This is a genomic window from Pseudomonas sp. TH21 (assembly GCF_016651025.1).
GTDB lineage: Bacteria > Pseudomonadota > Gammaproteobacteria > Pseudomonadales > Pseudomonadaceae > Aquipseudomonas > Aquipseudomonas aylmerensis.
On the sequence record NZ_JAEKEQ010000001.1, the window covers coordinates 6,643,033 to 6,698,109 of the forward strand.

Consider the following 55,077-nt stretch of genomic DNA (forward strand, 5'->3'; position numbering starts at 1 on the left):
CGAAAACCTCATCGAACAACTCGCCGACCTCGGTTATCCACCGCTGCACAATGGTGTGCGCCCTGCCCTGTCCGCACTCGAACTCGTCGAGTTCCGAGATATCCGCCAGCGCAGCCTGCGCATGGAGCTTGCCCCCTTGCTGCCGGCTGAAGGTGATGTCGCACTCGGTTGGCTGTTGAGCCTGACGGACCTGAGCAAGGAACGCGATGCCCAGCAGCATCGCGAGACCATGCTGCGCTTCCTGTCCCATGACCTGCGCGCGCCGCACTCGGCGATCCTCGCGCTGCTGGATGTGCACAACGGCGAGTCACCGGTATTTGCCCAGATCGAGCAGCAGGTACGACGCGCCTTGAGCCTTACCGAGTCGTTCGTACAGCTGGCGAAAGCCGAGGCTGATGGCTATCAATTCCAGCCGACCCTGTTCGCGATGCTGGTGATGGATGCCTTCGATCAAGTCGCGTTGATCGCCCAGCTCAAGGGCATTCACTTGGTGCACGACCTGGATGAAGCCGATGAGGGCATGGTGTGGGCCGATCAATCGTTGCTCACGCGCGCGTTGTTCAACGTGCTGGAGAACGCGATTAAGTACTCCCCGTCCGGTACCACCGTCCGGCTGAGTCATGCCACTGTGCAAGGTTGGTTGGAATGCCGTATCAGCGACCAGGGGCCGGGGATCGCTGCGCAAGATTTACCGGAGTTGTTCAGCCAGTACCGACGCTTCGATTCCGCGCAGGGCAGTGAAGGCCTGGGGCTGGGCCTGACCATGGTCAAAGCCGTTCTCGAGCGTCATGGAGGGCGGATCAGTTGCGAAAGCGTGGTCGGTAAAGGCACCACGTTCAGCCTGCAGTTGCCGCTGTGGGAAGAGTGAGAAAACCCACTTTCCTGCTGTGCATAAAAAACCGGTCCCAAGGACCGGTTTTTTTCTGCGAGAAAAACTTATGCACCTTTTCCGCTATTTTATGAGCTTGGGAAATATGTAAGTAAATCAGCTTCTTATAAGTCAAAAATACCCATTCGCCAACAAACCGTACACAGGTTATCCACAGATGCTCATACCACCGGCGTGTCGACCACAACCGGCTCTGGCGGCAGCGAACCCATGGCCCGCTGCTGCGCTTCATTCCAGGCCGCAGCACGGTCATTCAGCGCGGCAATGGCGCGCGGGCCTTCACCTTCTGCATACATCGGTTCGCCAATCACTACGGTGATGGTGCCCTCACGCTTGGCCCAGCCGGTCTTTGGCCAGTACTTGCCGGCGTTATGCGCAATCGGCAAGACCGGCAGATGGGCGTTGACTGCCAACGCGGTACCACCGCGTGAGAACTTGCCTACGGTGCCGTAGGGCACGCGGGTACCCTCGGGGAAGATCAACACCCAAACGCCGTCCTTGAGCAGCTCGTCGCCCTTCTTGGCCACGTGCTTGAGCGCCGCCTTGGGGTTGTCACGGTCAATCGCGATGGGACGCAACATGGCCATGGCCCAGCCGAAGAACGGCACGTACAGCAGCTCACGCTTGAGCACCTGGCTCAGGGGCGAGAAGTACGCCGAGAGAAAGAACGTCTCCCAGGTGCTCTGGTGGTTCGACAGAATCACGCACGGCTGGTCCGGCACGTTTTCGGCGCCCTTCACCTCGAAACGGATATTGAGGAACACCTTGGTCAGCCACAGCGCGCAGCGGCACCAATAGACGTTGATAAAACGATAGCGCGCCTTGAACGGCAGGAAGGGCGCGATAAAAAAGCTCAGGGTGCACCAGAGGAAAGAACTGGTGCCCAACAGCAGGTAAAAGAAAAAGGTTCTGATGGCCTGCAAAATCGACATGGCGGCATTTACCGTTGCGGGACAACGCCCGCCTGTTAAAAGCGCACTCCCGAACGGTCCTTGGTCAGGAAGTCGAGGGCGGCTAGTTGTTGATAAGTTCTGCGGCAACCGCCGCCAGATCGTCAAAAATCAAGGTGCCTACCGGCAGGTTTTTCGCCTGGGTCTTTTCGCCTTTCCCGGTCTTAACCAAAACTGGCTGAGAGTCGACGGCTTTGGCCGCCTCCAGGTCACCGAGGCTGTCCCCGACGAACCATAGCCCAGCCAAGGGCACCTTGTAATGTTCTGCAATGGTTTTCAACATGCCAGGCTTGGGTTTGCGGCAATCGCAGCCCTCATCCGGCCCGTGGGGGCAGTACACCACCAGCCCCACTTCACCTCCCTGCTCGGCCACCAACGTGCGCAAGCGCGCGTGCATGGCGTCCAGGGTGGCGATGTCGTAGTAACCGCGGGCGATACCGGACTGGTTGGTGGCAATGGCCACCGTCCAGCCGGCTTTGCTCAACTGCGCGATGGCCTCGATCGAGCCGGGCAGTGGAATCCACTCCGCCACCGACTTGATGTAAGCGTCGGAGTCGTAGTTGATCACCCCGTCCCGATCGAGAATCAGCAGTTTCAACATGATCAGCCCAGTACGGAAATGTCGGCGATATTGATGAACAGGCCACGCAGACGCGCCAGCATGGCGTAGCGGTTTTTGCGTACACCCGCGTCCTCGGCATTGATCATCACCGCTTCGAAGAACGCATCCACCGGCTCACGCAAGGTGGCCAGGCGCGCCAGGGCTTCGGCGTAGTTGCGTTCGGCGATCAGCGGCTTCACGGCGTTCTCTGCCTTGGCAATGGCCGAGTTCAGCGAGAACTCCTTGGCATCGGCAAACAGGCCAGGGTCGACATCGGCGTTGCCCAGGCCTTCGGCCTTGCTCAGCAGGTTCGACACGCGCTTGTTCACGGCGGCCAGGGCATCGGCCTCAGGCAGTTTGCGGAAGGCCTGCACGGCTTGTACGCGTTGGTCGAAGTCCAGCGCCGAACCCGGCTGCAGGGCACGTACCGACAGGTACACCGAGACATCCACGCCTTCGTCTTCGTAACGCGCACGCAGGCGGTCGAACACGAACTCCAGCACTTGCTCGGCCAGGCCGGCTTGCTTGACCTTGCCGCCGAACTGGCCGACCGCGAACACCACGGCCTGGGTCAGGTCGAGGTCCAGCTTCTTGTCGATCAGGATACGCAGCACGCCCAGGGCCGCACGGCGCAGGGCATACGGGTCTTTGCTGCCGGTAGGCAACATGCCGATACCGAAGATACCCACGAGGGTGTCCAGCTTGTCGGCGATCGCCACGGCTGCACCGGTCAGGGTGGTCGGCAGTTCAGCGCCGGCACCGCGCGGCATGTACTGCTCGTTCAACGCCAGGGCGACATCGTCCGGCTCGCCGTCGTTGAGGGCGTAGTAGTAGCCGGCAACGCCTTGCATCTCCGGGAACTCGCCGACCATCTCGGTGGCCAGGTCGCACTTGGACAGCAAGCCTGCACGCGCAGCCCAGGCAGCATCCCCACCAATGCGTGGCGCGATGTAGGCGGCCAGCTTGGAAACGCGCACGGCCTTGTCGTAGACGCTGCCGAGTTTTTCCTGGAACACCACGTTTTGCAGGCGCAGGTTGAAGTCTTCGAGCTTCTGCTTCTTGTCTTGCTTGAAGAAGAACTCGGCGTCGGTCAGGCGCGGGCGCACGACTTTCTCGTTACCGGCGATGATCTGCTGTGGGTCCTTGCTCTCGATGTTGGCCACGGTGATAAAGCGCGGCAGCAACTTGCCATCCACGTCCAGCAGGCAGAAGTACTTCTGGTTGTCCTGCATGGTGGTGATCAATGCTTCTTGCGGCACGTCGAGGAAACGCTCTTCGAACGAGCACACCAGCGGCACCGGCCATTCAACCAGCGCGGTCACTTCGTCGAGCAGGCTTGGCGGCACGATGGCGGTGCCTTCCTGCAGGCGGGCCAGCTCTTCGGTGCGCTTGCTGATCAGCTCGCGACGCTCGTTGGCATCGGCCAGCACGTAGGCTGCACGCAAGTCATCGAGGTAGTTGGCTGGCGAGGTGATGCGCACGCTCTGTGGATGGTGGAAGCGGTGGCCACGGGAATCACGGCCGGCCTTCTGGGCAAGGAGCGTGCAGTCGATGACCTGGTCACCAAGCAGCATCACCAGCCATTGGGTCGGACGCACGAACTCTTCCTTGCGCGCGCCCCAGCGCATGCGCTTGGGGATCGGCAGGTCGTTCAGGGAATCTTCCACGATGGTCGGCAACAGGCTGGCCGTTGGCTTGCCCTTGATGACCTGGCTGAAACGCAGTTTCGGGCCGCTCTGATCGATTTCGCTCAGCTCGACGCCACACTTCTTGGCAAAACCCAGGGCCGCTTGGGTCGGGTTGCCGTCAGCATCGAAAGCGGCCTGGCGCGGCGGGCCGTCCAGGTTGATGTTACGGTCTGGCTGCTGGGTTTCCAGCGCGGTCAGCAATACGGCCAGGCGACGTGGCGCGGCGTAGACTTTTTCGCTTCAAACTTCAGGCCAGCGCTGTGCAGGCCTTTTTCGATACCGGCCAGGAACGCGTCGGCCAGGGTATTGAGTGCCTTGGGTGGCAGCTCTTCGGTGCCCAGTTCAACCAGGAAATCTTGAGCACTCATTGTGCAGCCTCCAGCTTAGCCAACACTTCATCACGCAAATCCGGGGTAGCCATCGGGAAGCCCAGCTTGGCGCGAGCCAGCAGGTAGGCTTGGGCGACGGAACGCGCCAGGGTGCGCACACGCAGGATGTATTGCTGGCGCGCGGTTACCGAGATGGCACGGCGAGCATCCAGCAGGTTGAAGGTATGGGACGCCTTCAACACCATTTCATAGCTCGGCAACGGCAGCGGCTGGTCGAGTTCGATCAGGCGCTTGGCTTCGCTTTCATAGAAGTCGAACAGTTCGAACAGCTTGTCGACGTTGGCATGTTCGAAGTTGTAGGTGGACTGCTCCACTTCGTTCTGGTGGAACACGTCGCCGTAGGTGACTTTGCCGAACGGGCCGTCAGCCCACACCAGGTCGTAGACCGAATCCACGCCTTGCAGGTACATGGCCAGGCGCTCGAGACCGTAGGTGATCTCGCCGGTCACCGGGTAGCACTCGATGCCGCCCGCTTGCTGGAAGTAGGTGAACTGAGTCACTTCCATGCCGTTGAGCCAGACTTCCCAGCCCAGGCCCCAGGCGCCGAGGGTTGGCGATTCCCAGTTGTCTTCGACGAAACGGATGTCGTGGACCAGCGGGTCCAGGCCGACATGTTTCAACGAGCCCAGGTACAGTTCCTGGAAGTTGTCCGGGTTCGGCTTCAGGACTACCTGGAACTGGTAGTAGTGCTGCAGACGGTTCGGGTTTTCGCCGTAGCGGCCGTCAGTCGGGCGACGACTGGGCTGCACATAAGCGGCGTTCCAGGTTTCCGGGCCGATGGCCCGCAGGAAGGTAGCGGTGTGGAAAGTGCCGGCGCCTACTTCCATATCGTAGGGCTGAAGTACCACACAACCTTGCTCGGCCCAGTATTGCTGGAGGGCGAGGATCAAGTCTTGGAAGGTACGCACGGCTGGCGTAGGCTGGCTCACGAAATTCACCTGTTACTTGGGCTGCGATTTAAAGAGCGGGAGTATACCCGATTCGGCCCTGCCACCACTCCCTGGAGCCTTATGCCACGCTGCTTTTGGTGTTCTGAAGATCCGCTGTACATGGCTTATCACGATCAAGAGTGGGGAACGCCGCTGCGCGATGCGCAGGGTTTGTTCGAGTTGCTTTTGCTCGAAGGGTTCCAGGCGGGCCTGTCCTGGATCACCGTTTTACGCAAACGCGAGCATTATCGAAAGGTCTTGTTCGGCTTTGATGCCCAGCGCCTGGCACAGCTGACCGATGCAGAAATCGAAGCGCTGATGCTCGACCCGGGCATCGTGCGCAATCGCCTCAAGCTCAACGCCACCCGACGCAATGCCGCTGCCTGGCTGGCGCTGGAGGACCCGGTGGAGTTTCTGTGGTCGTTTGTGGGCGGCGTGCCCAAGGTCAATCATTTCAAGGACCGCAGCCAGGTCCCGGCCATTACGCCGGAGGCTGAGGCCATGAGCCGCGCCCTGAAAAAAGCCGGGTTCACCTTCGTCGGCCCGACCATCTGTTACGCGTTCATGCAGGCCTCGGGCATGGTCATGGACCACACTCAGGATTGCGACCGTTACGCGGACTTGGCCAACGCCGGTTAGAATGGCGGCTTTGCGCACCACACACGATCAGGAGTGACCTGTGGAAAAGTTTAAAGGCGCCTTGCTGGTAGGCGCTCTTCGGTTGTTTGCTCTATTGCCCTGGCGCGCGGTTCAAGCGGTCGGCACGGCGATTGGCTGGATCATGTGGAAGACCCCCAACCGCTCTCGCGACACGGTGCGGATCAACCTCTCCAAATGCTTCCCCGAGATGGACCCGGTCGAGCGCGAACGCCTGGTCGGTCGCAGCCTGATGGACATCGGCAAGTCGCTGACCGAAAGCGCCTGCGCCTGGATCTGGCCGGCCCAGCGCTCCATCGACCTGGTGCGCGAAGTCGAAGGCCTGGAAGTGCTGCATGAAGCCCTGGCCTCGGGCAAGGGCGTGGTCGGTATCACCAGCCACCTGGGCAACTGGGAGGTGTTGAACCACTTCTATTGCAGCCAGTGCAAACCGATCATCTTTTACCGTCCGCCCAAGCTCAAGGCCGTGGACGAATTGCTGCGCAAACAGCGCGTGCAATTGGGTAACCGCGTGGCGGCCTCCACCAAGGAAGGCATCCTCAGTGTGATCAAGGAAGTGCGCAAAGGCGGCCAGGTGGGCATCCCTGCCGACCCGGAGCCGGCGGAGTCGGCCGGCATCTTCGTACCGTTTTTCGCCACCCAGGCCCTGACCAGCAAGTTCGTGCCGAACATGCTCGCGGGCCACAAGGCCGTCGGCGTGTTCCTGCATGCCCTGCGGTTGCCGGACGGCTCGGGTTACAAAGTGATCCTGGAAGCGGCGCCGGAAGACATGTACAGCACGGACACTGCCACCTCCTGCGCGGCGATGAGCAAGGTGGTGGAGCGTTATGTCGGCGCCTACCCGAGCCAGTACATGTGGAGCATGAAGCGCTTCAAGAAACGCCCGCCGGGCGAGGCGCGGTGGTATTGATGTACCTCGATCTGTAGACCCATGCAGATCTAGTGTGGGAGCTGGCTTGCCTGCGATGGCATCACCTCGGTGTAACTGAAGGACCGAGTTGCCTGCATCGCAGGCAAGCCAGCTCCCACAAGAGTCTCTTTCAGGCCTGGCGATCAAGTTTCTTCAGGAACACCGTCATCTCTTTCTCGGCCTGTTTATCGCCATGCGCCAGGGCCGCTTCGATCCCCTTCTCCCACGCCAGCCGCGCTGCGGCACTGTCACCGTTGGCCTGATGTGCCTTGCCCAACAGCTTCCACGCCGCCGAATATTTCGGGTCAAACTCGACGCACTTGTGCAGATGCTCCGCCGCCTTGGCGTTGTCCTTCAAGTCCAGATACCCCTTGCCCAAGCCAAAGCGTAGCAATGAGTTATCCACACCCTTGGCGAGCATTTTTTCCAGGGATTCGAGCATGGCTGTGCATCCTTTAGCTAGGTCGGGTTTTCAATAACGCCATCGCGGACAAACCCGCTTCCATAGCAGGAAAGCGATCTCCTGTGGGAGCGGGCTTGCCCGCGATGAGGGCTGCAGGATCAGCTGAATATGCTGATCAGAAAAAGCTCAGCCCCACGTGGAACAACTTCTCCACATCACGGATATGTTTCTTGTCCACCAGGAACAGGATCACATGGTCACCCGTGGCGATCACCGTGTCGTCGTGGGCAATTATCACTTCTTCGTCGCGAATGATCGCACCAATGGTGGTGCCCGGCGGCAGGCCGATATCGCGGATGGCCTTGCCGATCACCTTGCTCGATTTCGCGTCGCCGTGGGCAATCGCCTCGATGGCTTCCGCCGCGCCACGGCGCAGGGAGTGCACGCTGACGATATCGCCACGGCGCACGTGGGCAAGCAAGGTGCCGATGGTCGCCAGCTGCGGGCTGATGGCGATGTCGATATCGCCGCCCTGGATCAGGTCGACATAGGCCGGGTTGTTGATGATGGTCATCACCTTCTTGGCGCCCAATCGCTTGGCCAGCAAGGACGACATGATGTTGGCCTCGTCATCGTTGGTCAGCGCCAGGAAGATATCGGCGTCGGCGATGTTCTCCTCCATCAGCAGGTCACGGTCCGAGGCACTGCCTTGGAGGACAACGGTGCTGTCGAGGGTGTCGGACAAGTGCCGGCAGCGTGCAGGATTCATCTCGATGATCTTGACCTGATAGCGGCTCTCGATGGCTTCGGCCAGGCGCTCGCCAATCTGTCCGCCACCGGCGATGACGATGCGTTTGTAGGTCTCATCCAGTCGGCGCATTTCGCTCATCACCGCACGAATATTGGCTTTGGCGGCGATGAAAAATACTTCGTCGTCGGCCTCGATCACGGTGTCGCCCTGGGGCAGGATCGGTCGGTCGCGGCGGAAGATCGCCGCCACGCGGGTTTCCACATTCGGCATGTGTTCGCGCAGTTGGCGCAATTGCTGGCCCACCAACGGACCGCCGTAGTAGGCCTTCACTGCCACCAGTTGGGCCTTGCCCTCGGCGAAGTCGATCACCTGCAAGGCCCCGGGAATTTCGATCAGGCGCTTGATGTAATGGGTCACCACCTGTTCCGGGCTGATCAGCACGTCCACTGGAATCGCGTCGTTGTCGAAAAGCCCTGCACGGGTCAGGTAAGCCGCCTCACGCACGCGGGCGATTTTGGTCGGCGTGTGGAACAGGGTGTGGGCGACCTGGCAGGCGACCATATTGGTCTCGTCGCTGTTGGTCACCGCCACCAGCATATCGGCGTCGTCGGCACCGGCCTGGCGCAGCACCGTCGGAAATGACGCGCGGCCCTGCACGGTGCGGATGTCCAGGCGGTCGCCAAGGTTACGCAGGCGTTCGGCATCGGTGTCGACCACAGTGATGTCGTTGGCTTCACTGGCCAAATGTTCGGCCAGCGTGCCACCGACCTGCCCTGCCCCAAGGATGATGATTTTCATCCGGTCACTCCCTTAAACCCATTCAGCCGCGTGCGGCGGCAATCTTGATCAGTTTGGCGTAATAGAAGCCGTCGTGTCCGCCTTCCTGTGCAAGCAATTGGCGACCATGGGGCTGCTTGATGCCGGCGGCCGTGGCGAGATCGAGCTCACGCGCACCGCTGGTACGGGCGAGGAAGGCTTGGATCACCTCGGTGTTTTCGGTGGGCAAGGTCGAGCAGGTGGCGTAGAGCAGGATGCCGCCGACTTCAAGGGTCGGCCACAGTGCGTCGAGCAACTCGCCTTGCAGCACGGCCAGGGCGGCGATGTCGTCGGGTTGGCGGGTCAGCTTGATGTCCGGGTGGCGACGGATCACGCCGGTGGCGGAACAGGGGGCGTCGAGCAGGATGCGCTGGAACGGCTTGCCGTCCCACCAGGTGGCGGTGTCGCGGCCGTCGGCGGCGATCAGCTCGGCACTCAGGCCCAGGCGTGCGAGGTTTTCCCGCACGCGCACCAGGCGCTTGGCTTCCAGGTCGACGGCGACCACACCGGCGAGGTCTTTTTCGACTTCCAGAATGTGACAAGTCTTGCCGCCAGGCGCGCAGCAGGCGTCCAGCACGCGCTGGCCGGGGGCCAGGTCGAGCAGGTCGGCGGCCAGTTGCGCGGCTTCGTCCTGCACGCTGATCCAGCCTTCGGCAAAGCCCGGCAGGCTGCGCACATCGGTGGCGGCGTCGAGCACAATGCCGTCGACGCTGTACACGCAGGCAGTAGCGCCAATGCCCGCGTCCGCCAGCAGTTGCAGGTAGCTGTCCCGGTGGTGATGGCGACGGTTGACCCGCAGGATCATCGGCGGGTGTGCATTGTTGGCCGCGCAAATGGCTTCCCATTGCTCGGGCCAGAAGGCCTTCAGGGACTTTTGCAGCCAGCGCGGGTGGGCGGTGCGCACCACCGGGTCATGCTCCAGCTCGGCCAGCAGCGCTTCGCTTTCACGCTGGGCGCGGCGCAGTACGGCATTGAGCAGCGCCTTGGCCCAGGGCTTTTTCAGTTTATCGGCGCAACCGACGGTTTCGCCGATGGCCGCGTGGGCCGGCACGCGGGTGTAGAGCAATTGGTAGAGGCCTACCAGCAGCAATGCTTCGACATCGGCATCCGCCGCCTTGAAGGGCTTTTGCAGCAGCTTGGCCGCCAGCGCCGACAAGCGCGGCTGCCAGCGTGCAGTGCCGAAGGCCAGGTCCTGGGTGAAGCCACGGTCGCGGTCGTCGACCTTATCCAGTTGCGTGGGCAACGAACTGTTCAGCGAAGCCTTGCCGTTGAGGACGGCGGCGAGAGCCTTGGCGGCGGCCAGACGCGGATTCATTGCGCGACCACCCCGAGAAGCGTGCCCAGGGCAAATTTCTCACGACGGCTGTTGAACAAATCGCTGAAATTAAGCGCCTTGCCCCCGGGCAATTGCAGACGGGTCAGGCACAGCGCCTGCTCACCACAGGCGACCAGCAGGCCGTCCTTGCTGGCGCCGATGATTTCACCGGGAGCGCCTTTACCGTCGGCCAGGGTGGCGGCCAATACCTTCAGGGCTTCGCCATTGAGGCTGCTGTGGCAGATCGGCCACGGGTTGAACGCGCGCACCAGGCGCTCCAGCTCCACGGCCGGGCGGTTCCAGTCGATGCGCGCCTCGTCCTTGTTCAGCTTGTGGGCGTAGGTGGCCAGGCTGTCGTCCTGCACTTCGCCTTCCAGGGTACCGGCGGCGAGCCCGGCGATGGCCTGGATCACGGCAGGCGGGCCCAGTTCGGCCAGGCGATCGTGCAGGCTGCCGCCAGTGTCTTCGGCGGTGATCGGGGTGGTGACTTTGAGCAGCATCGGGCCGGTGTCCAGGCCAGCCTCCATGCGCATCACGGTGACGCCGCTTTCACGGTCACCGGCTTCCACGGCGCGTTGGATCGGCGCCGCGCCGCGCCAGCGCGGCAGCAGCGATGCATGGCTGTTGATGCAACCCAGGCGTGGAATATCCAGCACCGCTTGCGGCAGGATCAGGCCATAAGCGACCACGACCAGCAAATCCGGCTGCAGCGCGGCCAGTTCGGCCTGGGCCTCGGCATTGCGCAGGGTCGGCGGTTGCAGCACAGGAATGTTGTGCTCGAGCGCCAGTTGCTTGACCGGGCTCGGCATCAGTTTTTGCCCGCGACCGGCCGGGCGATCCGGCTGGGTGTACACCGCGACGATGTCATAGGGGCTGGCAAGCAGCGCCTTGAGGTGTTCGGCGGCGAATTCGGGGGTGCCGGCAAAAACAATGCGCAATGGCTCGGTCATGGGAGGTCTCGGTTAAAAGCAGTCACAAAAGAAAAAGGCTTGCCGCAGCAAGCCTTTGGAAGAAGGGCATCAAGCTTGCTGGCGATGCTTTTTTTCCAGCTTCTTCTTGATCCGGTCACGTTTGAGCGTGGACAGGTAATCGACAAACAGCTTGCCGTTGAGGTGGTCGCATTCGTGCTGGATGCAGACTGCCAGCAGGCCTTCGGCAATCAGCTCGAACGGCTTGCCGTCGCGGTCCAGGGCCTTGATCTTCACGCGCAGCGGGCGTTCGACGTTCTCGTAGAACTCCGGCACCGACAGGCAGCCTTCCTGGTATTCGCCCATCTCGTCGGTCAGCGGTTCGAACTCGGGATTGATGTACACCCTCGGTTCGCTGCGGTCTTCCGACAGGTCCATGACCACGACGCGCTGATGCACGTTGACCTGGGTCGCGGCGAGGCCGATGCCCGGGGCTTCATACATTGTTTCAAACATGTCATCGACCAACTGACGAACCTTGTCGTCCACTACGGCCACTGGTTTGGCGATCGTGCGCAGGCGCGAGTCGGGGAATTCGAGGATGTTCAAAATAGCCATAAGCGTAATTGCTGCACATGTGAGGTAGAGGCAAATCGGCGTTGGGATGGACCCAGACAGCCGGTGTGAAAGGCTTGCAAGCCGCGAAGGCTATGGCATTTCACGCGAACGCACATAATAAAGGAGATTCACCCCATGAGGAAATCGCTACTCGTCTTGCTGCTGTGGGCCCCGCTTGCCATGGCCCTGCTTCCTGCACCCGTCCAGCGCCTGGATCCGCCGGCCTATCAGGCTATCCAGCGCTTTTTGTTGCACAACCGCATTCTTGATTCGCCCACCGACCTGGACACCGCGCCCTACATTGTCGCCGCCGGCAACGGCCGGGTATTGGGCGCCCATGACGAGCACGTGCATGCCCGGGGCGACCTGGATCCTGCCCAGCCGGGTTATGCAATCGTGCGACGCGGCAAGGCTTACACCGATCCGCACACCCAGGAGCTGCTGGGTATCAACGCCGATGACATCGGCACCGCACAATTTGTAACCGCAGGTGATCTCACCACCCTCGCCGTGCATCGGGTCACCCAGGAGGTCCGGCCTGGCGATCGCTTGCTGCGCGTCCAACCTGCCATCGATCCGGCCAACTTTGGCGCATCCCGGTCGGCGCCGTTCATTGCGGGGCAGATCATCGATATCCCCAGGGGCGTGACCCAGATCGGCGTGCTGGATGCCGTCACCCTGAACAAAGGCCGCCGTGACGGTGTAGTCGAAGGCCAACTGCTGACATTGATCAAGGCCGGCGCGACCGTGCGCGACACCCTGACTGGCGCACCGGTCACGCTACCGGACGAACGCGCCGGCACGCTGTTGGTGTTTCGCACCTATGAAAAGCTCAGTTATGGCCTGGTGCTCAGTGCTTCCCGACCCCTGGCCGTAATGGATCGTTTCGAGAGTGCTGATCAAACGCAATAAATAGCCTGCTAAATAAGTTACCAACAGAGTTATCCACAGCTTGTTCCGGTCAAGGATGATCAGATGTATCCGATAAACAGCAGTGAAATATCCCCTTCAGAACTGGAAGCCCGACTACGCTTGCACAGGCTGCCGGAGGTGGGCCCGAAGCGTTTTCGCTTATTGATCGAGGCATTCGGCTCGGCCTCAAAGGCGATCAGCGCGCCGGCCAGTGCCTGGCGTTCCCTGGGTTTGCCAGCCATCAGCGCCGAGGCTCGGCGCAGTCACGAGATCCGCGACGGTGCCAGCCGGGCATTGGGCTGGCTTGAGCACCCGGCCCAGCATTTGCTGATGTGGGACCAGCCGGACTACCCCGCCTTGCTTGCCCAGATCGACGATGCGCCGCCGCTTTTATTCGTCGCAGGCGACCCCGGGATCCTGGAAAAACCGCAGCTGGCGATGGTCGGCAGTCGCCGTGCCTCACGCCCAGGCATGGACACCGCCGCTGCCTTTTCCCGCAGCCTGGCCAGCGCCGGTTTTGTCATCACCAGTGGCCTTGCGTTGGGCATTGACGGTGCGGCTCATCAAGCGGCATTGGATGTCGGCGGCCAGACCATCGGCGTGCTCGGCACGGGCCTGGAAAATTTTTATCCACAGCGCCACAAACGCCTGGCAGAAGCGATGATTGCCCATGGCAGCGCAGTGGTTTCCGAGTTTGCGCTGGACGCCGCGCCCCATGCGGCCAACTTTCCACGACGCAACCGAATCATCAGCGGCCTGTCCCTGGGCGTGCTGGTGGTGGAAGCCAGCATCGCCAGTGGCTCGTTGATTACGGCGAAACTGGCGGCTGAACAGGGGCGTGAGGTGTATGCGATTCCGGGCTCTATCCATCATCCCGGCGCCAAGGGCTGCCACCAGTTGATCCGCGACGGCGCGGTACTGGTGGAAACCATCGAGCACATTCTGGAAGGGTTGCGCGGCTGGCAGGCGTTGTCTCGCCCGGTGCCGATACCGGTGGTGCATCCGCTGGTGGCGCTGCTGCACGCGGCGCCTCACACCAGTGAGGGGTTGGCGATTGCCAGCGGGCGCCCGCTGTCCCAGGTGTTGGCGACCCTGACGGAGCTGGAGCTGGAAGGCCAGGTGATCTGCGAAAGCGGGCGCTGGCTTGCGCGCTGCTAGGTTTTGTAACGAAGATCGGTAAACTGCGCAGAGCTTTAGTCCGGAGAGTGAGCAATGGTCAACAGGTGGCGTGTGCTGGAAACCGCACGAGAAATTCGCGCAGGCGCGGTGATCGCCTACCCAACCGAGGCGGTGTGGGGCTTGGGCTGCGATCCGTGGAATGAAGAGGCAGTCGACCGTCTGCTCGCGATCAAGAACCGCTCGGTAGACAAGGGCCTGATCCTGGTGGCGGACAACATTCGCCAGTTCGATTTTCTCTTCGAAGACTTCCCGCAGGACTGGATCGACCGCATGGCCAGCACTTGGCCGGGGCCGAACACCTGGCTGGTGCCCCACCAGGATCTGTTGCCGGAATGGGTGACCGGGATGCACGACACCGTCGCGTTGCGCGTCACCGACCACCCACTGGTGCGGGACCTGTGTTCGCTGGTCGGGCCGTTGATTTCGACGTCGGCCAATCCTCAAGGCCGTCCTGCCGCGCGCACGCGAATTCGCGTGGAGCAGTACTTCCGCGGCCAGGTGGACCTGGTATTGGGCGGCGCCCTGGGTGGGCGCAAGAACCCGAGCCTGATTCGAAACCTGGCAACCGGTGAGGTGGTGCGGCCGTCCTGAGGGCGCATCGTGCCCATCGCCGGCAGGCCCGCTTTAGCTGGCTTGCTGGCGATGGCACCCTCAAGCCTTACGGCAGCAGAATGGTCGACCCGGTGGTGCGACGCCCCGACAGCTCCGTCTGCGCCTTGGCCGCATCCGCCAGCGCAAACCGCTGATTGATATCAATGCGCACCTTGCCGCTCTTGATCATCGAAAACAGGTCGTCAGCCATGGCCTGCAAGTCTTTCGGGTTGCTGGCGTAGGTCGCCAGGGTCGGGCGGGTCACGTACAGCGAGCCCTTGGCTGCCAGAATCCCCAGGTTCACCCCGTCCACTGCGCCTGACGCGTTACCGAAGCTCACCACCAGGCCGCGTGGTGCCACGCTGTCCAAAGAGGTCAGCCAAGTGTCCTTGCCGACGCCGTCGTACACCACCGGGACCTTTTTGCCGTCGGTCAATTCCAGGACGCGCTGTGCGACGTTTTCCTTGCTGTAGTCGATGGTTTCCCAGGCACCGAGGGATTTGGCCAACGCGGCTTTTTCCGGCGAGCTGACCGTACCGATCAGCTTGACGCCCAGCGCCTTGGCCCATTGGCAGGCCAGGGAGCCCACGCCACCGGCAGCGGCGTGGAACAGGATGGTCTCGCCACCCTTGAGCTCATAGGTCTGGCGCAGCAGGTATTGCACGGTCAAGCCCTTGAGCATGGCACCGGCGGCTTGTTCGAAGCTGATGTCGTCCGGCAGGTGCACCAGGTTGGCGGCGGGCAGCACGTGCAATTCGCTGTAGGCGCCCAGCGGGCCGCTGCCATAGGCCACGCGGTCGCCGACCTTGAACTGGCTGACCTCACTGCCGACCGCATCGACCACGCCGGCGCCTTCCGCGCCTAGGCCCGATGGCAAGGCCGGCGGCGCGTAGAGCCCACTGCGAAAATAGGTGTCGATGAAGTTCAGGCCAATGGCCTCGTTACGCACGCGAACCTGCTGCGGGCCAGGCTCTGCCGGCGTGTAGTCCACATACTCAAGCACTTCGGGGCCGCCATGGGCGCTGAACTGGATACGTTTGGCCATCTGCACTTCTCCTGAGGTCTATTTCGCGTAGGCCACTATCCCACTCCTAAGCTTGATCTTCGTCAACTGCGGCGACACAGGGTGCAGTGGTATCCTGTGCGCCCATTTGCCGCCGACGCCCAATGGCCTCGCGTAGCTTTGCCCGATTCAAGGTGATGCCATGACTACCCGCACCGAGGCTGTAAAGGCCTACCTGCTTGACCTGCAAGACCGCATTTGCAGCGCCCTGGAAACCTTCGAGACGGACACTCGCTTCATCGAAGACGCCTGGACCCGGCCTGCCGGCGGCGGGGGTCGCACCCGTGTGATCGAAAACGGGTCGGTGATCGAAAAAGGCGGCGTTAACTTTTCCCACGTGTTCGGTAGCGGCCTCCCACCGTCCGCCAGCGCGCATCGCCCCGAGCTGGCCGGTCGCGGGTTTGAAGCCCTGGGCGTGTCGCTGGTGATCCACCCGCACAACCCGCATGTGCCGACTTCCCACGCCAACGTGCGTTTTTTCATCGCTGAAAAAGACGGCGAAGAGCCGGTGTGGTGGTTCGGTGGCGGCTTCGACCTCACGCCCTACTACGGCAACGAAGAAGACTGCATCCACTGGCACCGTGTGGCCGAGCAGGCCTGTGCGCCGTTCGGTGCAGAGGTCTACTCGCGCTATAAGGCCTGGTGCGACAGCTACTTCCACATCAAGCATCGCAACGAGCCCCGGGGTATCGGCGGGCTGTTCTTCGATGACCTGAACGAGTGGGACTTCGACACCTGCTTCGCCTTCATCCGCGCGATCGGCGACGCCTACATCGACGCTTACCTGCCCATTGTGCAGCGCCGCAAAGCCATGGCTTACACCGAGCAGCAGCGCGAATTCCAGGAGTTTCGCCGCGGCCGCTACGTTGAGTTCAACCTGGTCTACGACCGCGGCACCCTGTTCGGACTGCAGTCGGGCGGGCGTACCGAGTCGATCCTGATGTCGCTGCCGCCGCAAGTGCGCTGGAGCTACGACTGGAAAGCCGCAGCCGGCAGCGAAGAAGCACGCCTCACTGACTACTTCCTGCAAGACCGCGACTGGCTTGGCGTGGCTGCGCCCAAGGCGGCCGTCTGATGGATCGTTACGTGGTATTCGGCAACCCTATCGGCCACAGCAAGTCGCCGCTGATTCACCGGATGTTCGCCGAGCAGACCGGCGAGCACCTGGACTACAGCACCCTGCTGGCGCCGCTGGAGGATTTCACCGGCTGCGCCCGTGAGTTTTTTCAGCAGGGCCGTGGTGCCAACGTCACCGTGCCGTTCAAGGAAGACGCCTACCGCCTGGCCAATACCTTGACCGAACGTGCCCAACGCGCCGGTGCTGTGAACACCCTGAGCAAACTGGCCGACGGCACCGTGCTCGGCGATAACACCGACGGCGCCGGCCTGGTGCGCGACCTGACGGTCAACGCCGGGTTAAGCCTGCAGGGCAAACGCATTCTGTTGCTGGGTGCCGGTGGTGCGGTGCGCGGCGCGCTGGAGCCGTTGCTGGCCGAGCGGCCCGCCTCATTGATCATCGCCAACCGCACGGTGGAAAAAGCCGAATTGCTCGCCGAGCTGTTCGACGATCTGGGCCCGGTGTCCGCCAGTGGTTTCGATTGGCTGCGTGAGCCGGTGGACGTGATCATCAACGCCACGTCCGCCAGCCTGTCAGGCGATGTACCGCCGATTGCCGGCAGCCTGATCGAACCGGGCAAGACGTTCTGCTACGACATGATGTACGCCAAGGAACCGACCGCGTTCTGTCGCTGGGCTACCGAGCAAGGTGCGGCCGTGGCGATGGATGGCCTGGGCATGCTGGTGGAACAGGCCGCGGAAGCGTTCTTCCTGTGGCGCGGCGTGCGCCCGGAGTCGGCCCCGGTTTTAGCTGAACTGCGGCGACAGCTGGCCTGACGCTATCTGATGTGGGCATGGCCAATGTGGGAGCTGGCTTGCCTGCGATAGCGGTGGGTCAGCCACACACCTGGCACTGATACACCGCAATCGCAGGCAAGCCAGCTCCCACAGGTTTAACCGCGTTCAGTCTTCGAAATGGATGGGGCATTTATCCGCCCCTTCCAGCTTTTTCAACTCTTCCACTACTTGTGGCCTGGCCCGGCGCAACGTCAGGCTACGCCCCAACCCCCGCAACCGCCGCGCTTCCTGGTGCAGCATCTCGACGCCGGAATAGTCGATAAAGTTGATCTGCTGCGCCTCGATCACCACCCGCTCGCCCGAAAGGCTTTGCAGGCGCACTTGCAGGTAATGGCTGGCGCCGAAAAAGATCGAGCCGCCCACGCGCAACACATCTTCATCTCCGTCGCGCCACTGCTGGACCCTCGGTTGTGACGTGCGCTTGAGGTAGAAAAACAGCGAAGCCAGCACCCCCGCGTAGATCGCAGTTTGCAGCTCCAGCAACAACGTGGCGACGCACGTCAGGCTCATCACCACAAACTCGGCGCGGCTGACCCGGAACAATGCGCGAATGCCGCGTTGGTCAACCAGGCCCCAGCAAATCAGCAAGATGCTGGCGGCCATGCTCGGGATCGGAATATGCGCGATCAGCGCCGCACCAAACAGTGCGAAGAGCGCCACCCAGAGGGCAGAAAACACCCCGGCCAAGGGTGAGCAGGCACCGGCCTCGTAGCTGAGGCCGGAGCGGGTGAAGGAACCGGCTGACAGATAGCCGGAGAAAAATCCGCCAACAATATTGGATAAACCCTGCGCGCGAACTTCCTGGTTCGCATCGAGCAATTGTTGCGAGCGCGCCGACAGCGAGCGGGCAATCGACAGGCTGGTCACCAGCCCCAGCATGCCCACCGCAACGGCGCTGGGCAGCAGGCGCAGGATCATGTCCAGGTCCATCGGCAACGGGCTGAACGGTGGCAGCTTGCCGGTAAACGAACTGACCAGCGCCACATGCCCGAACATCGCCGGCCATACCCAGGCGGCCAGGCTGCCAAGGGCCAGCGCGATCAGCAGTGTCGGCCAGCGCGGCACCAGCACTTTGAGCAACGCCCCCACCAGCAACGTGCCTAAACCGAGGCCCAAGGAAGCGTGGTCCCACTCGCCGCCATGGTCGATCAGCGCCAGCAGGCTGTTGATCGCTGTGGCCTGGCTGGGCAAATCCAGCCCGAGCAGATTAGGCAATTGCCCCAGGGCGATCACCACGGCGGCGCCGAGGGTGAAACCCAGCACCACCGAATGCGAGACGAAATTCACCAGCGCGCCGAAGCGCAACATGCCCAGCAGCCACTGGAACACGCCGGCGAGGAAGGTCAGCAGCAGGATCAAGGTGATGTAGTCCTGTGATCCGGGCACGGCCAACGGGCTGACGCTGGCGTAGAGCACGATGGAAATCGCCGCCGTGGGGCCGCAGATCAGGTGCCAGGACGAGCCCCAGAGGCAGGCGATCAGCACCGGGATGATGGCGGCGTACAGGCCGTATTCGGGTGGGAGCCCGGCAATCAGCGCGTAGGCAATCGACTGCGGCAAGGCGAGCACGGCACCGCTGAGGCCGACCATCGCGTCGCGGCCGACACTGGCGCGGGTCTGGCGCGGGAGCCAGGCGAGGAAGGGGAAGAGTGATTGGCGGGTGGGCCGGGGCATCGGGCTGCTCGAAATACTGTAGGAGCTGGCGGGCCAGCGAAGGTAAGTAACGATAACGCGGGTTGTCTGAAAAAACGCGGCGTTTTCGAGTGCTTCGCCGGCAAGCCGGCTCCTACAGGGGGTGGTGTTGCCTTCAGAGTTTGGCTTTTACGGCGGCCAGTGCATCCTGGCCATCCACGGTTTTCACGCCGTCCAGCCACTTGTCCAACACCGCCGGGTTAGCCTTGATCCACGCCTTCGCCGCATCGGCATTGCTGACTTTGTTGTTGGCCACCTGCGCCATGATCGCGTTCTCCATGTCCTGGGTGAAACTCAGGTTGGTCAGCAGTTTTCCGACATTCGGGCAGGCTTGTGCATAACCCTTGCGGGTCAAGGTGTACACGCTGCCGGTGTCACCGAAGTACTTTTCGCCACCCTTGAGGTAATGCATTTTCAGCTGCACGTTCATCGGGTGCGGCGTCCAGCCGAGGAAGGTCACGAACTTCTGTTTCTTCACTGCCCGCGACACCTCGGCAAGCATCGCCTGTTCGCTGGATTCCACCAGTTTCCACTGGCCAAGGTCGAAGTCATTCTTCTTGATGATCTCCTGCAGCGAGATATTCGCCGGCGCGCCGGAGCCGATGCCGTAGATCTTCTTGTCGAACTTGTCGGCAAATTTGTTCAGGTCGGCGAAGTCATGTACCCCGGCGTCCCACACATAGTCCGGTACGGCGAGGGTGAACTCGGTGCCGTCGAGGTTTTTCGCCAGTTGCACCACATCGCCATTGGCCACGAACTTGTCGTAGAAGCCCTGTTGCGCCGGCATCCAGTTGCCCAGGAACACATCCACCTGGCCATCCTTGAGCCCGCCAAAGGTGATCGGCACCGCCAGGGTATCGACCTTGGCCTTGTAGCCCATGCCGCTCAACAGGAAACCGGTGATGGCATTGGTCGCGGCAATGTCGCTCCAGCCTGGATCGGCCATCTTCACCGTCTCACAACCGGTGTCGGCGTACACGTTGGCGCAGCTTAACGCCAGCATGCCCAGCACCACAGTCAATTTTTGCATGGCCTTCCCTCTGTATTTATTGGTTTTGGCAGGGTTGTGGATAACGTGCCTTGCGCTCCAGGTCGTCGAGGTCGATATGGTTGCGCATGTATTGCTGACTGGCGTCGACCAGTGGCTGGTGGTCCCAGCTCTTCAGCTTGCCTTGGGTCAGCGCCTCAAACACCAGGCGACGACGGCGTTGGCTGGCGAGCACCTGCTGGTGGATCGCCGGGATGTCCCATTTGGCCCGCGCTTCACGCAAAAACGCCTCGAACCGTGGCCGGTGTTCCGGTGCGTGGCTGAGGTCCTCCCGCTCGTGCGGGTCGTTATGTACATCAAACAACAGGCAAGGATCGTCCTCACTGTAGATGAACTTGTAGGCGCCACGGCGGATCATCATCAGCGGGCTGATGGTGCCTTCGGCCATGTATTCGCCGAACACTTCGTCGTGCCCGCCCTGCCCCAGCAAGTGCGGGAGCAGCGAGCGGCCATCCAGCGGCAGGCGTGGGTCCAGCTCGCCGCCGGCCAGCTCCACCAGGGTCGGCAACAGGTCGGCAGTGGAAACGGCGTGGGTCACGCGGCCCGCAGCAAACTGCCCCGGCGCATTGACCAGCAGCGGCACGCGCGCAGCCATTTCAAACCAGTGCATTTTGTACCAGAGGCCGCGCTCGCCAAGCATGTCGCCATGGTCGCCGGAGAAGATGATGATCGTGTCATCGGCCAGGCCGGTGTCTTCCAGGGTTTGCAGGAGCTTGCCGACATTGCTGTCGATATAGCTGCACGCGCCGAAGTAGGCGCGGCGGGCATCGCGGATCTTGGCCAGCGGCAGCGGCTTGTCCCACAGGTCGTAGACCTTGAGCAGGCGTTGCGAATGCGGGTCGAGGTCGCCTTGCGCGGGTGTTGCAGGCAAAGGAATGTCGGCATCGTCGTACAGTTCCCAGAACGGCTTGGGAATGGTGTACGGGTCGTGCGGGTGGGTCATCGACACGGTCAGGCAGAACGGCTGGTCGCCGTCTTCGCGGATATGGTCGAACAGGTATTGCTGGGCCTTGAACACCACCTCTTCGTCGAAATCCAGCTGATTGGTGCGCACACAAGGGCCGGCTTGCAGCACCGAGGACATGTTGTGGTACCAGCTGGGGCGTACGTCCGGCTCATCCCAATTGACTGCCCAACCGTAGTCGGCCGGGTAGATATCGCTGGTCAGGCGTTCTTCATAGCCATGCAACTGATCGGGGCCACAGAAATGCATCTTGCCCGACAGCGCCGTGCGGTAACCGAGACGACGCAGGTAGTGGGCATAGGTCGGGACATCGGCGGGAAAATCTGCTGCGTTGTCGTAGGCGCCGATCTTGCTCGGCAACTGGCCGCTGACCAGGGTAAATCGCGACGGCGCACACAGCGGGCTATTGCAATAAGCGGCGTCGAACACCACACCCTGCGCGGCGAGGCGGCTCAGGTTGGGCAACTTGATCGGGGAAGGTCCGTAGAACGGAAGCAGCGGCGCGGCCATTTGATCGGCCATGATGAAAAGAATGTTCTTGCGCTTCATGGGTCTTCGGCATTCCATAGGCGGTGTTTATGCGAATCAGCATGCAGCCCATGGAAAATGGGGTAAAGCCCATGAAAAGCAATGTCTAGGATAAGCACAGCTTATGTATGAAGCCCTCGGTGACCTGTCCCTCGACCTGTTGCGCGCCTTCGAAGCCGCCGCGCGCCACCGCAGCTTTACCTCGGCAGCGATGGAGCTGGGCACCACCCAGCCCGCGATCAGCCAGCAGATCAAGCGCCTGGAAGAACAGCTGGCGATCCGCCTGTTCGATCGCATCTACCGTGGCATCGAGCTGACCGACGCCGGTGCCCTGCTGTTCGAGCATGTGCAAGGCGGCCTGCAAAGCATTAATCACGGCCTCAGCGCGATTACCCAGCAGGACCAGCATGAAGTGCTGCAAGTGGCCACCGACTTCGCCTTCGCCGCCTATTGGCTGATGCCGCGCTTGCATCGCTTCCACCAGGCCAACCCTCAGGTCGACGTGAGCCTGGTGACCAGCGAGCGCAACCACGCGACCCTGCGCAGCGATATCGACGTCGCAGTGCTCTTCGGTGATGGTCGGTTCAAACAGGGCGACAGCCTGTGGCTGTTCAACGAGGAAGTATTCCCGGTCTGCAGCCCGCAGTGGCTCAAGGACCAGGCCGTGCCGCTGACCGTTCAGAATTTGCAGGATTTCCCCTTGCTGCACCTGCGCCAGGAAAACAACAGCCAATGGTTCGACTGGAGTGGTGTGTTTCGCGAGCTGGGCATCAGCACCGCGCCCACCCCGGGGCAACTGCGCTTCGACAACTACACCCTGCTGATCCAGGCGGCGATTGCCGGCCAGGGCGTGGCCATCGGCTGGCGCCACCTGGTGGATAACCTGCTGGAACAGAACTGGCTGTGCCGGCCAATCGGCGACACCGTGATCTCGCGCTTCGGCTATTACGTGGTGCAACCCCAGCGCAAGCGGCGTGGGCAACTGGTCGAGCGTTTTGTCGACTGGCTGGTGGCGGAGCAGGCCAGCAGCGCGCAGTCGCTGACCGGGCTGGCCCTGCCATCGATTGCGGTCTAGGATTTGGCGCACAGTGGATCCGGAGTCCGACATGCAACGTATCAAGGGCTACCACGCCCACATCTACTTTGACGCCAGCACCATCGACCAGGCGCGGGCCTTGTGCGAGGACGGTGCCAGGCTGTTTCCGCTGCGCATGGGCCGCGTGCATGAACGGCCCGTCGGCCCGCACCCGGACTGGAGTTGCCAACTGGCGTTCGACGCCGAATACATCGGCGTGGTGTTGCCGTGGCTGGCGCTCAACCGCAATGGCCTGGTGGTGTTCCTGCACCCCGATACCGGCGATGACCTGAAAGATCACACCGACTACGCGATCTGGATGGGGGCGATGCGCGAATTGGACCTGTCTATTTTCTGACCTGCGCCCTGATGCAGGAGCCGGCCTGTCGGCGATAGCGCCTCAAGAGCGCTATTGCCGCCAGGCCGGTTCCTTTGCACGCGATCTCCCTATATATGGGATGTGTATTTATATATTGAGACTTGCGTACGCCTGGGTTTATATTCGCTGCATCCGCTCAGAACTCAGGTGAAGCGATGCAGGCGCAATTGATCGCGCTCGATTGGGGGACCAGCTCCCTTCGTGCTTACAAACTCGGCCCGGCGGGTGTGGTGCTGGAACAGCGCGCGCTGGCGTCCGGCATCATGCACTTGCCCAGCGAGCCCCGGGATATTGCCGGCGTGCGCTGCAGCGATGGCTTCGAGTTGGCGTTCGATGCGGCGTGCGGCGACTGGCTCGACGCCGAGCCAGGCTTGCCGGTGATCGCCTGCGGCATGGTCGGCAGCGCCCAGGGCTGGAGCGAAGCGGCTTATCGCAATACCCCCGTGGACGTCGCGAGCCTCGGCAAGGCCTTGCACACCGTGCGCAGTCTGCGCGGCGTGGCGGTGCACATCGTGCCGGGAGTGATCGAGCAGGTCGGCTTGCCCAACGTGATGCGCGGCGAAGAAACCCAGGTGCTGGGCGTGCTGCAAAGCCTACCGAGCACCGCTGAAGTCTTGATCGGCCTGCCCGGCAGTCATTCCAAATGGGTCGAGGTGGTCGACGGTTGCATCACTCACTTCGACACCTTCATGACCGGCGAGCTGTTCGCGGTACTGAGCAAGCACAGCATTCTCGGGCGTACGCAAAAGGTCGCCGAGCAGTTTCAGGCCGACGCGTTTGATCGCGGCGTGCAGGTGGCGCTCTCCAGGGACGGCCAGCGTGGCGTGCTGTCGACGCTGTTCAGCGCACGCGCGCTGGGCCTCACTGCCGAACTCGCCCCGGAGCAACAACCCGATTACTTGTCTGGCCTGCTGATCGGCCATGAACTCGCCGGCTTGCCTGGCCACGCCAGACAAACGCCGATCATCCTGGTCGGTGCTGGCGCCCTCTGCGCCCGCTACCAACGCGCCCTCGCCTTGTGCGGTTTCGCCCACGTCAGCCTGGCGCAGGAAGCGACCGAGCGTGGCCTGTGGCAATTGGCCGTGGCGGCCGGGCTCACTCAACCTGCAACGGAGGCCTGACATGCTCAAGCAAGCACTCGCACAAAACGGTTTGATCGCGATTCTGCGCGGGGTACGCCCGGACGAAGCCCAAGCCATCGGCCAAGTGCTGTACCAGGCGGGCTTTCGGGTGATCGAAGTCCCGCTGAACTCGCCCGACCCGTACACCAGCATCCGCACCTTGCGCGACAGCCTGCCCGCCGATTGCCTGATCGGTGCCGGCACGGTGTTGACGCCCGAGCAGGTCGAGCAGGTGCAGGCCGCCGGAGGCCAGGTGATCGTCATGCCCCACAGCGATGCCAAGGTGTTGCGCGCGGCGAAAGCCGCCGGCCTGTACCTGTCGCCCGGCGTGGCCACGCCTACCGAGGCCTTCGCCGCCTTGGCCGAAGGTGCCGACGTGTTGAAGCTGTTCCCGGCCGAGCAAATGTGCCCTTCGGTGATCAAGGCGTGGCTGGCGGTATTGCCGGCAGGCACGTTGCTGCTGCCAGTGGGCGGTATCACCCCGGACAACATGCAGGTGTTCATCGACGCCGGCGCCAAGGGCTTCGGGTTGGGGTCGGGATTGTTCAAACCGGGTATGACAGTGGATCAGGTAGCGAGCCGCGCCCAGGCTTATGTCGCCGCCTGGAAAGCCCTGAGCTGATATCAAGTTCCGCGCCTGCAGGCGCCGCATCTATAAGAGAGATAACAGATGAAAATCACCAAACTGACGACCTTCATCGTCCCGCCGCGCTGGTGCTTCCTCAAGGTCGAGACCGACCAGGGCGTCACCGGCTGGGGTGAACCCGTGGTCGAAGGCCGCGCCCACACCGTGGCTGCTGCGGTCGAGGAACTGTCCGACTACCTGATCGGCAAAGACCCACGCAATATCGAAGACATCTGGACCGTGCTCTATCGCGGTGGCTTCTACCGAGGCGGCGCCGTGCATATGAGCGCCCTCGCCGGCATCGACCAGGCACTGTGGGACATCAAGGGCAAGGCCCTCGGTGTGTCGGTCAGCGACCTGCTTGGTGGCCAGGTGCGTGACAAGATCCGCGTGTATTCGTGGATCGGCGGCGACCGCCCCGCCGACACCGCGCGCGCTGCCAAAGAGGCCGTGGCCCGTGGTTTTACTGCGGTGAAAATGAATGGCACCGAAGAATTGCAGTTCGTCGACAGCTTCGAGAAAGTCGACCTGGCCCTGGCCAACGTCGCGGCCGTGCGCGATGCAGTCGGCCCTAACGTCGGCATCGGCGTCGACTTCCATGGCCGGGTGCACAAGCCCATGGCCAAAGTGCTGATGAAAGAGCTGGACCCGTACAAACTGATGTTTATCGAAGAGCCGGTGCTCAGTGAAAACTATGAAGCCCTCAAGGAGCTGGCACCGTTGACCAGCACGCCCATTGCCTTGGGCGAGCGCCTGTTTTCGCGTTGGGACTTCAAGCGCGTGCTCAGCGAAGGCTACGTCGACATCATTCAGCCGGATGCTTCCCATGCCGGCGGCATCACCGAAACCCGCAAGATCGCCAACATGGCCGAAGCCTACGACGTGGCCCTGGCCCTGCACTGCCCGTTGGGCCCGATTGCCTTGGCGGCCTGCCTGCAACTGGATGCGGTTTGCTACAACGCGTTTATCCAGGAGCAAAGCCTGGGCATTCACTACAACGAGAGCAACGACCTGCTCGACTACGTGCGCGACCCGGGCGTGTTCGACTATGACCAGGGCTTCGTGAAGATCCCCAACGGGCCTGGCCTGGGCATCGAGATCAACGAGGAATACGTGATCGAACGCGCGGCCATCGGCCATCGCTGGCGCAACCCGATCTGGCGGCATGCCGACGGCAGTTTTGCCGAGTGGTGATATTGACCTGAAGGGACCTGTTCGAATGTGGGAGCTGGCCTGCGATAGCGGTCTGCCTGTGCCAGCTGAGTCAGCGGTTGCACCGCCATCGCCGGCAAGCCAGCTCCCACATTGACCGCGTCGACCCGTCCTCAATAAACATAACAAGAGGCAACCCCCATGCACCCTGAATCCTTCACCGGGCAGGCATCTTTAGTCACGCCTACCCGAAAGCGCTTCTTCATCATGGTGCTGCTGTTTATCACCGTGGTGATCAACTACCTCGACCGCAGCAACCTGTCGATTGCCGCCCCGGCACTGACCAGTGAACTGGGGATCGACCCGGTGCACGTCGGGCTGATCTTTTCCGCATTCGGCTGGACCTATGCCGCCATGCAGATCCCTGGCGGCTGGTTGGTCGACCGGGTTCCGCCCCGCATTCTCTACACCGCTGCCCTGCTGCTGTGGTCGATCGCCACCGTAATGCTCGGGTTTGCCGCCAGTTTCATCGCGCTGTTTGTGCTGCGCATGGCCGTCGGCGCCCTGGAGGCGCCGGCCTACCCGATCAACAGCCGTGTGGTCACCACCTGGTTTCCCGAACGCGAGCGCGCCACTGCGATTGGCGTCTATACCTCCGGGCAGTTTGTCGGGCTGGCCTTTCTCACGCCGGTCCTGGCGTGGCTGCAGCACGCGTTCGGCTGGCACATGGTGTTTGTCGCCACCGGTGGCGTCGGCATCCTGTGGGCCGTGATCTGGTACGCGGTGTATCGCGAGCCGAAGGATTTCAAAGGCGCCAACGCCGCTGAAATCGACCTGATCCGCGAAGGTGGCGGGCTGGTCGACATGCAGGCGCAAGCCACAAAGGCGCCGTTCAGTTGGGTCGACCTGGGTATCGTGCTGAGCAAGCGCAAGCTCTGGGGCATCTACCTCGGGCAGTTCTGCCTGAACTCGACGCTGTGGTTCTTCCTGACGTGGTTCCCGACGTACTTGGTGAAATATCGCGGCATGGACTTCATAAAGTCCGGCCTGCTGGCGTCGCTGCCGTTTCTGGCGGCGTTTGTTGGGGTGCTCTGCTCGGGGATATTTTCCGACTGGCTGATTCGTCGTGGGGCGTCGGTGGGTTTCGCACGCAAATTGCCGATCATCGGTGGATTGCTGATTTCCACGGCGATCATCGGCGCCAACTACGTGGACTCGACGGCATGGGTGATTGCGTTCCTGGCGCTGGCGTTTTTCGGCAATGGCCTGGCGTCGATCACCTGGTCGCTGGTCTCGACCCTGGCGCCTGCGCGTCTGCTCGGGCTGACGGGAGGGGTGTTCAATTTCATCGGCAACCTGTCGGCGATTGCCACGCCGATCGTGATTGGCTTTTTGGCCAGCGGCGATTCGTTTGCGCCGGCGATCACCTATATCGCGGTGCTGGCGTTGCTCGGTGCGCTTTCCTACGTGCTGTTGGTGGGTAAGGTCGAGCGAATTGAACTGAATGAATAGCCTGTGGCGGATGGGCGTTTGTCGCTGATGGGGGCTTCTCTACCAGGTGAGCCTTTGTAGCAGACAGGCTCCCTGTGGCAAGCCCGCACCCTGTGGCAAGCCCGCTCACCACAGGATGCGGGTTTGCCACAGGATGCGGGCTTGTCACAGGGAGTCTTCTTGCACAGGATGCGGGCTTGTCACAGGGAGTCTTCTTGTCACAGGAAGCAGGCTTGCCACAGACAGACAGCCTGCTTGCCTTGCAAGCTCACCCTGTCCCTCGGTTTCAGTTGAGGACGCCGTCAAGGATCTCGTAGACGATGCCGGTACCCACCGCAATCAACACCACGTCCGGGCCGGAGCGGCGCCATTCGTAGCCTGGATACACCGGCAGGCGCGCCAGCGCTCGGTTGTCCAGGCGTTCGCCGTAGTAGCCACGGGGCAGTGGTTGGCCGCGTACCAGGCGCACATTCGGCGGCGGTGGGGCGCCGCGCGCGAACTGACCATGGTTGTCGTGGATGATCTGCCGCACCGGGCCAAAGTCCTGGGGCGGGCCGCCGCGACGGTTGTCCTGTGGGCCGCGGTGGTCGTCGCCATGTTGCTCGTGCTGGCCTTGCGGGCCGCCACGGTCTGGGCCGCCTTGGTCGTAAGGCGCGGCTTGCGCCAGGGCACTTGCGCCGAGCATCAGCACGCCGAGACCAGCTATCAAGCGTTTAGGCATTTTCATGGGGTGTTTCCTCAGTACTGCACGAACAAAAAAGGGACCTCGAACGAGGTTCGAAATCCCTTGGTCTTGTCAGTTTAGGTACTGAATCGACGGTATGATTCCTCTGTATCAGGAACTTTACCTACCGCTTACGAGCCGCTTACTTACGGGCGTTGCGGACACCTTCCGACAGTTCCGCGCAGAGGCCCAACACGCCATCAATCGCTTGCTGATCAGTTTTGGCATTCGCAATGTGATCGATCAAGGCCGACCCCACCACGACACCGTCTGCCAGGCGCGCGATGGCGGCCGCTTGTTCCGGCGTGCGGATACCAAAACCGATGCTGATCGGCAGGTCGGTATGCCGGCGCAGGCGGGTTACGGCTTCCTCGACATGCTCCAGGGTCGCCGCGCCGGCGCCGGTCACACCGGCCACCGACACGTAGTACACAAACCCGGAGCTGCCGTTGAGCACGGTAGGCAGGCGCACATCATCGGTGGTCGGCGTGGTCAGGCGGATAAAGTCGATACCAGCAGCCTGGGCCGGGTCGCACAGCTCGCCGTTATGCTCGGGCGGCATGTCGACCACGATCAGGCCGTCTACACCGGCTTGCTTGGCATCGGCGATGAACTGCGGCACACCATATTTGTGGATCGGGTTGAAGTAACCCATCAGCACCAGCGGCGTCTCGGTGTTGTCCTTGCGGAACTCACGGACCATCTGCAGGGTTTTCGCCAGGTTCTGCTTGGCGGTCAGTGCGCGGATGTTGGCCAGTTGGATGGCTGGGCCGTCCGCCATCGGATCGGTGAAGGGCATGCCCAACTCGATCACATCGGCGCCGGCTGCCGGCAAGCCCTTGAGGATCGCCAGCGAGGTGTCATAACCCGGGTCGCCGGCGGTAACGAAGGTCACCAGGGCCGCGCGGTTTTGTTCTTTCAGTTGCGCAAAACGTGTTTGCAGGCGGCTCATTTAGTGTTTCTCCTGCTGAGATGGCTCTTGTGAAGCCTGTTCCATGTGGTGCATCACGGTTTGCATGTCTTTGTCGCCACGGCCGGACAGGTTCACCACCATCAGGTGATCCTTGGGCAAGGTCGGGGCGCGCTTGAACACTTCAGCCAGGGCGTGGGCGCTTTCCAGTGCAGGAATAATCCCTTCCAGGCGGCAGCATTTGTGGAACGCGTCGAGGGCTTCGTCGTCGGTCACCGAGGTGTACTGGACACGGCCGATGTCATGCAACCAGGCGTGTTCCGGGCCGATGCCGGGGTAGTCCAGGCCAGCGGAAATCGAGTGGGCGTCGATGATCTGGCCGTCGTCGTCCTGCAGCAGGAAGGTGCGGTTGCCGTGCAGGACGCCGGGTACGCCGCCGTTGAGGCTGGCGGCGTGCTTGCCGGTCTCGATGCCGTGGCCGGCGGCTTCAACGCCGATGATCTCGACGCTGGTGTCATCCAGGAACGGGTGGAACAGGCCCATGGCGTTGGAACCACCGCCGATGCACGCGACCAGGCTGTCCGGCAGGCGGCCTTCCTGGGCTTGCAGCTGGGTGCGGGTTTCCTTGCCGATAACGGCCTGGAAGTCGCGCACCATCGCGGGGTACGGGTGCGGGCCGGCCACGGTGCCGATCAGGTAGAAGGTACTGTCGACGTTGGTGACCCAGTCGCGCAGGGCTTCGTTCATCGCGTCCTTCAGGGTGCCGGTGCCGGCGACGACTGGAATCACTTCAGCGCCCAGCAGCTTCATGCGGAACACGTTGGCCTGCTGGCGTTCGATGTCGGTGGTGCCCATGTAGATCACGCACTGCAGGCCAAACCGTGCGGCAACGGTGGCAGTGGCCACGCCGTGCATGCCCGCGCCGGTTTCAGCGATGATGCGTTTCTTGCCCATGCGCCGCGCCAGCAGGATCTGGCCGATGCAGTTGTTGATCTTGTGCGCGCCGGTGTGGTTCAGCTCCTCGCGCTTGAGGTAGATCTTGGCGCCGCCGCAGAACTCGGTCAGGCGCTCGGCGAAGTACAGTGGGCTTGGGCGGCCGACGTAGTCGCGCTGGAAGTAGGCCAATTCCTCGTTGAACGCCGGATCGATCTTGGCCGCTTCGTATTCGCGGGCCAGGTCGAGGATCAACGGCATCAGGGTTTCGGCGACGTAGCGGCCGCCGAACGCGCCAAACAGGCCGTTGGCATCAGGGCCGTTGCGCAGATCGGTCTGGGACTGAGTCATGGGACGCTCCAGGTAGGAATTTGGGTAACCAGCAATGACGGCCACTTTACCCCTCACATCCCGCACTGAAAACCGATAAGATCGCCGTAACCTGTCAGGAAAACTCACAGATGAGCCGAGACCTTCCGCCCCTGAATGCCTTGCGTGCGTTCGAAGCCACTGCCCGCCTCAACAGTGTCAGCCAGGCGGCCGAGCAATTGCATGTGACCCATGGTGCCGTCAGCCGCCAGTTGAAGGTGCTGGAAGAGCACTTGGGTGTCAGCCTGTTCGCCAAGGATGGACGCGGCCTTAAACTCACAGATGCCGGCGCCCGGCTGCGTGATGCCAGCGCTGAAGCGTTCGAGCGTCTGAGAGATGTCTGCGCCGAACTCACCCAGGCCAGCGCCGACGCACCCTTCGTGCTGGGCTGCTCGGGCAGTTTGCTGGCGCGCTGGTTGATTCCGCGCCTGGGTCGTTTGAATGCCGACTTGCCGGACTTGCGCCTGCACCTGTCGGCGGGTGACGGCGACCTCGACCCCAGGCGCCCCGGCCTGGACGCTTTGCTGGTGTTTGCCGAGCCGCCATGGCCGGCGGATATGCAGGTGTATGAACTGGCCAGCGAGCGTATCGGCCCGGTGATGAGCCCGCGTTTTGCCGGTTACGAGCGCTTGCGCCAGGCGCCGCCGCAAGCGCTTTGCGCAGAAGCCTTATTGCACACCACTTCCCGCCCGCAGGCCTGGCCCAGTTGGGCGCAGCAACACGGCATCGCGCCCGGCACGTTGAAACACGGCCAGGGGTTCGAGCATTTGTATTATTTGCTGGAGGCGGCGGTGGCAGGTCTGGGGGTGGCGATTGCGCCGGAACCGCTGGTGGCAGAGGATCTGCGCGCGGGTCGCCTGGTGGCGCCGTGGGGTTTCAGTGAAACCCCGGCGCACCTGGCGTTGTGGCTACCCAAGCGCGCCGCAGATGGGCGCGCCGGGCAACTGGCGCAGTGGCTCAAGGCTGAGCTGGCGCACCAGGATGTTTAGTCGCCGCGTTTGCACAGCAGGTAAGCCGCCAGCAGGCCCAGTGCGCCAACGGCGACGCCGGCGGTAGTCCATGGGTGCTCTTGTGCGTAGTCCCGGGTCGCAACACCGGTTTCGCGGAGTTTGACTTTGCTTTCTTCGTACGCGTCGCTGATCAGGTGGCGGGAGTGCTTGAGGGCATTCTCGGCATTGCTTTTCAGGGCCTTCAGCGTTTTGCGCGACTCATCGGACGCATCGTCCTTGAGGCTCTCAAGCGACTTGAGCAGGCTCGAAATCTCGGCTTCCATGCTTTCCAGCGACGCTTTGCGTAAAGAAGTGTTGGCCATGTGGACTCTCCTGAAATGATTGAGTGGCAGGTGTAGATACCGACTGCGCCCGTTTCAGAAAGTGCAGTAAATCTGAACTTTCACGTAGGAACGGTCGCCAGAAGCAGTACGAACATTGACTGCTACGCTCACTAGAGACCTCAGGAGAAACGCTATGTCTGATCATCACACGTACAAGAAAGTCGAACTGGTTGGCTCGTCGGCGACCAGCATTGAAGATGCGATCAACAACGCCCTGGCTGAAGCCAACAAGAGCATCAAGCACTTGGAATGGTTCGAGGTGACCGAAACCCGTGGCCACATCAAGGATGGCAAGGCCGCGCACTTCCAGGTCACCCTCAAAGTCGGGTTCCGAATTGCCAGTAGTTGATCACGTCGGTTGAACTTGCCGACTGGCCGATTGCCATAACCTGCGCTACAACCAATGGGTGCCGAGGCGAAAGCGTCGGCACGCTCTTTTCGATCAGCGCAAGGAAAGTAACGGATGAAGAAGTTCCTGTTTGCGGTAGGTTTGTTGAGCATTGCGGGCACTGCCCTGGCGGCGGGCAAGCCTTGTGAAGAGCTGAAAAGCGAAATTGCAGCGAAAATCGACGCCAAGGGCGCTTCGGGTTATTCGCTGGAAGTCGTGGACAAGGGCGCAGCGCCGAGCGATCACACAGTGGTCGGCAGCTGCGAAGCCGGTACCAAGGAAATCGCCTACAAGCGCGGGTGATCCCGTGCTTCAAATATAAAACCGACGCACTTGTGGCGAGGGAGCTTGCTCCCGCTGGAGTGCGCAGCACTGCCTTTTTCGGCGGCGCTACGCAGCCCAGTGGGAGCAAGCTCCCTGGCCACAGGTGCGTCGGTTTTTTTCGCCTGAAGTTTTAGTCCTTCATCAACTGTGCCAGCAGCTCGTAGGAATGAATCCGGTCGGCATGCTCGTACAGGTCGCAGGTAAAGATCAGCTCGTCAGCGCCGGTCTGTTCGACCAGGACCTCCAGTTTGGCGCGGATCTTCGCCGGGCTGCCGACCATGGCCAGGCCCAGGAAGCTGCCTACCGCATCTTTTTCATGCGGTAGCCACAGACCGTCCATGGTTTTCACCGGCGGGCGCTGCACCAGGCTTTGCCCGCGCATCAGCGCGAGGATGCGCTGGTATACGGAGGTGGCCAGGTAGTCCGCCTGCTCATCGGTGTCCGCCGCGACCAGTGGAATGCCGAGCATCACGTAGGGTTTGTCGAGCACGGCTGATGGCTTGAAGTGATTGCGGTACACACGAATCGCTTCATGCATCAGGCGCGGTGCGAAATGGGAGGCGAAGGCGTAGGGCAAACCGCGCTCCCCCGCCAGCTGGGCGCTGAACAGACTGGAACCCAACAGCCACACCGGCACATTGGTACCGGTGCCCGGTACAGCGATCACCCGTTGGTCGGGCGTGCGTGGGCCCAGGTAGGCCATCAGCTCGGCGACATCTTCGGGGAAGTCATCCGCGCTGCCCGAGCGCTCACGGCGCAGGGCGCGCGCAGTCATTTGGTCGGAACCGGGCGCGCGGCCCAGGCCCAGGTCAATACGGCCCGGGTAGAGACTTTCCAGGGTGCCGAACTGCTCGGCGATCACCAGCGGTGCATGGTTGGGCAGCATGACGCCGCCGGAGCCGACGCGAATTGTCGAGGTGCCGCCAGCCAGATAGCCCAGCAAGACCGAAGTGGCCGAGCTGGCGATACCGTCCATATTGTGGTGTTCCGCCACCCAGAAACGGTTGTAGCCGAACTTTTCCACGTGCTGGGCCAGGTCCAGGGAATTGCGTAACGACTGCGCCGGACTGCCGTTGGCCCGCACGGGCACGAGGTCGAGGGTCGAGAACTTTACGTCGGACAGCGATTTCATAAGCCTGCTTCTCCAATGGGGGCGCAGGCTTCATAGACGAACCAAAACCTGCCGCTTCATGTGCATGTCCTATGCAATGAGGGCATATACCCGAGATTCAATAGCTAGCCCGAAATTTCCTACTTAATCGCTAGGTTTCTCTTACAAGTGAACTTTGCCAAAGCTTCTATCCTCAGAACCTTACTGACGCAAAACCACCGTTCGAGGAGAAAGCTATGAGTATTGTTAAAAAGGCATCCGCGCATTGGGAAGGTGATCTGAAGACTGGCCTGGGTTCCATTTCCACCGAAACCGGCGTGCTGCGCGAAGCCCCCTACGGCTTCAAGGCGCGTTTCGAAGGCGGCAAGGGCACCAACCCTGAAGAACTGATCGGTGCGGCGCACGCCGGCTGTTTCTCGATGGCGTTTTCGATGATTCTCGGTGATGCCGGCCTCAAGGCTGACAGCATCGACACCCAGGCTGAAGTGACCCTGGACCAGGTCGATGGCGGCTTTGCGATCACTGGTGTGCATTTGATCCTCAAGGCCAAGATTCCAGGCGCGAGCCAGGCGCAGTTCGATGAACTGAGCAAGAAAGCCAAGGAAGGGTGCCCGGTATCGAAAGTGCTGAATGCGAAAATCAGCCTGGATGCCACCCTCGTAAACTGACACCGCTACCTGTAGGTCGCCGGCAAGCCGGCGCCTGCAGTTGTTTCTAGGCGGCGCCAAAACATCTGCGTTAAATCAGAACTCGTGTTTCACCGATGTGGTCCTATAGCCTATGCAGCCTTAGACGCACACCCGTGCGCAATGCATTCAGGGAGCTTCACACATGAAACGTTTTGCCTTGGCGATCATCTGCGGTGTTTTGGCCACTTCGGCCGTGGCCGCGCCAAAAGACTGCGAAGAGCTCAGGAAAGAGATTGAGGTCAAGATCCAGGCGAACGCCGTTCCGTCCTACACCCTGGAAATTGTCAGCAAGGAAGAAGCCGACAAGCACGACTCCGCCATGGTCGTCGGCAGCTGTGAGAACGGCACCAAAGCCATCGTCTACCAGAAGAACAACGACTGATCAGAGGCAGTTGACGCTGCGCTCTTCGGCCAGCAATTGGCGGGCGGCGTTGTACAGGCGGATATTCGGCGTGTAGGCCAATGAGCGCCCTTCCAGGCTATAACGTTGGCCGGCTTCGAAATGGTCGTACTGCAAGGTAATGAAGCACGTCCGATCCGTCGTTTGTCCAAACCCGCTGAAACTGCCGCCGGTCGGCACTTCGAAATCAAAGCGCACCATCAACTCATGACTGCCGGGCGGGACCTGGAAGTAGCGCCCGTCGGGGAGGTTTTTACCGTCCAGGCGCTGGGCCATCACCAGTTTGGCACCCGGTGTCGGGGTGGCGAAATCGATCCAGGCCTGGTGCGGGTCAACCGGCGGGATCGGGGTGTAAGCACACGCACTCAGGAACAGCGCGGTGACGGGGAGCAAGAGCTGACGCATGGCAGGCACTCATCGCAGGGAAAGAATTGAGCCTGGCGCGCACGGCAACAGACTCGCTATGAGTATAAACACGTCACGTCATGGAAAAATTCCGTATAGGCAGGATAGTCTGGCGAGCAAATCAGCCAGGAGTGGTCGGGGCATGGTCAGGCGTTTTCTTGCAGGGGCGGTGGTTGTGGTGCTCAGCGGCTGTTCCAGCCTCAGTTATTACAGCCAGTTGGCCAGCGGACAATGGCAATTGTTGCGTGCCCGCGAGCCGGTGGCCGAGGTCATCGCCGACCCGTCCCGCCCACAGTCACTGCGTGAGCACCTGGTGCAATCGCAAAAAGCGCGGACATTCGCCAGCGAGCACCTGCACCTTCCTGACAATCAGAGTTACCGTCTGTACGCCGATATTGGCCGGCCTTACGTAGTCTGGAATGTCTTTGCCACGCAGGAATTTTCCCTGTCGCCTGAAACACACTGTTTCCCCATTGCCGGTTGCGTGGCCTATCGCGGCTACTACAACCAAGGCGCGGCGCGCGGAGAGGCGGCGCTGTTGAAGCAACAGGGCCTGGATGTCTCGATCGGTGGCGTCGAGGCCTATTCCACCCTGGGCTGGTTCAACGACCCGATCATGAATTCGATGATGAACTGGGGTGACGAGCGCCTGGCCACGCTGATCTTCCACGAGTTGGCGCACCAGCGTTTCTATGTGAAGGACGACACCGAGTTCAACGAGTCATTCGCCAATTTCGTCGAACAGGAAGGCACCCGCCAATGGCGCGCGGCACGGGGCCTGGCGCCCCTCAGCGACTCCGCGGTGGCGCAGCGTGACCAATTCACCCGGCTGATCCTCGAGACCCGTCAACGCCTGGAAAGACTCTATGCGCAGCCCCTGTTTGGCGAGGTGATGCGTCAGGCCAAGGCGGCGGAATTCGAGCGTTTGCGCAGTGATTATCGGCAACTGCGTGATAGCCAGTGGGGCGGCGACAAGCGTTATGACGTGTGGATCAACCAGCCGATGAACAATGCGCGGTTGCTGCCGTTTGGGCTGTATGACCAATGGGTGCCGGCGTTTGCGGCGTTGTTTGCGCAGCAGGGCGGGGATTGGCTGAAGTTTTATGCGGCGGTGGAGCAACTGGGGCGGTTGCCGCAGGCGAAGCGCAAGGCGGCGCTGAGGCAGTTGGAGGGTACGGGGCCATCAGGGCCTCTCGCAGGCAAGCCAGCTCCCACAGGGGGATCCGGGTATGACTCGGGGCCTCGGGTGTAAGACGATCAAATGTGGGAGCTGGCTTGCCTGCGAAGGCGGTAGGTCAGGCATGCACGGCATCAACTGACAGCCCGCCTTCGCGAGCAAGCCCGCTCCCACAGGGGGATCCGGGTATGACTCGGGGCCTCGGGTGTAAGAAGATCAAATGTGGGAGCTGGCCTGCCTGCGAAGGCGGTGGGTCAGCACCGAATGCATCAACTGACAGCCCGCCTTCGCGAGCAAGCCCGCTCCCACAGGGGGAGCCGGGTATGACTCGGGGCCTCGGGTGTAAGAAGATCAAATGTGGGAGCTGGCTTGCCTGCGAAGGCGGTGGGTCAGCACCGAATGCATCAACTGACAGCCCGCCTTCGCGAGCAAGCCCGCTCCCACAGGGGGATCCGGGTATGACTCGGGGCCTCGGGTGTATGGAGATCCAATGTGGGAGCTGGCTTGCCTGCGAAGGCGGTCTCAAGCGCGCGGCAAAAATGCCTGGTGCATCTCGGCCAGCGTTTCGAAATGCCAGGTCGGCGCCTCGGCATTCAACTCTGCAAAACTGCCAAATCCATAGCCGACCGCCGCCGAATCCAGGCCATTGCTGCGGGCGCCGATCAGGTCATGCTTGCGGTCGCCAATCATCAGGGTGGTCGAAGGATCAAGGCCTTCCTCGCTGATCAAGTGCGCAATCAGCTCAACCTTGTTGGTCCGCGTCCCATCCAGCTCGCTGCCGTAGATCACCTTGAAGTGCTTGGCGAAGTCGAAATGCCGAGCGATCTCGCGGGCAAACACCCAAGGCTTGGAGGTTGCTACATAGAGCTGGCGACCCTGGTTGCCCAAGTCTTCCAGCAGTGGCATTACGCCGTCGAACACGCGGTTTTCATACAGGCCGGTGACCTTGAAGCGCTCACGGTAGAAATTCACCGCCTCCCAGGCCTTGGCCTCGTCGAAGCCGTAAAACTGCATGAACGCCTGCAACAGCGGCGGGCCGATGAAGTGTTCAAGCTTGGTCAGGTCCGGCTCATCGATCCCCAGCTTGCCGAGGGCGTACTGGATCGAACGGGTGATGCCCTCGCGCGGATCGGTGAGGGTGCCATCCAGGTCGAACAGGACGGTTGAGTAGTTGAGGGTCATTGATCGAATCCTTCCGCCAGGTGCAGGTCTTTGAGCTTCACGTAGTTCGCGGCGCTGTAGGTGAAAAAGGCACGCTCCTTGTCAGTCAGCGCGCGGATTTGTTTAACCGGGCTACCCACGTACAAAAAGCCGCTGTCGAGTTTCTTGCCAGGCGGCACCAGGCTGCCGGCGCCGATGATCACGTCGTCCTCCACCACGGCGCCGTCCATCACGATGCTGCCCATGCCGATCAACACCCGGTTGCCGACGCTGCAACCATGCAGCATGACTTTGTGGGCGACGGTCACGTCATCGCCGATCAGCAGCGGGAAGCCGTCAGGATTGAAGGGCCCGGCGTGGGTAATGTGCAGCACGCAGCCATCCTGCACGCTGGTGCGCGCGCCGATACGGATGCGGTGCATGTCGCCGCGAATCACGGTCAGCGGCCAGACCGAGCTGTCGGTGCCGATTTCGACATCGCCGATCACCACCGCCGAAATATCGACAAAAGCCCCGGCGCCCAGGGTTGGCGTGTGGTTCTGATAGGTGCGAAGGGTCACGATAGCCTCTCTCTTATGTGCTGATAGCTGCGGTGGGCGTTGATTGTAATTAAGATGGCCCCATCTTTGTTCTTACATGTTTCTTCAGCCAAGGTGCCAACCGTGAGCGCGAACAACCCTCTTCTGCAGTCCTACGACCTGCCGCCGTTCTCGGCGATCCGTGCCGAGCACGTGCAGCCGGCCATCGAACAGATCCTCGCCGACAACCGTGTCGCCATCGAAGGCATCCTGCAAAGCCAGGGTAAAAATCCGACATGGGCAGGCCTGGTGCTGGCCATGGACGAACTGAACGACCGCCTGGGCGCCGCCTGGAGCCCGGTCAGTCACCTCAACGCCGTGTGCAACAGCGCCGAGCTGCGCGAAGCCTACGAGGCTTGCCTGCCGGCGTTGAGCGCCTATTCCACCGAGATGGGCCAGAACCGCGAACTGTTCCAGGCCTTCGAAGCCTTGGCCAACAGCCCGGAGGCTGCCGGTTTCGACGTGGCGCAAAAAACCATCCTGGAACATTCCCTGCGCGACTTCCGCCTGTCGGGTATCGATCTGCCGCCTGAGCAGCAAAAGCGCTACGCCGAAGTGCAGAGCAAGCTGTCCGAGTTGGGCAGCAAGTTTTCCAACCAGCTGCTGGACGCCACCCAGGCCTGGACCAAACACGTTACCGATGAAGCCACCCTCGCCGGCCTGACCGATTCGGCCAAGGCGCAGATGGCTGCCGCCGCCCAGGCCAAAGGCCTGGATGGCTGGCTGATCACCCTGGAGTTCCCGAGCTACTACGCGGTGATGACCTACGCCCAGGAGCGCGCCCTGCGTGAAGAAGTCTACGCGGCGTACTGCACCCGTGCGTCGGACCAAGGCCCGAACGCCGGTCAGAACGATAACGGCCCGGTGATGGAACAGATCCTCGACCTGCGTCAGGAACTGGCGAAGCTGCTCGGCTACGCCTCGTTCTCCGAGCTGAGCCTGGCGACCAAAATGGCTGAGTCCAGCGACCAGGTGTTGACCTTCCTGCGTGACCTGGCCAAGCGCAGCAAGCCGTTTGCCGCCCAGGATCTGCAGCAGCTTCGGGCCTACGCCGCCGAACAAGGCTGCGCCGACCTGCAAAGCTGGGACAGCGGTTTCTACGGCGAAAAACTTCGCGAGCAGCGCTACAGCGTGTCGCAAGAAGCCCTGCGCGCCTATTTCCCGATCGACAAAGTGCTCGGCGGCCTGTTTGCTATCGTGCAGCGCCTGTACGGCATCGAGATTGCCGAGCAAAAAGGCTTCGACACCTGGCACCCGGATGTCCGCCTGTTTGAAATCAAGGAAAACGGCCAGCATGTCGGCCGCTTCTTCTTCGACCTGTACGCCCGCGCCAACAAGCGTGGCGGTGCTTGGATGGACGGCGCGCGCGATCGTCGTCGCACCCTTGACGGCGTGCTGCAAAGCCCGGTCGCCAACCTGGTGTGCAATTTCACCCCGGCCGACAGCGGCAAGCCTGCCCTGTTGACCCACGATGAAGTGACCACCCTGTTCCACGAATTCGGCCACGGCCTGCACCACCTGCTGACCCGCGTCGAACATGCCGGCGTGTCCGGTATCAACGGCGTGGCTTGGGATGCGGTGGAATTGCCGAGCCAATTCATGGAGAACTGGTGCTGGGAGCCGGAAGGCCTCGCACTGATCTCCGGCCACTATGAAACCGGCGAGCCGCTGCCCCAGGACCTGCTGGAAAAAATGCTCGCGGCAAAAAACTTCCAGTCCGGCCTGATGATGGTGCGCCAGCTGGAGTTCTCGCTATTCGACTTCGAATTGCATGCCACTCACGGCGACGGCCGCAGCGTGGCGCAAGTGCTTGAAGGCGTGCGTGACGAGGTGTCGGTGATGCGTCCGCCCGCCTACAACCGCTTCCCGAACAGCTTTGCGCACATCTTCGCCGGCGGTTATGCGGCGGGTTACTACAGCTATAAATGGGCCGAAGTGCTGTCGGCGGATGCCTTCTCCAAGTTCGAGGAAGACGGCGTGCTCAATGCCGAGACCGGCCGCGCATTCCGCGAGGCGATCCTCGCCCGTGGCGGCTCGCAGGCACCGATGGTGCTGTTCGTCGACTTCCGCGGACGGGCGCCGTCGATTGACGCACTCTTGCGCCACAGCGGCCTGAGTGAGGACGCGGCAGCATGAGTGAAGGGCCTGTGATTACCAAAAAGCAATTTATCGCCGGGGCGGTCTGCCCGGCGTGCAGCGAGCCGGACAAGCTCAAGATGTGGACCGAAGACAACGTGCCGCACCGCGAGTGTGTGGCCTGCGGGTATACCGATACGCTGAATGACCAGGGGTTGTCGGTGCCCAAGGAGTTGGGTACGCGGGTCAACACCTCGGCGTTGAAAGCGCCGGACCCAAAAGTGCAGGCGGTGCAGTTCTTTCCCAATCCCAAGCTGAAAAAAGACTGAAGCCTGCTTCCTGGAGGCGCTGGCTAGCCTGCGATAGCCCCGACGCGGTGTGACTGAAACACCGCGTACTTGCTTCGCAGGCAGGCTCCTACAGTTGCTCTTCAGTCTTGTTCGTTGTCGAAATCCAATCCTTCATCGAGCACAGTGCAAACGCACTGGTGCTGCAATCACCATTCGCCAAGGCCATGCGCAACTTGTCGACATCCGCCTGGATCATGTAGCGAACACCGTCCTTGAAGCCACTGCTGCCGCCGAAACCCCCCAAGGTCATCTCGTTCAGCGCGTCTTCCTTGCTCCATCCCTGGATCACCACGCGATACATCGCCGCCATCAGGCCGGTGCGGTCTGAGCCATGCTTGCAATGCATCAGCACCGGGCCGTTGGCCTCGGCAGCCTGAATGGCCCTCAGCGCAGTGAGAACGTCGGCGTCATCGACATGGTTGGTGCGGTAGGTCAGTTGCACCTGCTTGATATCAGCGTTCTTCAGCCAGGCCGAATCGGATTCCGGCAGAAAGTTGATCACCGTACCGATCTTAAGGTTTTTCAAGACCGGTAGCGCATTGCTGTCCGGCAGCGCGCTGCGATAGAGCGTGGGCGTCATCTGGTGCAGGTTGAATTGATTGCCCACGGGTTGGGCCCACTCCGGGGAGCGCAGCGACGTGGTCTCGTCGGCTTGGGCTTGGGCGATGGCGAGCAGCGCCATACAGGCCAGGCCGAGCGCCGGCAGCAATCGAATCTTGAACATGGTGAGTGACCGAGCAGGGCGTTGATTGATGAGCCCTAGCGTCGCTTGCCGGCGGTCAACGGCGCGTGAGGGGCTCGTCAAAGAATCGTGATTGAAGCGCCGGATCGGCTGTTTTTCTCGCTGAATCGATTCTTCAAATCCTTAGCCTGCTATCATTTGTAACTATTGATTGCCAATATGTTCTATCCCTTTGGATCCCATTTCCTGGCAAGCCTTCACGCTGCTCCCAGAAGCGGCTGATAAAACCCGTGACCACATGATGAGGTGCACCCATGTCTGATCAAGATCAAGACAACCCCCGGCGTGACTTTCTGCGCAAATCCTTGACCTTGATCCCGGTGGTCACGGTTGCCAGTACCGGCCTTGGCGGTTCGATGCTGATGGCCACGCCCGAGCCTGCCCAGGCTGCGCCGGCCAAGCCTGCGGCCAGCGACAAGGCCTATGAACCGAGCTATTTCAGCGCCGAAGAGTGGGCGTTTCTCAACGCCGCCGTCGCCCGCCTGATCCCTGCCGACGCCCAAGGGCCCGGTGCGCTGGAAGCCGGCGCGCCGGAGTACATCGACCGCCAGATGAACACGCCCTACGCCAGCGGCGCACTGTGGTTCATGCAAGGTCCATTCAATGCCGATGCCGCGCCCGAGATGGGCTGGCAGAGCAAGTTGGTGCCCAAGGAGATTTATCGCCTGGGCATTGCTGCCACGGATGCCTGGTCGAAGGCGTTCAACGGTAAGGCTTTTGCTGCACAAGACAGCGCTACCCAGGACGATATGTTGCGGCGCCTGGAAGCCGGTGGCAGTGAAGTCAGCGCGCATTTCGACACAGTGCCGCCGAAGATGTTTTTCAATTTGCTGCTGCAAAACACCAAGGAAGGGTTCTTCTGCGACCCGATTCACGGCGGCAACAAAGGCATGGTCGGCTGGACCATGATCGGCTTCCCCGGCGCCCGCGCCGATTTCATGGATTGGGTGGAACGCAACGAGCAGTACCCCTTCCCGGCTGTTTCCATCCGCGGCGAGAGGGCATAAACGTGGCGACCATCATGAAGAAAGTGGATGCAGTGATCGTGGGTTTCGGCTGGACCGGCGCGATCATGGCCAAGGAGCTGACGGAAGCCGGCCTCAACGTGGTAGCGCTGGAGCGCGGCCCGATGCAGGACACGTACCCGGACGGCAACTATCCGCAGGTCATCGACGAATTGACCTACAGCGTGCGTAAAAAACTCTTCCAGGACATCTCCAAGGAGACCGTGACCATTCGCCATAGCGTGAATGATGTCGCCCTGCCCAACCGCCAATTGGGCGCGTTCTTGCCCGGCAACGGCGTGGGCGGCGCGGGCCTGCACTGGTCGGGGGTGCACTTTCGCGTCGACCCGATCGAGTTGCGCATGCGCAGTCACTATGAAGAGCGCTACGGCAAGAACTTCATTCCCAAGGACATGACCATCCAGGACTTCGGCGTCAGTTACGAAGAGCTGGAGCCGTTTTTCGACTATGCGGAGAAAGTCTTCGGCACCTCCGGCCAGGCCTGGACCGTGAAAGGTCAGCTCGTAGGCGAAGGCCGTGGCGGCAACCCGTATGCGCCGGATCGCTCCAACCCGTTCCCGTTGGAAGCGCAGAAAAACACCGTCTCCGCACAGCTGTTTCAGAAAGCGGCGGCCGAAGTCGGCTACAAACCCTACAACCTGCCGTCGGCCAATACCTCGGGGCCGTACACCAACCCCTACGGCGCGCAGATGGGCCCGTGCAACTTCTGCGGTTTCTGCAGCGGCTATGTCTGCTACATGTATTCCAAGGCCTCGCCGAACGTGAACATCCTGCCGGCGCTGCGCCAGGTGCCGAACTTTGAGCTGCGGCCCAATTCCCACGTGCTCAAGGTCAATCTCGACAGCACCAAGAGCAAGGCCACGGGCGTGACCTACATCGACGGCCAGGGTCGCGAATGCGAGCAACCGGCGGACCTGGTGATCATCGGCTCCTTCCAGTTCAACAATGTGCGCCTCATGTTGCTTTCGGGTATCGGCAAGCCTTACGACCCGATTACCAACGAGGGCGTGGTGGGCAGGAACTTTGCCTACCAGAACATGGGCACGATCAAGGCGTTCTTCGACAAGGACACCCACACCAACAACTTCATCGGCGCGGGCGGCAATGGCGTGGCCATCGATGACTTCAACGCCGATAACTTCGACCACGGGCCCCACGGATTTGTGGGCGGCTCGCCGATGTGGGTCAACCAGGCTGGCAGCCGGCCGATTGCCGGTACGTCCAACCCGCCGGGCACCCCGGCCTGGGGCAGTGCCTGGAAACGCGCTACCGCCGATTACTACACCCATCAGGTGTCGATGGACTCCCACGGCGCGCATCAATCCTACCGGGGCAACTACCTGGATCTGGACCCGGTGTATCGCGATGCCTACGGCTTGCCATTGCTGCGGATGACGTTCGACTGGCAGGAAAACGACATCAAGATGAACCGCTTCATGATGGAAAAGATGGGCAAGGTCGCTCAGGCAATGAACCCCAAGGCGATTGCCATGCTCGGCAAAAAGGTCGGTGAGCACTTCAACACCGCCTCTTACCAGACCACCCACCTCAATGGTGGCGCGATCATGGGCACCGATCCGAAAACCAGTGCGTTGAACCGCTACCTGCAATCCTGGGATGTACACAACGTGTTTGTCCCGGGCGCGTCCGCCTTCCCACAAGGGTTGGGCTACAACCCTACCGGCCTGGTCGCTGCCCTGACCTATTGGTCGGCGCGGGCGATCCGCGAGCAGTACCTGAAAAACCCCGGCCCACTGGTTCAGGCATAAGGAGCGATGACCATGAAAGCACTCGTTATCGCCTCCCTGGCGCTGTTCAGCAGTTGTTCGATCAGCGCCGCTGAAACCGACCTGGTCAAGCAGGGTGAATACCTGGCCCGCGCCGGTGACTGCGTGGCCTGCCATACCGCCAAAGGCGGCAAGCCATTCGCTGGCGGCCTGCCGATGGAAACCCCGATCGGGGTGATCTATTCCACCAACATCACTCCGGACAAGACCGGCCTGGGTGACTACAGCTTTGAGGACTTCGACAAGGCCGTGCGCCATGGCGTCGCCAAGAGCGGTAGTACGCTTTACCCGGCAATGCCATATCCGTCCTATGCGCGCGTCAGCGAAAGCGATATGCAGGCGTTGTATGCGTACTTCATGAAGGGCGTCGAGCCGGTCGCGCAGGAGAACAAGGACAGCGATATTCCGTGGCCCCTGAGCATGCGCTGGCCGTTGGCGGCGTGGCGCTGGATGTTCGCCCCCGAGGTGGCGGACTACCAGGCAGCGGCGGGTGCCGACCCGGTGATCAGCCGCGGTGCCTACTTGGTTGAAGGCCTCGGCCACTGCGGCGCGTGCCATACGCCACGGGCGCTGACCATGCAGGAAAAAGCCCTGAGTGCGACTGACGGCAATGCATTCCTGTCCGGCAGCGCGCCGCTGGAAGGCTGGATCGCCAAGAGCCTGCGCGGCGATCACAAGGACGGCCTCGGCAGTTGGAGCGAGGAGCAACTGGTGCAATTTCTCAAGACCGGTCGCAGTGATCGCAGCGCGGTGTTTGGCGGCATGAGCGACGTGGTCGTGCACAGCATGCAATACATGTCGCAGGACGACCTGACCGCTATCGCTCGCTACCTCAAGAGCCTGCCGGCGGTGGACCCCAAGGATCAGCCGCACGCCTACGACAAGCAGGTGGCCGAGGCCTTGTGGAAGGGTGATGACAGCAAGCCGGGCGCGTCGGTGTATATCGACAACTGCGCGGCCTGCCACCGGACCGACGGCCATGGATACACGCGGGTGTTCCCGGCGCTGGCGGGCAACCCGGTGGTGCAGACGGCGGATGCCACTTCCTTGATCAACATCGTGTTGAACGGCGGCACCTTGCCGGCGACGCACACGGCACCGTCGACCTTCACCATGCCGGCCTTCGCCTGGCGTCTGTCGGACCAGGAAGTGGCGGATGTGGTCAGTTTCGTTCGCGGCAGCTGGGGCAACAAGGGCGCGCCGGTCAAGGCCAGCGACGTGGCGGACTTGCGCAAGAGTGATATGCGCACGACCTCGGGCGATGACCTGGGCCAAGTGACGCAAAAGCACTGATCCTGCCCTGACCGCCAAACGGCACTGGTCAGGAACCTCGCGCCTCGATACTGTATATAAAAACAGTATCGAGGCGCTTTCATGTCTACTCCGCTGCCGCCCCGGGGTCGGGGCACGGCCACCAACCTGCACAACCGCTTTGCGCCGACCGTCAGCGTGGTCGAGGACGACGGCTGGTTCCAGGAAGTGCCGCCGACCCAGGGCACTGAAGTGCGCATCGAAACGGCAAAGAGCATCATCACCCGCAACAACTCGCCGGACCTGCCGTTCGATCGCTCCATCAACCCGTATCGGGGCTGCGAGCATGGTTGTATCTACTGCTATGCGCGGCCCAGCCATGCTTACTGGGATATGTCGCCAGGGCTGGATTTCGAAACCAGACTCATCGCCAAGACCAATGCCGCCGACGTGCTGGAACAGCAGCTGTCGAAGCCGGGCTACGTGTGTGCGCCGATCAACCTGGGCTCCAATACCGACCCGTACCAGCCCATCGAGCGCGAGTACAGGATCACCCGGCAAACCCTCGAAGTGTTGCTGCGTTATCGGCACCCGGTGACCATCATCACCAAGGGGTCGTTGATCCTGCGGGATCTCGACCTGCTCACCGAGCTGGCCCGGCAGCGCCTGGTCGCCGTGATGATCAGCCTCACCAGCCTGGACGATGAGCTCAAGCGCATCCTGGAGCCGCGTACGGCGGCGCCCAAGGCGCGGTTGCGAGCGATTCGGGTGATGCGCGAGGCGGGAATCCCGGTCGGCGTGCTGTGCTCGCCGATGATCCCGATGATCAACGACAGCGAGTTGGAAAGCCTGCTCACCGAAGCCCACGCCGCGGGGGCCCAGAGTGCGGCCTACATGATGTTGCGCCTGCCGCTGGAGGTGGCGCCGTTATTTGAGGAGTGGCTGGCGGCGCATTACCCGCAGCGCGCGGCCCATGTGATGAGCCTGGTCCGCCAGGTGCGCGGTGGCGAAGTGTATGACAGCCGTTTTGGCGTGCGCATGCGCGGCGAGGGGCCGTTTGCCGATTTGCTCGCCCAGCGTTTCAGCAAGGCGATCAAGCGCCTGGGGCTTAACCGACGGGAAGGGTTTAATCTGGATTGCACCGCGTTTTGCCCACCGGGCAGGCAGATGGCATTGTTGTAAACTGTAGAGGCGTATCCTGCTTTCCAGTAGGAATAGTCGCGTTTTGACATCACTGAAACCCGCGGTCTAGAGCGGTTCATTCAGTTTGAGTTAAGTTTCGGCGGTTACCTTGTTCAGCGAGTGACTGATGAGTCGCAAGCCGGGTTTTTGGATGTTTACAACTATTCCAATGGCCCGGCGTCGAACTTGCCTGCAAGCTCCCCCTGCATTAATCAAGAGGATGAATCATGAGTGACAAGGATAAACAGCCGTTGGCTGCGTCGGCTTCTGCCCCTCAGGTGGCGGAATCCGCCGATGCAGCGCTAAAGCACATCGTCGACGGCTTTTTGCATTTCCATCACGACGTCTTCCCCCAGCAGGAAGAACTCTTCAAGAAACTCGCCACGGCCCAGAGCCCACGGGCGATGTTCATTACCTGCGCCGACTCGCGCATCGTGCCGGAGCTGATTACCCAAAGCTCGCCTGGCGACCTGTTCGTGACGCGTAACGTCGGCAACGTAGTGCCGCCCTATGGTCAGATGAACGGGGGTGTTTCCACCGCCATCGAGTACGCCGTGCTCGCCCTGGGCGTGCAGCACATCATTGTGTGCGGGCACTCCGATTGCGGCGCCATGCGCGCGGTACTCAACCCTGAGAGCCTCGAGAAGATGCCCACGGTCAAGGCCTGGCTGCGGCATGCCGAGGTCGCCAAGACCATGGTCCACGACAACTGCGACTGCGCCAATGAAGGCGAGAGCATGAAGGTGCTGACCGAAGAAAACGTCATCGCCCAGTTGCAGCATTTGCGCACTCACCCTTCCGTGGCATCGCGCATGGCCAATGGTCACCTGTTCATCCACGGTTGGATCTACAACATCGAGACCAGCGAAATCCGGGCTTACGACGCGGATCAATCGACGTTCCGACCGTTGGGCGGCGAAGGCCCGATTCCTTCCGCGACGCCTAAAGCGCGCTTCTAACACACTTCCCTGCCGGGTAAAGCGGTGGCTGCCATGGACGCAGCCAGACTTTGCCGCGCCCGGCGAATGCCTCGGGAGAGTCATCATGCGTGCTGCTCAATTGAAAGCTGTACTACCACGGGAGCTGCTTGCGTCCGTGGTTGTGTTTCTGGTCGCCCTGCCGTTGTGCATGGGCATTGCGATTGCTTCGGGCATGCCGCCGGCCAAGGGCCTGATCACCGGGATCATCGGTGGCCTGGTGGTGGGTTGGCTGGCAGGTTCGCCGCTGCAGGTCAGCGGTCCGGCGGCGGGCCTGGCGGTATTGGTGTTCGAACTGGTGCGCCAGCACGGCATGCTGATGCTCGGGCCGATCCTGTTACTGGCCGGCTTCCTGCAATTAGTGGCTGGGCGGCTGCGCCTGGGCTGCTGGTTTCGTGTCACGGCGCCGGCGGTGGTGTACGGGATGCTGGCGGGGATCGGGGTGCTGATTGTGCTGTCGCAGGTGCATGTGATGCTCGACGGTGCCCCCAAGCCATCGGGGCTGGATAACCTGGCCGGCTTCCCGGCGGCGCTGGTCGAGGCCATTCCGACTGTTGGCGGAGGCCTGGGTTGGCAGGCTGGTTTGCTGGGGCTTTCGACGATGCTGGTGATGTACCTGTGGGACAAGTTCCGCCCGCAAACCCTGCGCTTTGTACCAGGCGCGCTGTTGGGCGTAGGCCTGGCAACGGGTGCCAGCTTGTTGCTGGCGTTACAGGTCAAGCGCGTGGAGGTCCCGGAAAACCTCGCCGATGCCATCGACTGGCTGCGTCCCAGCGACCTGCTGAACCTGGCCGATCCACAACTGTTGATCGCCGCGTTCGCCGTGGCGTTTATCGCCAGCGCCGAAACCTTGCTGTCTGCGGCGGCTGTCGACCGCATGCACAGTGGTCAGCGTTCTGATTTTGACAAGGAATTGTCCGCTCAGGGTGTAGGCAACATGCTCTGTGGCCTGGTCGGCGCCCTGCCGATGACCGGTGTGATCGTGCGCAGTTCGGCCAACGTACAGGCGGGCGCCACCACGCGCTTGTCGGCGATGTTCCACGGGCTGTGGCTGCTTGCGTTCGTGCTGTTGCTCTCGAGTGTGCTGCAAAGCATTCCGGTGGCGAGCCTTGCGGGTGTGCTCGTGTACACCGGCATCAAGCTGGTCGACGTCAAGGCGTTCCGGGCGTTGGGACGCTATGGGCGGATGCCGATGTTCACCTATGCGGCGACGGCGCTGGCGATCATCTTTACCGACCTGCTGACCGGCGTACTGGTGGGTTTCGGGCTGACGCTGGTGAAGCTGGCCTTGAAGGCGTCGCGCTTGAAAGTCAGCCTGGTCGACCTGCCTCAGGCAGGTGAAATGGAGTTGCGCCTGACCGGTGCGGCGACCTTCCTGAAAGTGCCGATGCTGACCCAGGTGCTGTCGACGGTACCTGCGGGAACCACGGTGCATGTGCCGCTGAGTAATCTGAGTTACATCGACCATTCCTGCCTCGAGCTGCTGGAAGAATGGGGCCGGGCGAATGCCGCCAAGGGCTCGACGCTGGTCATCGAGGCTCGTGGGTTGAAGCGCAGGCTGGAAGGCCGGGTGCGTACGACGGTGGGAATCGGTTCGGCGCCTTCTGCTGGCTGACGAAACCGGATCAAAAAAGTGGGAGCGGGCTTGCTCGCGAAGGCGGCGGATCAGTCAAATATTCAGTGACTGGCACGCCGCATTCGCAAGCAAGCCCGCTGCCACATTTGTTCTGCGTCAGGCTAAAGCGTTACGCCGGCTGTTCCAACGCCAACTCAACCCCCAACTGGCGCGACAGGCACGGCCAGCGCTTCCACGCAGCTTCTGTGTTGGGGCTCTTGAGGGTTTCGCGATAGGCCTCGACTGACTCCAGCGCAAAGCTCTCCTCGTTGAGCATTTCATCTACCGCCAGGTGCACGGCTTCATCCAGCTGGTTGGCGAATTCTTCGCCGATCAGCTGGTGGGCAATCAGGTTGGCTACGGTGGTGTCGGCCGGAATCAACGGCTGGCCGAAATGCTTGATATACAGATCGTTTACTTCTTCCACCAGGCGATGGGCCAGGTAGGCCTCGTCGAGCAAGCCGTCCAGGCCTTCGTGACCGGCCAGGATCGCCGGCGGTTGCAGGAAGAAATGCTCGGCGATTTTCAGCACCGGCTTGATCTGGCTTTCGATACCGGCTTCGCGGGCCACGTCGTTGGCGGCTTCCAGCAGGTCCGGGACGAGCTCAATGTAGGCGGTGACAAAGCGGGTCATGACAATCTTGCGATCACCGTCAGCCAGGGAAATGGCCGAATGCAGGTGCGGCAATTGTTTTTCCAGTTGCTGGGCAAGCTGGCCAGTGCTGGCTTCGTGTTGATGGGCACGGGAAATCTGCTCGCGCAATGCGGCGGTGTTCATGAAAGCTCCAGTGAAGCAGGCGTAGGAAAAGGGAGAGGATAAGGTAGCTCGTTTATACGAGCGCCTAAGACGCATTTGTCATAATTATTTCATGGTTATGCGCGTGCGTTATATCGAATTGCCATCGTTCGTCGGATAAACGATTCCGCGCCCGGTTTTATTGGCTTCGACCAGTCATTTTTGCTCATTTGCCCCTACACATTGCGGGGTTGCAGAGCCTGTCTATACTCGGATTTGTACGCGATTAGCTGATGACGCCAGACTGCATGAGCAGGCAAGGCTAAGCGGTTGTAAGCAGTATGGAAGCCGCTCCCTTCGACGCAGGTGCAAACCGGCGGGATAACAAGAACGATAAGGGGAACCCGCAATGATGCGACATCCACACGTTTGGATGGGCCTCCTGTTGTGGTCGGTATTCGGCCAGGCGCACGCCGCCTGGACAACGAATATGGCGCCAGGGGCGACTGAAGTCAGTCACGCTGTGTTTGACCTGCACATGACCATTTTCTGGATCTGTGTGGTGATCGGCATTGTTGTGTTTGGCGCGATGTTCTGGTCGATGATCGTTCACCGCCGGTCCACGGGCCAGGTCGCGGCCAAATTCCACGAGAGCACCACCGTGGAAATTCTCTGGACCGTGGTGCCCTTGCTGATTCTGATCGCGATGGCCATCCCGGCGACCAAGACCCTGATCAATATCTACGACAGCAGTGAATCGGACATCGATATCCAGGTCACCGGCTATCAGTGGAAGTGGCATTACAAATACCTGGGCCAGGACGTGGAGTTCTTCAGCAACCTGGCCACGCCCGCCGAGCAGATCCATAACCAGGCGGTCAAGGGCGAGCATTACCTGTTGGAGGTCGACCAGCCGCTGGTGCTGCCGGTGGGCGCCAAGGTGCGTTTCCTGGTGACCGCCGCCGACGTGATCCACTCCTGGTGGGTGCCGGCCTTTGCGGTCAAGCGTGACGCCATCCCCGGTTTCGTCAACGAGGCCTGGACCCGTATCGAGAAGCCCGGCATCTACCGCGGCCAGTGCGCCGAGTTGTGCGGCAAGGATCACGGCTTCATGCCCATCGTGGTCGAGGTCAAGTCCAAGGCGGACTACGACACCTGGCTCGGCGAGCGCAAGGAAGAGGCGGCCAAGCTCAAGGAACTGACTTCCAAGGAGTGGACGCTGGAAGAGCTGGTGGCGCGCGGCGACAAGGTCTACCACACCACCTGCGTGGCCTGTCACCAGGCCGAAGGCCAGGGCCTGCCACCGATGTTCCCGGCGCTCAAGGGCTCGCCGATTGCCACCGGGCCCAAGGAAGATCACCTGCACCGCGTTTACTTCGGCAAGCCCGGCACCGCCATGGCGGCGTTCGGCAAGCAGCTCTCGGAAGTGGATATCGCCGCGGTGGTGACCTACGAGCGCAATGCCTGGGGCAACAACAAAGGCGACATGGTCACGCCTAAAGACGTGCTGGCCATCAAGCAGGCGGAAAGCAAATGACCTCCTTCATTGCGTATGCCCCGAACCGCCCCGCCCACTCGCTTGCAGGAGAACGGCCATGAGCACTGTGATCGACGACCATGGCCACGCCAGTGACCATGCCCACGGCCCCGCCAAGGGTTTGATGCGCTGGGTGCTGACGACCAACCACAAGGACATCGGCACGATGTACCTGTGGTTCGCCTTCACCATGTTCCTGCTCGGCGGTTCGTTCGCCATGGTGATCCGCGCCGAGTTGTTCCAGCCCGGCCTGCAGATTGTCGAGCCGGCGTTCTTCAACCAGATGACCACCATGCACGGCCTGATCATGGTGTTCGGCGCGGTGATGCCAGCGTTCGTCGGCCTGGCCAACTGGATGATTCCGCTGATGATCGGCGCGCCGGACATGGCCCTGCCGCGCATGAACAACTTCAGTTTCTGGCTGTTGCCGGCGGCGTTCCTGTTGCTCGTGTCGACCCTGTTCACTCCGGGTGGCGGGCCGAACTTCGGCTGGACCTTCTACGCGCCCCTCTCCACCACTTACGCGCCGGAAAGCGTGACCTTCTTCATCTTCGCGATTCACCTGATGGGTATCAGTTCGATCATGGGCGCGATCAACGTGGTCGCGACCATCCTCAACCTGCGCGCGCCCGGCATGACCCTGATGAAGATGCCGTTGTTTGTCTGGACGTGGCTGATCACTGCGTTCCTGCTGATCGCGGTGATGCCGGTGCTGGCCGGTTGCGTGACCATGATGCTGATGGACATCCACTTCGGCACCAGCTTCTTCAGTGCTGCCGGCGGTGGCGACCCCGTGCTGTTCCAGCATGTGTTCTGGTTCTTCGGCCACCCCGAGGTGTACATCATGATCCTGCCGGCCTTTGGTGCCGTCAGTTCGATCATCCCGACGTTCTCGCGCAAGCCGCTGTTCGGCTATACGTCGATGGTATATGCCACGGCGAGCATCGCGTTCCTGTCGTTCATCGTGTGGGCGCACCATATGTTCGTGGTCGGCATTCCGCTGGTGGGCGAGTTGTTCTTCATGTACGCCACGCTGCTGATTGCGGTGCCGACGGGGGTGAAGGTATTCAACTGGGTCAGCACCATGTGGCAAGGCTCGCTGACCTTCGAGACACCGATGCTGTTTGCCGTGGCCTTCGTGATCCTGTTCACCATCGGTGGCTTTTCCGGGCTGATGCTGGCGATTGCCCCGGCGGACTTCCAATACCACGACACCTATTTCGTGGTGGCGCACTTCCATTACGTACTGGTGCCCGGTGCGATCTTCGGCATCTTCGCCTCGGCCTACTACTGGCTGCCGAAATGGACCGGCCACATGTACGACGAAACCCTCGGCAAGCTGCACTTCTGGCTGTCCTTCATCGGCATGAACATGGCGTTTTTCCCGATGCACTTCGTCGGGCTGGCTGGCATGCCGCGCCGTGTGCCGGACTACAACCTGCAGTTCGCCGACTTCAACATGGTCTCCTCGATCGGCGCCTTCATGTTTGGCGCCACGCAGATCTTCTTCCTGTTCATCGTGATCAAGTGCATCCGTGGCGGCCCGCCCGCGCCGGCCAAGCCCTGGGATGGCGCGGAAGGCCTGGAGTGGAGCATCCCCTCGCCAGCGCCCTACCACACCTTCACGACGCCACCGGAGGTCAAGTGAACAGCTTGGCGCAGGCTGCCAGGGTCTCCTGTGGGAGCGGGCTTGCCTGCAATGAGGGCCTGACAGTTGATGGGTTTGGTGGTTGGCACACCGCTATCGCAGGCAAGCCAGCTCTTACAGAAAAGCCAAAAGCGGGTGATCGTCATGCTTGAGTCGATCTCCACCAAGCGCCTGGTCACCCGCCTGCTGATCCTGGTGGTGGCGATGTTCGGCTTCGGCTTTGCGCTGGTGCCGATCTACGACGTGATGTGCAAGGCGTTCGGTATCAACGGCAAGACCGCCGGGCAGTACGAGGGCGAGCAGGTCGTCGACGCCACGCGGCAGGTGCGGGTGCAGTTCCTGTCGACCAATGCCATCGACATGGTCTGGGAATTTCATTCCAAGGCCGATGAGGTGGTGGTCAATCCGGGGGCGGTCACCGAAATGCTGTTCGTGGCCTACAACCCTACGGACAAAGCCATGACCGCCCAGGCCGTACCGAGCATTTCCCCGGCCGAAGCGGCGATGTACTTCCACAAGACCGAATGCTTTTGCTTTACCCAGCAAGTGCTGCAGCCAGGCCAGCGCATCGAAATGCCGGTGCGTTTCATTGTCGACCGCGACATGCCCAAGGATGTGAAGCATTTGACCCTGGCGTACACGCTGTTTGATATCACTGCGCGCCAACCGCCGGTGGCTGTCCATAGCGGCGGCTAGCTACTGTTTGCCCGCTCAATCAGGAGAGCGAATACATGTCGACTCATGATACGTACTACGTACCAGCGCAAAGCAAGTGGCCAATAATTGCTACTCTGGGCATGCTCATCACGGTGTACGGCCTGGCTGTGTGGTTCAACGACCTGAAGGCGGCGCGCCCGGAGTCCCACGGCCCGTGGATCTTCTTCGTCGGTGGCCTGCTGCTGGCCTACATGTTGTTTGGCTGGTTCGGCGCGGTGATCAAGGAAAGCCGCGCCGGTTTGTACAGCCCGCAGATGGACCGCTCGTTTCGATGGGGCATGACCTGGTTCATCTTTTCCGAGGTGATGTTCTTTGTCGCATTCTTCGGGGCGCTGTTTTACGTGCGGCACATGTCCGGTCCCTGGTTGGGCGGCGAAGGGCACAAGGGCATCGCGCACATGCTGTGGCCGAACTTCGAGTTCACCTGGCCGCTGCTCAACAACCCTGACCCGAAGATGTACCCCGCACCGGAGGGCACCATCAGCCCGTGGGGCCTGCCGCTGGTCAACACGATCTTGCTGGTCAGCTCCAGCGTGACCATCACCCTGGCCCACCATGCCTTGCGCAAAGGCCATCGCGGCGCGCTGAAAGTCTGGCTGGCGTTCACGGTGCTGCTGGGTTGGGCGTTCCTGGGCTTCCAGGCCGAGGAGTACATGCATGCCTACAAAGAGCTCGGCCTGACACTCGGTTCGGGTGTGTACGGCGCGACGTTCTTCATGCTCACCGGCTTTCACGGTGCCCACGTGACCATCGGCACGATCATTCTGTTTGTGATGCTCATGCGCATCCTGCGCGGGCATTTCAATGCCGAGCACCAGTTTGGTTTCGAGGCCGCCAGTTGGTACTGGCACTTTGTGGATGTGGTGTGGATCGGGCTGTTTTTCTTCGTCTACGTGCTGTAGCGCGCCTTACCACGGTGCATGCGATACCAGCTGGCCGCTGAAAAAGCCCCAGGCGATCAGCCCCACGGTGATCGCGGCCAGCACCACACGCACAGTCAAGGCAGTGACGAGGCGGTTGGAGTTGCCCTCGTCCTTGACCAGAAAGAACAAGCCACTGAACAGGCTCACGACAGTCGCGATCAGCATCAGGGCAATGACGGCTTTGAGCATGGTCTGGCTCCAATGGGACGGGCGGGCAATGAAAACAAGTATAGCCAGCGCCATGAAACGCTTTCGCCCAGGGCTCGCACCGACATTGGTGGTGCTGGTGTTGCTGCCGTTGATGGTGGGCCTGGGGTTCTGGCAGCTGTCTCGCGGGCATGAAAAACAGCTGCTGGTGGACAGTTATGCCGAGCGGCGGGTGGCCGATCCCGTCAGCAGCACACAACTGAGTGAGATGGCTGATCCGGCTTTCCGCCGGGTCCGTCTGCGC

At 61.7% G+C, this 55,077-nt stretch carries 56 protein-coding genes and 1 pseudogene (2 of these 57 cut by a window edge); 33 read left to right on the forward strand and 24 right to left on the reverse strand.

All coding sequences use genetic code 11. The annotated features are described in order from the left end of the window. Positions 1–868, forward strand: the 3' end of a protein-coding gene (locus tag JFU04_RS29605) for a CHASE2 domain-containing protein (RefSeq protein ID WP_201146226.1). Its footprint begins 1,412 nt before the window's first position; only the last 868 of its 2,280 coding nucleotides appear in the window; its start codon lies beyond the left edge, outside the window; the stop codon is at positions 866–868. Positions 869–1,050: 182 nt separating this feature from the next. Here the strand turns inward: JFU04_RS29605 and JFU04_RS29610 are convergent, their stop codons facing one another. From JFU04_RS29610 to glyQ, 4 genes and pseudogenes are all read right to left on the reverse strand, one after another. Beyond that, a complete protein-coding gene (locus JFU04_RS29610; RefSeq protein WP_065902705.1) occupies positions 1,051–1,821 on the reverse strand; it encodes a lysophospholipid acyltransferase family protein in 771 nt (256 codons plus the stop codon). 82 nt (positions 1,822–1,903) lie between these two features. After that, positions 1,904–2,443, reverse strand: a complete 540-nt coding sequence (gene gmhB, locus JFU04_RS29615) for a D-glycero-beta-D-manno-heptose 1,7-bisphosphate 7-phosphatase (RefSeq protein ID WP_174245652.1) — start codon at positions 2,441–2,443, stop codon at positions 1,904–1,906. Beyond that, positions 2,443–4,496: pseudogene (gene glyS / locus JFU04_RS29620) on the reverse strand (glycine--tRNA ligase subunit beta). The gene gmhB and the pseudogene glyS overlap by 1 nt, the downstream one beginning before the upstream one ends. Further along, on the reverse strand, positions 4,493–5,446 hold the full coding sequence (glyQ, locus tag JFU04_RS29625) for a glycine--tRNA ligase subunit alpha (protein WP_003187265.1): 954 nt from the start codon (positions 5,444–5,446) through the stop codon (positions 4,493–4,495). Before glyQ ends, glyS begins: the two are co-directional and overlap by 4 nt. Before the next feature lie 81 nt (positions 5,447–5,527). On the opposite strand from glyQ, the gene JFU04_RS29630 reads away from it, so the two are divergent. Continuing rightward, a complete protein-coding gene (locus JFU04_RS29630) occupies positions 5,528–6,085 on the forward strand; it encodes a DNA-3-methyladenine glycosylase I (protein ID WP_065902709.1) in 558 nt (185 codons plus the stop codon). 40 nt (positions 6,086–6,125) lie between these two features. Further along, a complete protein-coding gene (locus JFU04_RS29635) occupies positions 6,126–7,013 on the forward strand; it encodes a lysophospholipid acyltransferase (protein ID WP_065902711.1) in 888 nt (295 codons plus the stop codon). A gap of 130 nt (positions 7,014–7,143) precedes the next feature. Here the strand turns inward: JFU04_RS29635 and JFU04_RS29640 are convergent, their stop codons facing one another. The 5 genes from JFU04_RS29640 to def all read right to left on the reverse strand — a co-directional run bounded on the left by JFU04_RS29640 (position 7,144) and on the right by def (position 11,824). Continuing rightward, on the reverse strand, positions 7,144–7,455 hold the full coding sequence (locus JFU04_RS29640) for a tetratricopeptide repeat protein (protein WP_106805565.1): 312 nt from the start codon (positions 7,453–7,455) through the stop codon (positions 7,144–7,146). Positions 7,456–7,591: 136 nt separating this feature from the next. Then, positions 7,592–8,965: a Trk system potassium transporter TrkA gene (gene trkA / locus JFU04_RS29645; protein ID WP_065902713.1), complete on the reverse strand. Its 1,374-nt coding sequence runs from the start codon at positions 8,963–8,965 to the stop codon at positions 7,592–7,594. 22 nt (positions 8,966–8,987) lie between these two features. Beyond that, positions 8,988–10,298 carry a 16S rRNA (cytosine(967)-C(5))-methyltransferase RsmB gene (rsmB, locus tag JFU04_RS29650; RefSeq protein ID WP_201146228.1) on the reverse strand — a complete coding sequence of 437 codons (1,311 nt, stop codon included), beginning with the start codon at positions 10,296–10,298 and terminating at the stop codon, positions 8,988–8,990. Next, positions 10,295–11,248, reverse strand: coding sequence for a methionyl-tRNA formyltransferase (gene fmt / locus JFU04_RS29655; RefSeq protein WP_065902717.1), 954 nt, complete (start codon positions 11,246–11,248; stop codon positions 10,295–10,297). The genes rsmB and fmt overlap by 4 nt, the downstream gene beginning before the upstream one ends. A 69-nt stretch (positions 11,249–11,317) precedes the next feature. Continuing rightward, a complete protein-coding gene (gene def / locus JFU04_RS29660) occupies positions 11,318–11,824 on the reverse strand; it encodes a peptide deformylase (protein WP_053127413.1) in 507 nt (168 codons plus the stop codon). 135 nt (positions 11,825–11,959) lie between these two features. Between def and JFU04_RS29665 the strand changes: the two genes are divergently transcribed. The 3 genes from JFU04_RS29665 (at position 11,960) to JFU04_RS29675 (ending at position 14,506) form a co-directional block, all read left to right on the forward strand. Then, on the forward strand, positions 11,960–12,736 hold the full coding sequence (locus tag JFU04_RS29665; protein WP_201146230.1) for a peptidoglycan-binding protein: 777 nt from the start codon (positions 11,960–11,962) through the stop codon (positions 12,734–12,736). 63 nt (positions 12,737–12,799) lie between these two features. Next, a complete protein-coding gene (gene dprA / locus JFU04_RS29670; RefSeq protein WP_065902719.1) occupies positions 12,800–13,894 on the forward strand; it encodes a DNA-processing protein DprA in 1,095 nt (364 codons plus the stop codon). Positions 13,895–13,948: 54 nt separating this feature from the next. Beyond that, complete coding sequence (locus tag JFU04_RS29675; protein ID WP_065902720.1) at positions 13,949–14,506, forward strand: L-threonylcarbamoyladenylate synthase; 558 nt, start codon at positions 13,949–13,951, stop codon at positions 14,504–14,506. A 67-nt stretch (positions 14,507–14,573) separates the two neighbouring features. On the opposite strand, the gene JFU04_RS29680 is transcribed toward JFU04_RS29675, so the two are convergent. After that, positions 14,574–15,551 carry an NADPH:quinone reductase gene (locus tag JFU04_RS29680; protein WP_065902722.1) on the reverse strand — a complete coding sequence of 326 codons (978 nt, stop codon included), beginning with the start codon at positions 15,549–15,551 and terminating at the stop codon, positions 14,574–14,576. Between the two features lie 160 nt (positions 15,552–15,711). Here JFU04_RS29680 and hemF point away from each other — a divergent pair, with 160 nt between their 5' ends. Together hemF and aroE are read left to right on the forward strand one after the other, a co-directional pair. Then, a complete protein-coding gene (gene hemF / locus JFU04_RS29685) occupies positions 15,712–16,644 on the forward strand; it encodes an oxygen-dependent coproporphyrinogen oxidase (protein WP_065902724.1) in 933 nt (310 codons plus the stop codon). Beyond that, positions 16,644–17,462 carry a shikimate dehydrogenase gene (aroE, locus tag JFU04_RS29690; RefSeq protein WP_106805561.1) on the forward strand — a complete coding sequence of 273 codons (819 nt, stop codon included), beginning with the start codon at positions 16,644–16,646 and terminating at the stop codon, positions 17,460–17,462. The genes hemF and aroE overlap by 1 nt, the downstream gene beginning before the upstream one ends. A gap of 126 nt (positions 17,463–17,588) precedes the next feature. On the opposite strand, the gene JFU04_RS29695 is transcribed toward aroE, so the two are convergent. The 3 genes from JFU04_RS29695 to betC all read right to left on the reverse strand — a co-directional run bounded on the left by JFU04_RS29695 (position 17,589) and on the right by betC (position 21,736). Next, on the reverse strand, positions 17,589–19,157 hold the full coding sequence (locus JFU04_RS29695) for a SulP family inorganic anion transporter (protein WP_120447310.1): 1,569 nt from the start codon (positions 19,155–19,157) through the stop codon (positions 17,589–17,591). 133 nt (positions 19,158–19,290) lie between these two features. Then, entirely contained in the window at positions 19,291–20,205 is a 915-nt protein-coding gene (gene choX, locus JFU04_RS29700) for a choline ABC transporter substrate-binding protein (protein WP_065902727.1), read from the reverse strand. A 16-nt stretch (positions 20,206–20,221) separates the two neighbouring features. Then, positions 20,222–21,736 carry a choline-sulfatase gene (betC, locus tag JFU04_RS29705; protein WP_201146232.1) on the reverse strand — a complete coding sequence of 505 codons (1,515 nt, stop codon included), beginning with the start codon at positions 21,734–21,736 and terminating at the stop codon, positions 20,222–20,224. Positions 21,737–21,839: 103 nt separating this feature from the next. On the opposite strand from betC, the gene JFU04_RS29710 reads away from it, so the two are divergent. From JFU04_RS29710 to JFU04_RS29735, 6 genes are all read left to right on the forward strand, one after another. Further along, a complete protein-coding gene (locus JFU04_RS29710; RefSeq protein ID WP_201146234.1) occupies positions 21,840–22,790 on the forward strand; it encodes a choline sulfate utilization transcriptional regulator in 951 nt (316 codons plus the stop codon). Between the two features lie 31 nt (positions 22,791–22,821). After that, a complete protein-coding gene (locus tag JFU04_RS29715; RefSeq protein ID WP_065902730.1) occupies positions 22,822–23,148 on the forward strand; it encodes a DOPA 4,5-dioxygenase family protein in 327 nt (108 codons plus the stop codon). Between the two features lie 176 nt (positions 23,149–23,324). Then, positions 23,325–24,290 carry a 2-dehydro-3-deoxygalactonokinase gene (locus tag JFU04_RS29720; RefSeq protein ID WP_201146236.1) on the forward strand — a complete coding sequence of 322 codons (966 nt, stop codon included), beginning with the start codon at positions 23,325–23,327 and terminating at the stop codon, positions 24,288–24,290. 1 nt (position 24,291) lies between these two features. Further along, a complete protein-coding gene (locus JFU04_RS29725; protein WP_201146237.1) occupies positions 24,292–24,912 on the forward strand; it encodes a 2-dehydro-3-deoxy-6-phosphogalactonate aldolase in 621 nt (206 codons plus the stop codon). A 48-nt stretch (positions 24,913–24,960) separates the two neighbouring features. Further along, positions 24,961–26,109, forward strand: a complete 1,149-nt coding sequence (gene dgoD, locus JFU04_RS29730; RefSeq protein WP_003170741.1) for a galactonate dehydratase — start codon at positions 24,961–24,963, stop codon at positions 26,107–26,109. Between the two features lie 159 nt (positions 26,110–26,268). Continuing rightward, the gene (locus JFU04_RS29735; protein ID WP_065902739.1) at positions 26,269–27,579 is read left to right on the forward strand and encodes an MFS transporter; all 1,311 of its coding nucleotides are present in this window, start codon (positions 26,269–26,271) and stop codon (positions 27,577–27,579) included. A gap of 265 nt (positions 27,580–27,844) precedes the next feature. Here the strand turns inward: JFU04_RS29735 and JFU04_RS29740 are convergent, their stop codons facing one another. The 3 genes from JFU04_RS29740 to trpB all read right to left on the reverse strand — a co-directional run bounded on the left by JFU04_RS29740 (position 27,845) and on the right by trpB (position 30,476). Beyond that, entirely contained in the window at positions 27,845–28,285 is a 441-nt protein-coding gene (locus JFU04_RS29740; protein ID WP_065902741.1) for an anti-virulence regulator CigR family protein, read from the reverse strand. 139 nt (positions 28,286–28,424) lie between these two features. Continuing rightward, the gene (gene trpA / locus JFU04_RS29745) at positions 28,425–29,234 is read right to left on the reverse strand and encodes a tryptophan synthase subunit alpha (protein ID WP_201146239.1); all 810 of its coding nucleotides are present in this window, start codon (positions 29,232–29,234) and stop codon (positions 28,425–28,427) included. Then, the gene (gene trpB, locus JFU04_RS29750; RefSeq protein ID WP_106805553.1) at positions 29,235–30,476 is read right to left on the reverse strand and encodes a tryptophan synthase subunit beta; all 1,242 of its coding nucleotides are present in this window, start codon (positions 30,474–30,476) and stop codon (positions 29,235–29,237) included. It abuts the gene before it with no gap. Between the two features lie 110 nt (positions 30,477–30,586). On the opposite strand from trpB, the gene JFU04_RS29755 reads away from it, so the two are divergent. Further along, positions 30,587–31,483, forward strand: coding sequence for a LysR family transcriptional regulator (locus tag JFU04_RS29755; protein WP_201146241.1), 897 nt, complete (start codon positions 30,587–30,589; stop codon positions 31,481–31,483). On the opposite strand, the gene JFU04_RS29760 is transcribed toward JFU04_RS29755, so the two are convergent. After that, on the reverse strand, positions 31,480–31,806 hold the full coding sequence (locus tag JFU04_RS29760; RefSeq protein ID WP_003233664.1) for a DUF883 family protein: 327 nt from the start codon (positions 31,804–31,806) through the stop codon (positions 31,480–31,482). The two genes, JFU04_RS29755 and JFU04_RS29760, sit on opposite strands and share 4 nt — an antisense overlap. 154 nt (positions 31,807–31,960) lie before the next feature. On the opposite strand from JFU04_RS29760, the gene JFU04_RS29765 reads away from it, so the two are divergent. Both JFU04_RS29765 and JFU04_RS29770 read left to right on the forward strand, forming a co-directional pair. Beyond that, positions 31,961–32,176, forward strand: coding sequence for a dodecin (locus tag JFU04_RS29765; protein ID WP_003187305.1), 216 nt, complete (start codon positions 31,961–31,963; stop codon positions 32,174–32,176). Positions 32,177–32,290: 114 nt separating this feature from the next. Continuing rightward, a complete protein-coding gene (locus tag JFU04_RS29770) occupies positions 32,291–32,518 on the forward strand; it encodes a DUF1161 domain-containing protein (protein WP_065902747.1) in 228 nt (75 codons plus the stop codon). Positions 32,519–32,669: 151 nt separating this feature from the next. Here the strand turns inward: JFU04_RS29770 and JFU04_RS29775 are convergent, their stop codons facing one another. Continuing rightward, complete coding sequence (locus JFU04_RS29775; protein WP_201146243.1) at positions 32,670–33,671, reverse strand: LLM class flavin-dependent oxidoreductase; 1,002 nt, start codon at positions 33,669–33,671, stop codon at positions 32,670–32,672. 215 nt (positions 33,672–33,886) lie between these two features. Between JFU04_RS29775 and JFU04_RS29780 the strand changes: the two genes are divergently transcribed. Continuing rightward, positions 33,887–34,318: an OsmC family protein gene (locus JFU04_RS29780; RefSeq protein WP_201146245.1), complete on the forward strand. Its 432-nt coding sequence runs from the start codon at positions 33,887–33,889 to the stop codon at positions 34,316–34,318. A 163-nt stretch (positions 34,319–34,481) separates the two neighbouring features. After that, a complete protein-coding gene (locus tag JFU04_RS29785; RefSeq protein ID WP_010207769.1) occupies positions 34,482–34,721 on the forward strand; it encodes a DUF1161 domain-containing protein in 240 nt (79 codons plus the stop codon). On the opposite strand, the gene JFU04_RS29790 is transcribed toward JFU04_RS29785, so the two are convergent. Further along, positions 34,722–35,144, reverse strand: coding sequence for a PA0061/PA0062 family lipoprotein (locus JFU04_RS29790; protein WP_065902750.1), 423 nt, complete (start codon positions 35,142–35,144; stop codon positions 34,722–34,724). Between the two features lie 142 nt (positions 35,145–35,286). Here JFU04_RS29790 and JFU04_RS29795 point away from each other — a divergent pair, with 142 nt between their 5' ends. Next, positions 35,287–36,396, forward strand: coding sequence for an aminopeptidase (locus JFU04_RS29795; RefSeq protein WP_201146247.1), 1,110 nt, complete (start codon positions 35,287–35,289; stop codon positions 36,394–36,396). 447 nt (positions 36,397–36,843) lie between these two features. On the opposite strand, the gene JFU04_RS29800 is transcribed toward JFU04_RS29795, so the two are convergent. Both JFU04_RS29800 and JFU04_RS29805 read right to left on the reverse strand, forming a co-directional pair. Further along, positions 36,844–37,503, reverse strand: coding sequence for an HAD family hydrolase (locus tag JFU04_RS29800; protein ID WP_106805549.1), 660 nt, complete (start codon positions 37,501–37,503; stop codon positions 36,844–36,846). After that, the gene (locus JFU04_RS29805; RefSeq protein WP_065902756.1) at positions 37,500–38,042 is read right to left on the reverse strand and encodes a gamma carbonic anhydrase family protein; all 543 of its coding nucleotides are present in this window, start codon (positions 38,040–38,042) and stop codon (positions 37,500–37,502) included. Before JFU04_RS29805 ends, JFU04_RS29800 begins: the two co-directional genes overlap by 4 nt. 54 nt (positions 38,043–38,096) lie before the next feature. Here JFU04_RS29805 and prlC point away from each other — a divergent pair, with 54 nt between their 5' ends. Beyond that, positions 38,097–40,196 (forward strand): oligopeptidase A, encoded by a 2,100-nt coding sequence (prlC, locus tag JFU04_RS29810; RefSeq protein WP_177343929.1) that lies wholly within the window; start codon positions 38,097–38,099, stop codon positions 40,194–40,196. Further along, positions 40,193–40,465 carry a YheV family putative zinc ribbon protein gene (locus tag JFU04_RS29815; protein WP_065902760.1) on the forward strand — a complete coding sequence of 91 codons (273 nt, stop codon included), beginning with the start codon at positions 40,193–40,195 and terminating at the stop codon, positions 40,463–40,465. The genes prlC and JFU04_RS29815 overlap by 4 nt, the downstream gene beginning before the upstream one ends. Positions 40,466–40,553: 88 nt before the next feature. On the opposite strand, the gene JFU04_RS29820 is transcribed toward JFU04_RS29815, so the two are convergent. Further along, on the reverse strand, positions 40,554–41,210 hold the full coding sequence (locus tag JFU04_RS29820; protein ID WP_201146249.1) for a dual specificity protein phosphatase family protein: 657 nt from the start codon (positions 41,208–41,210) through the stop codon (positions 40,554–40,556). Positions 41,211–41,482: 272 nt separating this feature from the next. On the opposite strand from JFU04_RS29820, the gene JFU04_RS29825 reads away from it, so the two are divergent. From JFU04_RS29825 to JFU04_RS29850, 6 genes are all read left to right on the forward strand, one after another. Then, on the forward strand, positions 41,483–42,235 hold the full coding sequence (locus tag JFU04_RS29825) for a gluconate 2-dehydrogenase subunit 3 family protein (protein ID WP_106805546.1): 753 nt from the start codon (positions 41,483–41,485) through the stop codon (positions 42,233–42,235). Between the two features lie 2 nt (positions 42,236–42,237). After that, positions 42,238–44,022: a GMC oxidoreductase gene (locus JFU04_RS29830; protein ID WP_201146251.1), complete on the forward strand. Its 1,785-nt coding sequence runs from the start codon at positions 42,238–42,240 to the stop codon at positions 44,020–44,022. 12 nt (positions 44,023–44,034) lie between these two features. Next, the gene (locus JFU04_RS29835; protein WP_201146253.1) at positions 44,035–45,333 is read left to right on the forward strand and encodes a cytochrome c; all 1,299 of its coding nucleotides are present in this window, start codon (positions 44,035–44,037) and stop codon (positions 45,331–45,333) included. Between the two features lie 81 nt (positions 45,334–45,414). Then, entirely contained in the window at positions 45,415–46,473 is a 1,059-nt protein-coding gene (locus JFU04_RS29840) for a PA0069 family radical SAM protein (RefSeq protein WP_065902771.1), read from the forward strand. A gap of 227 nt (positions 46,474–46,700) precedes the next feature. Next, entirely contained in the window at positions 46,701–47,432 is a 732-nt protein-coding gene (locus JFU04_RS29845; protein WP_065902773.1) for a carbonic anhydrase, read from the forward strand. 85 nt (positions 47,433–47,517) lie between these two features. Beyond that, a complete protein-coding gene (locus tag JFU04_RS29850) occupies positions 47,518–49,065 on the forward strand; it encodes a SulP family inorganic anion transporter (protein WP_065902775.1) in 1,548 nt (515 codons plus the stop codon). A gap of 130 nt (positions 49,066–49,195) precedes the next feature. Here JFU04_RS29850 and JFU04_RS29855 read toward each other — a convergent pair whose 3' ends face one another. Further along, positions 49,196–49,843, reverse strand: coding sequence for a hypothetical protein (locus JFU04_RS29855; protein WP_065902777.1), 648 nt, complete (start codon positions 49,841–49,843; stop codon positions 49,196–49,198). A gap of 367 nt (positions 49,844–50,210) precedes the next feature. On the opposite strand from JFU04_RS29855, the gene coxB reads away from it, so the two are divergent. The 4 genes from coxB to JFU04_RS29875 all read left to right on the forward strand — a co-directional run bounded on the left by coxB (position 50,211) and on the right by JFU04_RS29875 (position 54,605). Beyond that, positions 50,211–51,338 carry a cytochrome c oxidase subunit II gene (gene coxB / locus JFU04_RS29860; RefSeq protein WP_106805541.1) on the forward strand — a complete coding sequence of 376 codons (1,128 nt, stop codon included), beginning with the start codon at positions 50,211–50,213 and terminating at the stop codon, positions 51,336–51,338. Between the two features lie 58 nt (positions 51,339–51,396). Continuing rightward, positions 51,397–52,986 (forward strand): cytochrome c oxidase subunit I, encoded by a 1,590-nt coding sequence (gene ctaD / locus JFU04_RS29865; protein WP_065902781.1) that lies wholly within the window; start codon positions 51,397–51,399, stop codon positions 52,984–52,986. 144 nt (positions 52,987–53,130) lie between these two features. After that, complete coding sequence (locus tag JFU04_RS29870) at positions 53,131–53,682, forward strand: cytochrome c oxidase assembly protein (RefSeq protein WP_201146254.1); 552 nt, start codon at positions 53,131–53,133, stop codon at positions 53,680–53,682. A 35-nt stretch (positions 53,683–53,717) separates the two neighbouring features. Continuing rightward, on the forward strand, positions 53,718–54,605 hold the full coding sequence (locus JFU04_RS29875) for a cytochrome c oxidase subunit 3 (protein WP_201146256.1): 888 nt from the start codon (positions 53,718–53,720) through the stop codon (positions 54,603–54,605). Between the two features lie 6 nt (positions 54,606–54,611). Here the strand turns inward: JFU04_RS29875 and JFU04_RS29880 are convergent, their stop codons facing one another. Further along, the gene (locus JFU04_RS29880; protein ID WP_065902787.1) at positions 54,612–54,815 is read right to left on the reverse strand and encodes a twin transmembrane helix small protein; all 204 of its coding nucleotides are present in this window, start codon (positions 54,813–54,815) and stop codon (positions 54,612–54,614) included. A gap of 28 nt (positions 54,816–54,843) precedes the next feature. On the opposite strand from JFU04_RS29880, the gene JFU04_RS29885 reads away from it, so the two are divergent. Next, positions 54,844–55,077, forward strand: partial view of an SURF1 family protein gene (locus tag JFU04_RS29885; protein ID WP_201146258.1) — the 5' end (the start) only. Its footprint extends 531 nt past the window's final position; 234 of the gene's 765 nt are visible here — the first part of the coding sequence; it begins with the start codon at positions 54,844–54,846; the stop codon falls past the right edge of the window.

Bases quoted from the DNA above. Each gene is read 5' to 3' on its own strand.
- JFU04_RS29610 (WP_065902705.1), bottom strand. From the start codon at position 1,821: ATGTCGATTTTGCAGGCCATCAGAACCTTTTTCTTTTACCTGCTGTTG.
- JFU04_RS29630 (WP_065902709.1), top strand. From the start codon at position 5,528: ATGCCACGCTGCTTTTGGTGTTCTGAAGATCCGCTGTACATGGCTTAT.
- JFU04_RS29640 (WP_106805565.1), bottom strand. From the start codon at position 7,455: ATGCTCGAATCCCTGGAAAAAATGCTCGCCAAGGGTGTGGATAACTCA.
- trkA (WP_065902713.1), bottom strand. From the start codon at position 8,965: ATGAAAATCATCATCCTTGGGGCAGGGCAGGTCGGTGGCACGCTGGCC.
- rsmB (WP_201146228.1), bottom strand. From the start codon at position 10,298: ATGAATCCGCGTCTGGCCGCCGCCAAGGCTCTCGCCGCCGTCCTCAAC.
- fmt (WP_065902717.1), bottom strand. From the start codon at position 11,248: ATGACCGAGCCATTGCGCATTGTTTTTGCCGGCACCCCCGAATTCGCC.
- def (WP_053127413.1), bottom strand. From the start codon at position 11,824: ATGGCTATTTTGAACATCCTCGAATTCCCCGACTCGCGCCTGCGCACG.
- JFU04_RS29665 (WP_201146230.1), top strand. From the start codon at position 11,960: ATGAGGAAATCGCTACTCGTCTTGCTGCTGTGGGCCCCGCTTGCCATG.
- dprA (WP_065902719.1), top strand. From the start codon at position 12,800: ATGTATCCGATAAACAGCAGTGAAATATCCCCTTCAGAACTGGAAGCC.
- JFU04_RS29675 (WP_065902720.1), top strand. From the start codon at position 13,949: ATGGTCAACAGGTGGCGTGTGCTGGAAACCGCACGAGAAATTCGCGCA.
- JFU04_RS29680 (WP_065902722.1), bottom strand. From the start codon at position 15,551: ATGGCCAAACGTATCCAGTTCAGCGCCCATGGCGGCCCCGAAGTGCTT.
- hemF (WP_065902724.1), top strand. From the start codon at position 15,712: ATGACTACCCGCACCGAGGCTGTAAAGGCCTACCTGCTTGACCTGCAA.
- aroE (WP_106805561.1), top strand. From the start codon at position 16,644: ATGGATCGTTACGTGGTATTCGGCAACCCTATCGGCCACAGCAAGTCG.
- JFU04_RS29695 (WP_120447310.1), bottom strand. From the start codon at position 19,157: ATGCCCCGGCCCACCCGCCAATCACTCTTCCCCTTCCTCGCCTGGCTC.
- choX (WP_065902727.1), bottom strand. From the start codon at position 20,205: ATGCAAAAATTGACTGTGGTGCTGGGCATGCTGGCGTTAAGCTGCGCC.
- betC (WP_201146232.1), bottom strand. From the start codon at position 21,736: ATGAAGCGCAAGAACATTCTTTTCATCATGGCCGATCAAATGGCCGCG.
- JFU04_RS29710 (WP_201146234.1), top strand. From the start codon at position 21,840: ATGTATGAAGCCCTCGGTGACCTGTCCCTCGACCTGTTGCGCGCCTTC.
- JFU04_RS29715 (WP_065902730.1), top strand. From the start codon at position 22,822: ATGCAACGTATCAAGGGCTACCACGCCCACATCTACTTTGACGCCAGC.
- JFU04_RS29720 (WP_201146236.1), top strand. From the start codon at position 23,325: ATGCAGGCGCAATTGATCGCGCTCGATTGGGGGACCAGCTCCCTTCGT.
- JFU04_RS29725 (WP_201146237.1), top strand. From the start codon at position 24,292: ATGCTCAAGCAAGCACTCGCACAAAACGGTTTGATCGCGATTCTGCGC.
- dgoD (WP_003170741.1), top strand. From the start codon at position 24,961: ATGAAAATCACCAAACTGACGACCTTCATCGTCCCGCCGCGCTGGTGC.
- JFU04_RS29735 (WP_065902739.1), top strand. From the start codon at position 26,269: ATGCACCCTGAATCCTTCACCGGGCAGGCATCTTTAGTCACGCCTACC.
- JFU04_RS29740 (WP_065902741.1), bottom strand. From the start codon at position 28,285: ATGAAAATGCCTAAACGCTTGATAGCTGGTCTCGGCGTGCTGATGCTC.
- trpA (WP_201146239.1), bottom strand. From the start codon at position 29,234: ATGAGCCGCCTGCAAACACGTTTTGCGCAACTGAAAGAACAAAACCGC.
- trpB (WP_106805553.1), bottom strand. From the start codon at position 30,476: ATGACTCAGTCCCAGACCGATCTGCGCAACGGCCCTGATGCCAACGGC.
- JFU04_RS29755 (WP_201146241.1), top strand. From the start codon at position 30,587: ATGAGCCGAGACCTTCCGCCCCTGAATGCCTTGCGTGCGTTCGAAGCC.
- JFU04_RS29760 (WP_003233664.1), bottom strand. From the start codon at position 31,806: ATGGCCAACACTTCTTTACGCAAAGCGTCGCTGGAAAGCATGGAAGCC.
- JFU04_RS29765 (WP_003187305.1), top strand. From the start codon at position 31,961: ATGTCTGATCATCACACGTACAAGAAAGTCGAACTGGTTGGCTCGTCG.
- JFU04_RS29770 (WP_065902747.1), top strand. From the start codon at position 32,291: ATGAAGAAGTTCCTGTTTGCGGTAGGTTTGTTGAGCATTGCGGGCACT.
- JFU04_RS29775 (WP_201146243.1), bottom strand. From the start codon at position 33,671: ATGAAATCGCTGTCCGACGTAAAGTTCTCGACCCTCGACCTCGTGCCC.
- JFU04_RS29780 (WP_201146245.1), top strand. From the start codon at position 33,887: ATGAGTATTGTTAAAAAGGCATCCGCGCATTGGGAAGGTGATCTGAAG.
- JFU04_RS29785 (WP_010207769.1), top strand. From the start codon at position 34,482: ATGAAACGTTTTGCCTTGGCGATCATCTGCGGTGTTTTGGCCACTTCG.
- JFU04_RS29790 (WP_065902750.1), bottom strand. From the start codon at position 35,144: ATGCGTCAGCTCTTGCTCCCCGTCACCGCGCTGTTCCTGAGTGCGTGT.
- JFU04_RS29795 (WP_201146247.1), top strand. From the start codon at position 35,287: ATGGTCAGGCGTTTTCTTGCAGGGGCGGTGGTTGTGGTGCTCAGCGGC.
- JFU04_RS29800 (WP_106805549.1), bottom strand. From the start codon at position 37,503: ATGACCCTCAACTACTCAACCGTCCTGTTCGACCTGGATGGCACCCTC.
- prlC (WP_177343929.1), top strand. From the start codon at position 38,097: ATGGCCCCATCTTTGTTCTTACATGTTTCTTCAGCCAAGGTGCCAACC.
- JFU04_RS29815 (WP_065902760.1), top strand. From the start codon at position 40,193: ATGAGTGAAGGGCCTGTGATTACCAAAAAGCAATTTATCGCCGGGGCG.
- JFU04_RS29820 (WP_201146249.1), bottom strand. From the start codon at position 41,210: ATGTTCAAGATTCGATTGCTGCCGGCGCTCGGCCTGGCCTGTATGGCG.
- JFU04_RS29825 (WP_106805546.1), top strand. From the start codon at position 41,483: ATGTCTGATCAAGATCAAGACAACCCCCGGCGTGACTTTCTGCGCAAA.
- JFU04_RS29835 (WP_201146253.1), top strand. From the start codon at position 44,035: ATGAAAGCACTCGTTATCGCCTCCCTGGCGCTGTTCAGCAGTTGTTCG.
- JFU04_RS29840 (WP_065902771.1), top strand. From the start codon at position 45,415: ATGTCTACTCCGCTGCCGCCCCGGGGTCGGGGCACGGCCACCAACCTG.
- JFU04_RS29845 (WP_065902773.1), top strand. From the start codon at position 46,701: ATGAGTGACAAGGATAAACAGCCGTTGGCTGCGTCGGCTTCTGCCCCT.
- JFU04_RS29850 (WP_065902775.1), top strand. From the start codon at position 47,518: ATGCGTGCTGCTCAATTGAAAGCTGTACTACCACGGGAGCTGCTTGCG.
- JFU04_RS29855 (WP_065902777.1), bottom strand. From the start codon at position 49,843: ATGAACACCGCCGCATTGCGCGAGCAGATTTCCCGTGCCCATCAACAC.
- coxB (WP_106805541.1), top strand. From the start codon at position 50,211: ATGATGCGACATCCACACGTTTGGATGGGCCTCCTGTTGTGGTCGGTA.
- ctaD (WP_065902781.1), top strand. From the start codon at position 51,397: ATGAGCACTGTGATCGACGACCATGGCCACGCCAGTGACCATGCCCAC.
- JFU04_RS29870 (WP_201146254.1), top strand. From the start codon at position 53,131: ATGCTTGAGTCGATCTCCACCAAGCGCCTGGTCACCCGCCTGCTGATC.
- JFU04_RS29875 (WP_201146256.1), top strand. From the start codon at position 53,718: ATGTCGACTCATGATACGTACTACGTACCAGCGCAAAGCAAGTGGCCA.
- JFU04_RS29880 (WP_065902787.1), bottom strand. From the start codon at position 54,815: ATGCTCAAAGCCGTCATTGCCCTGATGCTGATCGCGACTGTCGTGAGC.